This window comes from Longimicrobium sp., from assembly GCF_048594345.1.
Classification (GTDB): domain Bacteria; phylum Gemmatimonadota; class Gemmatimonadetes; order Longimicrobiales; family Longimicrobiaceae; genus Longimicrobium.
Window position 1 is genome coordinate 1 of record NZ_JBMDXM010000281.1, and the last position, 50,091, is coordinate 50,091.

At 69.6% G+C, this 50,091-nt stretch carries 40 protein-coding genes; 25 read left to right on the top strand and 15 right to left on the bottom strand.

Translation table 11 applies throughout. From position 1 onward, the window contains the following. Together ACOJUJ_RS29280 and ACOJUJ_RS29285 are read left to right on the top strand one after the other, a co-directional pair. Positions 1-859, top strand: an 859-nt coding sequence (locus ACOJUJ_RS29280; protein ID WP_420130472.1) for a toll/interleukin-1 receptor domain-containing protein, incomplete at its 5' end; no start/stop codon positions are given. 402 nt (positions 860-1,261) lie between these two features. Beyond that, positions 1,262-2,410, top strand: coding sequence for an RCC1 domain-containing protein (locus ACOJUJ_RS29285; RefSeq protein WP_420130473.1), 1,149 nt, complete (start codon positions 1,262-1,264; stop codon positions 2,408-2,410). Positions 2,411-2,638: 228 nt separating this feature from the next. Here ACOJUJ_RS29285 and ACOJUJ_RS29290 read toward each other — a convergent pair whose 3' ends face one another. Both ACOJUJ_RS29290 and ACOJUJ_RS29295 read right to left on the bottom strand, forming a co-directional pair. Next, positions 2,639-3,895, bottom strand: coding sequence for an ATP-binding protein (locus ACOJUJ_RS29290; RefSeq protein WP_420130474.1), 1,257 nt, complete (start codon positions 3,893-3,895; stop codon positions 2,639-2,641). 354 nt (positions 3,896-4,249) lie between these two features. Beyond that, positions 4,250-5,065 (bottom strand): SAM-dependent methyltransferase, encoded by an 816-nt coding sequence (locus ACOJUJ_RS29295; RefSeq protein ID WP_420130475.1) that lies wholly within the window; start codon positions 5,063-5,065, stop codon positions 4,250-4,252. A gap of 343 nt (positions 5,066-5,408) precedes the next feature. Here ACOJUJ_RS29295 and ACOJUJ_RS29300 point away from each other — a divergent pair, with 343 nt between their 5' ends. The 9 genes from ACOJUJ_RS29300 to ACOJUJ_RS29340 all read left to right on the top strand — a co-directional run bounded on the left by ACOJUJ_RS29300 (position 5,409) and on the right by ACOJUJ_RS29340 (position 12,549). Then, positions 5,409-6,407, top strand: a complete 999-nt coding sequence (locus ACOJUJ_RS29300; protein WP_420130476.1) for a hypothetical protein — start codon at positions 5,409-5,411, stop codon at positions 6,405-6,407. A gap of 99 nt (positions 6,408-6,506) precedes the next feature. Then, entirely contained in the window at positions 6,507-7,244 is a 738-nt protein-coding gene (locus ACOJUJ_RS29305; RefSeq protein ID WP_420130477.1) for a class I SAM-dependent methyltransferase, read from the top strand. A 143-nt stretch (positions 7,245-7,387) separates the two neighbouring features. Continuing rightward, positions 7,388-8,245, top strand: coding sequence for a lysophospholipase (locus ACOJUJ_RS29310; protein ID WP_420130478.1), 858 nt, complete (start codon positions 7,388-7,390; stop codon positions 8,243-8,245). A gap of 269 nt (positions 8,246-8,514) precedes the next feature. After that, entirely contained in the window at positions 8,515-8,802 is a 288-nt protein-coding gene (locus ACOJUJ_RS29315) for a DUF3892 domain-containing protein (protein ID WP_420130479.1), read from the top strand. Positions 8,803-9,231: 429 nt separating this feature from the next. After that, positions 9,232-9,867, top strand: a complete 636-nt coding sequence (locus ACOJUJ_RS29320; RefSeq protein WP_420130480.1) for a CatA-like O-acetyltransferase — start codon at positions 9,232-9,234, stop codon at positions 9,865-9,867. 588 nt (positions 9,868-10,455) lie between these two features. After that, positions 10,456-10,665, top strand: coding sequence for a hypothetical protein (locus ACOJUJ_RS29325; protein WP_420130481.1), 210 nt, complete (start codon positions 10,456-10,458; stop codon positions 10,663-10,665). Positions 10,666-10,865: 200 nt separating this feature from the next. Then, positions 10,866-11,483 carry a plasmid pRiA4b ORF-3 family protein gene (locus ACOJUJ_RS29330; protein WP_420130482.1) on the top strand — a complete coding sequence of 206 codons (618 nt, stop codon included), beginning with the start codon at positions 10,866-10,868 and terminating at the stop codon, positions 11,481-11,483. 4 nt (positions 11,484-11,487) lie between these two features. Continuing rightward, positions 11,488-11,913, top strand: coding sequence for a hypothetical protein (locus tag ACOJUJ_RS29335; RefSeq protein ID WP_420130483.1), 426 nt, complete (start codon positions 11,488-11,490; stop codon positions 11,911-11,913). A gap of 30 nt (positions 11,914-11,943) precedes the next feature. After that, positions 11,944-12,549: a hypothetical protein gene (locus ACOJUJ_RS29340; protein ID WP_420130484.1), complete on the top strand. Its 606-nt coding sequence runs from the start codon at positions 11,944-11,946 to the stop codon at positions 12,547-12,549. 67 nt (positions 12,550-12,616) lie between these two features. On the opposite strand, the gene ACOJUJ_RS29345 is transcribed toward ACOJUJ_RS29340, so the two are convergent. Continuing rightward, positions 12,617-13,201: a hypothetical protein gene (locus tag ACOJUJ_RS29345; RefSeq protein WP_420130485.1), complete on the bottom strand. Its 585-nt coding sequence runs from the start codon at positions 13,199-13,201 to the stop codon at positions 12,617-12,619. A 164-nt stretch (positions 13,202-13,365) separates the two neighbouring features. On the opposite strand from ACOJUJ_RS29345, the gene ACOJUJ_RS29350 reads away from it, so the two are divergent. The 3 genes from ACOJUJ_RS29350 (at position 13,366) to ACOJUJ_RS29360 (ending at position 17,896) form a co-directional block, all read left to right on the top strand. Then, positions 13,366-13,725 (top strand): Imm7 family immunity protein, encoded by a 360-nt coding sequence (locus ACOJUJ_RS29350; RefSeq protein WP_420130486.1) that lies wholly within the window; start codon positions 13,366-13,368, stop codon positions 13,723-13,725. Between the two features lie 341 nt (positions 13,726-14,066). Beyond that, complete coding sequence (locus ACOJUJ_RS29355) at positions 14,067-15,776, top strand: DNA repair helicase XPB (protein ID WP_420130487.1); 1,710 nt, start codon at positions 14,067-14,069, stop codon at positions 15,774-15,776. After that, positions 15,773-17,896 carry a helicase-associated domain-containing protein gene (locus ACOJUJ_RS29360; protein WP_420130488.1) on the top strand — a complete coding sequence of 708 codons (2,124 nt, stop codon included), beginning with the start codon at positions 15,773-15,775 and terminating at the stop codon, positions 17,894-17,896. The genes ACOJUJ_RS29355 and ACOJUJ_RS29360 overlap by 4 nt, the downstream gene beginning before the upstream one ends. Positions 17,897-18,117: 221 nt before the next feature. Here the strand turns inward: ACOJUJ_RS29360 and ACOJUJ_RS29365 are convergent, their stop codons facing one another. Together ACOJUJ_RS29365 and ACOJUJ_RS29370 are read right to left on the bottom strand one after the other, a co-directional pair. Then, a complete protein-coding gene (locus ACOJUJ_RS29365) occupies positions 18,118-18,348 on the bottom strand; it encodes a hypothetical protein (protein WP_420130489.1) in 231 nt (76 codons plus the stop codon). 114 nt (positions 18,349-18,462) lie between these two features. Beyond that, positions 18,463-19,479, bottom strand: a complete 1,017-nt coding sequence (locus tag ACOJUJ_RS29370; RefSeq protein WP_420130490.1) for a 6-bladed beta-propeller — start codon at positions 19,477-19,479, stop codon at positions 18,463-18,465. A gap of 452 nt (positions 19,480-19,931) precedes the next feature. Here ACOJUJ_RS29370 and ACOJUJ_RS29375 point away from each other — a divergent pair, with 452 nt between their 5' ends. From ACOJUJ_RS29375 to ACOJUJ_RS29385, 3 genes are all read left to right on the top strand, one after another. After that, positions 19,932-20,825, top strand: a complete 894-nt coding sequence (locus ACOJUJ_RS29375; RefSeq protein WP_420130491.1) for an NmrA family NAD(P)-binding protein — start codon at positions 19,932-19,934, stop codon at positions 20,823-20,825. Between the two features lie 165 nt (positions 20,826-20,990). Then, complete coding sequence (locus ACOJUJ_RS29380; RefSeq protein ID WP_420130492.1) at positions 20,991-23,063, top strand: GAF domain-containing sensor histidine kinase; 2,073 nt, start codon at positions 20,991-20,993, stop codon at positions 23,061-23,063. Positions 23,064-23,654: 591 nt separating this feature from the next. Continuing rightward, a complete protein-coding gene (locus ACOJUJ_RS29385) occupies positions 23,655-23,951 on the top strand; it encodes a YciI family protein (RefSeq protein ID WP_420130493.1) in 297 nt (98 codons plus the stop codon). 95 nt (positions 23,952-24,046) lie between these two features. Here ACOJUJ_RS29385 and ACOJUJ_RS29390 read toward each other — a convergent pair whose 3' ends face one another. Both ACOJUJ_RS29390 and ACOJUJ_RS29395 read right to left on the bottom strand, forming a co-directional pair. Further along, on the bottom strand, positions 24,047-25,090 hold the full coding sequence (locus ACOJUJ_RS29390) for a ferritin-like domain-containing protein (RefSeq protein ID WP_420130494.1): 1,044 nt from the start codon (positions 25,088-25,090) through the stop codon (positions 24,047-24,049). Positions 25,091-25,118: 28 nt separating this feature from the next. After that, entirely contained in the window at positions 25,119-25,955 is an 837-nt protein-coding gene (locus ACOJUJ_RS29395) for a ferritin-like domain-containing protein (protein ID WP_420130495.1), read from the bottom strand. A gap of 374 nt (positions 25,956-26,329) precedes the next feature. Here ACOJUJ_RS29395 and ACOJUJ_RS29400 point away from each other — a divergent pair, with 374 nt between their 5' ends. From ACOJUJ_RS29400 to ACOJUJ_RS29435, 8 genes are all read left to right on the top strand, one after another. Then, on the top strand, positions 26,330-26,899 hold the full coding sequence (locus ACOJUJ_RS29400) for a 2OG-Fe(II) oxygenase (protein ID WP_420130496.1): 570 nt from the start codon (positions 26,330-26,332) through the stop codon (positions 26,897-26,899). Between the two features lie 43 nt (positions 26,900-26,942). After that, positions 26,943-27,710, top strand: a complete 768-nt coding sequence (locus ACOJUJ_RS29405) for a hypothetical protein (protein ID WP_420130497.1) — start codon at positions 26,943-26,945, stop codon at positions 27,708-27,710. A gap of 935 nt (positions 27,711-28,645) precedes the next feature. Beyond that, entirely contained in the window at positions 28,646-29,149 is a 504-nt protein-coding gene (locus tag ACOJUJ_RS29410) for a DinB family protein (RefSeq protein ID WP_420130498.1), read from the top strand. Positions 29,150-29,235: 86 nt separating this feature from the next. After that, positions 29,236-30,000, top strand: coding sequence for a histidine phosphatase family protein (locus ACOJUJ_RS29415; RefSeq protein WP_420130499.1), 765 nt, complete (start codon positions 29,236-29,238; stop codon positions 29,998-30,000). Further along, a complete protein-coding gene (locus ACOJUJ_RS29420; RefSeq protein ID WP_420130500.1) occupies positions 29,997-30,899 on the top strand; it encodes an NAD(P)H-hydrate dehydratase in 903 nt (300 codons plus the stop codon). The genes ACOJUJ_RS29415 and ACOJUJ_RS29420 overlap by 4 nt, the downstream gene beginning before the upstream one ends. 11 nt (positions 30,900-30,910) lie before the next feature. Continuing rightward, positions 30,911-31,471, top strand: a complete 561-nt coding sequence (locus ACOJUJ_RS29425) for a YdeI/OmpD-associated family protein (protein WP_420130501.1) — start codon at positions 30,911-30,913, stop codon at positions 31,469-31,471. 127 nt (positions 31,472-31,598) lie between these two features. Beyond that, a complete protein-coding gene (locus tag ACOJUJ_RS29430) occupies positions 31,599-33,527 on the top strand; it encodes a hypothetical protein (RefSeq protein ID WP_420130502.1) in 1,929 nt (642 codons plus the stop codon). 518 nt (positions 33,528-34,045) lie between these two features. Continuing rightward, positions 34,046-35,947 carry a hypothetical protein gene (locus ACOJUJ_RS29435; RefSeq protein WP_420130503.1) on the top strand — a complete coding sequence of 634 codons (1,902 nt, stop codon included), beginning with the start codon at positions 34,046-34,048 and terminating at the stop codon, positions 35,945-35,947. Between the two features lie 803 nt (positions 35,948-36,750). Here ACOJUJ_RS29435 and ACOJUJ_RS29440 read toward each other — a convergent pair. The 8 genes from ACOJUJ_RS29440 to ACOJUJ_RS29475 form a co-directional block, all read right to left on the bottom strand. Continuing rightward, a complete protein-coding gene (locus ACOJUJ_RS29440; protein ID WP_420130504.1) occupies positions 36,751-41,784 on the bottom strand; it encodes a copper oxidase in 5,034 nt (1,677 codons plus the stop codon). Positions 41,785-43,045: 1,261 nt separating this feature from the next. After that, positions 43,046-44,584, bottom strand: a complete 1,539-nt coding sequence (locus ACOJUJ_RS29445) for a S8 family serine peptidase (protein ID WP_420130505.1) — start codon at positions 44,582-44,584, stop codon at positions 43,046-43,048. Positions 44,585-44,928: 344 nt separating this feature from the next. Continuing rightward, a complete protein-coding gene (locus ACOJUJ_RS29450) occupies positions 44,929-45,846 on the bottom strand; it encodes a general secretion pathway protein GspK (protein WP_420130506.1) in 918 nt (305 codons plus the stop codon). Then, the gene (locus ACOJUJ_RS29455; RefSeq protein WP_420130507.1) at positions 45,836-46,555 is read right to left on the bottom strand and encodes a PulJ/GspJ family protein; all 720 of its coding nucleotides are present in this window, start codon (positions 46,553-46,555) and stop codon (positions 45,836-45,838) included. The genes ACOJUJ_RS29450 and ACOJUJ_RS29455 overlap by 11 nt, the downstream gene beginning before the upstream one ends. An 11-nt stretch (positions 46,556-46,566) precedes the next feature. Then, entirely contained in the window at positions 46,567-46,962 is a 396-nt protein-coding gene (locus ACOJUJ_RS29460) for a type IV pilus modification PilV family protein (RefSeq protein WP_420130508.1), read from the bottom strand. Next, complete coding sequence (locus tag ACOJUJ_RS29465; RefSeq protein WP_420130509.1) at positions 46,955-47,437, bottom strand: pilus assembly FimT family protein; 483 nt, start codon at positions 47,435-47,437, stop codon at positions 46,955-46,957. Before ACOJUJ_RS29465 ends, ACOJUJ_RS29460 begins: the two co-directional genes overlap by 8 nt. A gap of 445 nt (positions 47,438-47,882) precedes the next feature. Continuing rightward, positions 47,883-49,589 carry a type II secretion system protein GspD gene (locus ACOJUJ_RS29470; RefSeq protein ID WP_420130510.1) on the bottom strand — a complete coding sequence of 569 codons (1,707 nt, stop codon included), beginning with the start codon at positions 49,587-49,589 and terminating at the stop codon, positions 47,883-47,885. Next, positions 49,586-49,969, bottom strand: a complete 384-nt coding sequence (locus ACOJUJ_RS29475) for a hypothetical protein (protein ID WP_420130511.1) — start codon at positions 49,967-49,969, stop codon at positions 49,586-49,588. Before ACOJUJ_RS29475 ends, ACOJUJ_RS29470 begins: the two co-directional genes overlap by 4 nt. Between the last annotated feature and the right edge of the window lie 122 nt (positions 49,970-50,091).

Sequence of the window (50,091 nt, forward strand, 5' to 3'; positions counted from 1 at the left end):
GTGTGCACAACGTGAAGCAGTTGATCGCGAACGTCCGCACCTTCCTCAAAGCCAGGAAGCGTCGGCCCGACCTGGTCCAACGCTACTTCCTCGGCACGCATGTGAAGTACGCCGCCGCAAACTAATTACCGGGCGGAGTAATATCTCTTATGCTTCGGAGGACGAAATCTTTGTTACGGAGCTAGCTCGATCGCTGCGCTATTTGGGTCTTCGGGTTTGGTTCGCTCCTCTCTCGCTGAAAGTGGGTGACAAGCTACTCGATTCGATCAACGCGGGGTTGATAGCCTCGCAGTTCGGTCTTGTTGTCGTTTCGCCCACTTATATTTCTAAGGCTTGGACCGGCTACGAATTGGACATCCTATTCAGGCAACATATCGAGACGGAGAAGAAGATTTTTCCTCTGTGGCACGGTGCTGACAAGGGGCAGATCGATAGATGGCATCCTGGGTTGTCTGGAATAGTCGCGCTCAAGAGTTCAGAAGGACAGGAGTCGATCTCTGCGAAAATAGCTGACGTGGTGTACAAAGGCGCCCCAACACGGGGAGTAGCACCTTCCTATGAGAACCCGCAGTGGCGGTTCCTACAGGGTCGAGGAGAACTCTGCGCGAACAGTGAAGACGGGGGGGCTTTCAACCTTTTCGAGGCGGCAGAGTTCCCCGATGATCAGTATCCTCTGTATGTCCACGACAGGCTGCATTCGAAGAAGGAGATCGTTCTTGCGGTTGCAAAGGCGCTCTATTACGGCAGCTATGACACCGCAAGTTTGTCCAAGGAACGGCGCAGGCGTATGGTTAAGCTATGTTGGGAGTTTGGGTTTGACCTACAGGATTCAGGATTTGATCCGGCACTGTACGGTTAGGAGGTGCGACTCTTGTGCGGATCATCGGGCGTTAGGACATTGGCTCGTGCCCCGTGCCCCTGACCCTTGTATCGTTCTGCCTACCGGCGTGCCGCTATAGCCGAACTCGGCCGCCTGGCCGATGACGATGGGCCCGGAGCCCAGGATGAGGATGCTCTGCAGGTCGGTGCGCTTGGGCATCCATTCCTCAGCTTCTAAGCGTGTCTCGCGGCGGCCGGACCCTCCTCGCGCAATCCTCCCGTAATTCGCTCGGCCCACTGAAACTCTGCGGAGGCAGGCGTGGTATCAGCGCCCCGTCCTGGCCGTCCGTGTCCTCGCTCCCCATACTTTCCCGTGCATACCCGCCGCGCATTCTTCCCTCGGCTTTTCCGCTGGGCGCCCGCCCTGCTGCCTTTGCTGACCGTGCTCGGCACCGCGCCGCTGTTCGCGCAGGGCACGCGCTGGGCGTCGGTGAGCGTGGGCGACGACCACGTGTGCGCCTTGGACGAGCAGGGACGCGCGTACTGCTTTGGCAACAACCATTCGGCCCAGCTGGGTGCGCGTACCCCCGAGCGCTGCGGCATCATCGACGAAAGCGGCGGACGCAGTTGCTACCCCACGCCCAGCGAGCAGACGCTCCTGCGCGCGGCGGGCGACAAGCGCTTCACCGCCGTGTCCGTGGGCCGTTACGCGTCGTGCGGCGTGGATGACCAGCAACGCGCGTGGTGCTGGGGCGCTCCGGTGGGCGATCCCGCGGCGTATCGTGATGCCTGTCTGCGCGGCAGGGCGTGCAGCTTTTCCGCCGTGCCGCTGCTGCCGGCGCGGCGCGTGGCGTCCATCGGCATGCAGCCGGGGTGCGCGGTGGACACCGCGGGGACGGCCTTCTGCTTTGGCCAGGGCTTTCGCACCGGCGGCCCGCCACTGAAGCCCTGGCCGGGAACCCCCGTGGCGCAGGTAGACGGCTGGAGGCAGGGGGAAACCCTGTGCGCCGTTGGGCAGGACGGCCGGGCGTGGTGCCAGGGAGACGCGGTGTTCGGCGTGCTGGGCACGGGAACCCGCGACTCGGCAAGCGCCGGGCAGCCCGTTTACGGCTCCACGCGCTTTTCCCGGCTGGCCGTGCTGGCCAACTGGGTGTGCGGCCTGGACGTGGAAGGTGCGGCGTTCTGCTGGGGCTCGGCGGGGTATGGCGATGTCGCCCGCGACCCGGCTCCCCGCGCGCAGTTCGAGGTGTGCGAGCGCTGGATGACGCGCACGTGGTGCAACACCCGTCCGGCGCCGGTAGAAGGCGGGCTGCGCTTCGCCACGCTGGCGGCGATGCCGCGCGGCAGCATGCCCATGCTGTATGAGATGGTGGGAATCACGCCGGAGGGCGAGGCGTACGTCTGGACAGGACGGCGCGAGCCGCGGCCCTGGCACCCCGAGCACCGCTGGCGCTCCACCGCCGCGGGGGACTGGGGCCAGTGCGGAGTAACCGTAGAGGGAGAGCTGCACTGCTGGGGGCGCGATCCGCACGAAGAGGTACAGGGGCGCATTTCCCACCCGGATGCGGCCTCCGAACCGATCGGCTCATGATCGCCCGACGTCGCGAGTGGCGGCTACGTGACGTTCGCGACCGAACCGGACAGTCGTGCGCCGGCCTGGCCGATGACGATGGCCCGGAGCCCATTCATGACCGGACCCCCATGGATCCTCACTCGTTCCTCCTTCGGAATGGCAGACGCTTCGGGGGGCGGATAAAACGAGGACGCAGATGAAGCGCATCATCCGCGTCCTCCATCGGTGGATTCCCTGCCCGTCGGATTAGGCGGGGGCGAGGGCAACGGTGAAGAAGAAGGTGCTGCCGCGGCCCACCTCGCTCGCCGCCCACACGCGGCCGCCGTGCTGTCGCACGATGCTGCGGCTGATGGCCAGGCCCAGCCCGGTGCCGCCCTTTTCGCGCGCGTCCGAGCTGTCCGCCTGCTTGAAGCGCTCGAAGATGAGCTCCAGCTTCTCCGGCGGAATCCCCCGCCCCGCGTCGCGCACCTGGAACAGCGCCTCGCCGCCGCGCCGCTCCGCCATCACCCGCACGGCTGCGCCCTGCGGCGAGAACTTGACGGCGTTGGAAACCAGGTTGATGAGCACCTGCGCTATGCGGTCCGGGTCCGCGTACAGCATCAGCTCCGGCTCCAGGGTCACCTCCAGCGACACCTCCGCCGCCGAGGCGCCTGCCCGCACGGCGTCCAGCGCCTGCTCCACCAGCACGGCCGCCGGCGCCGCCTCGCGGCTCAGCTCGGCCGAGCCGGACTCCATCCGCTCCAGGTCCAGCATGTCGTTGATGAGCCGCACCAGCCGGTTGGAGTTCTGCAGGGCGATGTCCAGCATTCGCCGAGCCTGGGGCGACTCCAGGTTCACCTTGCCGCTGGCCAGCAGCCCCAGGCTGCCGCGGATGGAGGTGAGCGGCGTGCGCAGCTCGTGCGCCACGATGGAGACGAGCTCGTCCTTGACGCGCTCCATCTCGCGGCTGGCGCGCGCGTCCAGCCGCGAGACGATCTCGTTCACCGCCGACGCGGTCAGGTCCTGCAGCAGCCGGATCTCGTCGTCCGTCCAGGTGCGCGGCTCAAAGCCGGCCACGCACAGCGCGCCCAGCGCGTGACCGCCGGGAGTGACCAGCGGAATGCCCAGGTAGGAGAGCAGTCCCTGCTCGTTGGCCGTGCCGCTGCCGGAGACGCGCTCGTCCAGGCGCGCGTCCTCGATGGCTACCGGCTCGCCGGAGGCCACGGTCCACTTGCAGTACGAGTCCACCATGTCCGTTTCGCGCCCGTCGGGCCACGCGGGCGGCGCCACGCGGCTCTTGGAGAACTGGCGCTCGTCGTCCACCAGGTTCACCAGCGCCAGCGGCGTGCCCAGCAGCCGCGACGCCAGCCGCGTCAGCCGGTCGAACGCCTCTTCCTCCGGCGAGTCCAGCAGGCCGGTGGCACGCAGCGTCTTGAGCCGCGCCGGGTCGCCGATCGCCCGCGCCTCTTCCGCCGTGAAGGGGCGCGAGGGCATGGGCCGGGGAGAGGAGAGCAGATCCTGCATCATCAAGTCGTAGTGCCAAAAATCATAGGGTTTGGCCGGCGGCCGACGGCGGCGACGCGGCCCCGGTCCATCCTTCTCGGCCGCGGCGCGCGAAGCTGAAGGTGCTCGCGGACGCGCCGGGGACGCCGCTCAGGCCGCGTGGCGGTGCGCGCCTCACCGCGAGACGGAGGGCGGCGAGCGTCCCCGCGTACAGCTGCGCCACCTCAAGATCGCTCATTTCCCGAACTCGCGCCACTTCCGGCAGGCGCAGCCCCCTCCACGTAGCACAGGCTTACGACGAGCCGCGGGAGCGATTCCTTTTGTTTCGCGACTACGAGAGGCCGCACTTCAGCACGCCCGCTCCGGGTTCTTCACTCACCGCGGAGCGCCAGGCGGTGCCTTCACGGCCCTCCAGGCGCCCCCGCCCGCGACGCGCCCGCTCATCCCGTCGCGTGTGAGGCGGCCGGAGAAGCGGCGGGTCACCGGCCTGCCGTTCACCCGTTCCGTCAGGGTGAACTCGATCCGCTCCCCCACCAGCCGTCCGCTCACCCCCGGCCCGGTGAAGCGCTGGAACTGCTGCCGCAGCTGCAGCGCGACGCGGCGTCCCTCCGGGGTGGTGAGCGTCCACCCGCCCGCCACCTGGGCCGGGATGGTCCAGGCGTACACCGTCGCCCAGCCGGTGCCCTGGTTCACCCTCACGCGCACGGTGGTGTCCGGCTGCCAGTCGCCCATGTGAAAGGCGTGCGACACCACGCGGGTGCCGGGACGCAGCTGCTGGAACAGCCTGGGCCGCAGCTCCAGGTTGAGGTTCTGGAACAGGTACAGGGTGACGATGCTCGCCGGGCGAAGGTCGGTCTCGAACAGATCCTGCCGGCGAAAGCGCACCCGGTCCTGCACCCCGCGCCTGCGGGCGTTGGCGGTGGCTTCCTCCACTCGCACCGGGTCGATGTCCACCCCCAGCCCCCGCGTACCGAAGCGCCGCGCCGCCTCGATGACGATGCGCCCATCCCCGGAGCCCAGGTCGTACAGCACGTCGTCGCGGGTGGGGTTGGCGAGCGCGAGCATCTGCGCCACCACCTCGGGCGGCGTCACGACGTAGGGCACGTCCAGCCCGGGCGGCTGCTGCGCCGCCAGGGGAAATGCGAACAGCGCCGCGAGGGCGCCGCGGAAAAGTCGAGCGGCGGTGAGCACCGGCTTCCTCCGGAAAGAGTGGCGAAGCCGCAAGATACGCCGTCAGGGAAGCCCGCGGCTACCCAAAGCCCAGGATGAGGATACGCCAGGGTGGGGCGTCCGCCGGCCACGGTTCGCCGGTCCGCCGTGCTCGTGACCGGCCGGTGCCTCCCGGCGCCGTCGAGGCGGCGACGCGGCATCGGCCCGTTCAACGGGTGCCCCACTGCAGCCCTCCGGCCTCTGCTCGACGGATCTCAGCCCGAGACCCCGCACGCGGAAACCCGGAGGGCATCGCCGGGTAGACGTGCGCCGGCCGCGAACCGTGCGGCTTTTCCGCAGGCCCATCCCCGACGCCGGAGGCACCATGCAGGGCCTTCTCCGCGGTACCTTTTTCTGCCTCGCGCTCGCGCTGGGCCACCCCGCGTTCGCGCAGCCCGCCGGCGCGCCGCTTACCGACCCCATGGTCCCCGACACCGCGCAGCTGCGGCGGGGGCTGGCGGCCGCGCTGGGCGGTGACCTGCCGATCGTACACACGGAACTGCACCGGGACCTCTACGAGCGTGGGGGCATCTTCTGGACGGCGCACGTGCGTCCCCTCCGGAGCGGCGACTATTCCTTGCGCTACGTCTACGAATACATCGACCGGGTAAAGCCCCACGACCCCCTTTACACGCACGTGGAGCACACCACCGGCTTTTCGGTTGGCGAAGCGGGGTGCGCGCGGCGTGCGGAAGGGCGCACGGCGTGCCTGGGTGATGTGATCGTGATCCCCATCGTGGCGGGAGACGACAGAGGGCCGCTCGGCGGGCACGTCTTCGAGGCCAGCCGCCGCGGCAACGCCGGGGCGTGGCAGCGGTTCCAGGAGGCCACGCCGGAGGACGATGCCGCGGCCGCGACGCCCAACCCGGCCGCGCCGCACCTGCGGTACCTGGGCGCGCGGCTGGACGCGAGCCCGCACCGCAGCCTGGGCGAGACCGCGCACGTGACCGCCGTCTTCGAAGCGGGCGCGCCGGGCGCGCTGGAGCTGTCCGTCTCGGGCGTGGCGGTGCCGGTGGTGATCGTGGCGCGCGGCACACCGGTCACGGTGCTGCTGGAGCACGAGCGGATCCGCCAGTACAACGAGCGGGCCCCCTTTGCGTCGCACCTGGGCAGTTCGTACTCCCACGACGTGCTGCTGCTGCAGCCCGGCGACCGGATGGACGTGCAGTTCCTCACGCGGACCGTCCACGGACACGACTTTACCGACGAGGAAAAAGAGGCGTTTCGCCGCACGCCGCCCGAGATCACGGTCCGACCCTTTCGCGTGGACCGCGACCGGCGGTTCAACCCCTTCATCGTGGAGCACCTTCCCGCGAGGCGCTGACGCGCCGGACGTGTGCGTCCGGCGTTCCAGCCACACACCCTTTCAGCTACATTGGGCGCCGCCGTCCCATGCGCCCGATGCCCCCGAAAGGAGAAACGTGTGACCCAGTACGACACCATCGCCCTCGATTACCAGCGGATCTCCGCCGCCGTGCCGCTGCGCGACGCGGAGTGGTATTCGCTCCGGCAGCGGCTGGGCGACCTGACGGATCGCTCCATGCTGGACCTGGCCTGCGGCGACGGGATGGGGACGCGGCTGATCAAGCGGTGGGGAGCCGGGCACGTGGTGGGCGTCGACATCTCGGCGCAGATGATCGCGCTGGCGCAGCAGCGGGAAGACGCGGAGCCCGTGGGCATCGAGTACCGCGTCGCGGACGCGGCCGCGCTGGGCGGCATCGGCCCGTTCGACAGGGTGGCGGCCGCGTACCTGCTGCACTACGCGCAGAGCCGCGAGCAGCTGCTGCAGATGGCGCGGACGGTCCATGACAATCTGCGGCCGGGCCAGCGCTTCGTGGCCAGCATCGCCAATCCGCTCCAGCCGCCGCAACCCGTCGTCGATCACCGCAAGTATGGGTGGAGCTATCGGCTGATGGACGAGACGCTGCGCGAGGGGGCCAACCTCCGCGGCACGCTCTACCTGGGCCAGACCGTCGTGGAGTTCGATTTCCACTGGTGGTCGTGGGATACGTACGAGGAGGCGTTCCGGACCGCGGGATTCAGCGCGTGCACGATCGAGCCCTTCCTGGTCCCTCCGGATTCGGATGAAAAGCGTGGCGTGGGCTTCTGGGACGAGTACCTTGCCGCGCCATCGGCGATGCACATCATCTGCGAAAGGTAGCTCCGGGCGCACTCCATACGTTTGTTAGGAGCGCGGTCACCGGTTCCTTATCATGGGATCCATCCCGACTACAGCGGCGCCGGCAGATCCCCCCACGGGCTGCCGGCGCTCATCCGCGCAGGTTCCAGCCCGGAGAGATCCCCATGACGGACACGCTGACCCATTCCGCGAGCGAGGAGCGCATCAGTACCACCGGCGGGCTCAAGATCCACATCCGGTCGTGGCGGCCCGACGGTCCGGCGCGGGCCGTCGTCGCCATCTGCCATGGCGTCAAGTCGCACAGCGGATACTACGCGTGGGCGGCGGAGCAGCTTACGCGGGCGGGGTTCGCCGTGTATGCGCTGGACCTGCGCGGCCGCGGCACGTCCGACGGCCCGCGGCTGTACGTGGACGACATCGGCGAATACCTGGCGGACGTCGACGCGCTGCTGGCGCACGCACGCTCGCGCCACCCGGGGCTGCCGGTGTACCTGTTCGGCCACAGCGCGGGCGGCGTCGTCTCCTGCACCTACGCGCTGGAGCACCAGGCGGAGCTGGCCGGGCTGATCTGCGAAAGCTTCGCCTACAAGGTGTACGCGCCCAACTTTGTGCTCGGCGTGGTCAAGTGGCTCAGCCGCATTGCGCCACGGCTGCCGGTGCTGCGCCTGAAGACGGCGGACTTTTCCCGCGATCCCGCCGTCGTGCAGGCGATGATCGACGATCCGCTCGGCGTGCACGGCGAGGCACAGCCCGCGGCCACGGTGGCCGCGCTGGTGGGCGCGACGGAGCGGCTGGCGCGCGAGTTCCCGCTCATCAAGCTGCCCGTGCTCATCCTGCACGGCACGGCGGACCGGGTCACCCAGCCCGCGGGAAGCCGGGAGTTCTACGGCGCGGCGGGGTCGGCGGACAAGACGCTCAAGCTGTACGACGGCCACGCGCACGACCTGCTGAGCGACTACGGCCGCGAGCAGGTGATCGCGGACGTCACCGCCTGGCTCGACGCGCACGTCTCCACGTCGTAGCGGCGGCGGCGGTTCCGGACGCGAAGCGCACGCAGGTGCAGGACTTCCGGACGAGCTACGTTGCTGCACTCGCGACATTTACGTCCTCTGCCGGAAGCAGCAGCCACAGGGCGCGGCGGAACACACGCCGCCGGACACGCGTTCGGCCGGTGCGTTGCTCCGCCGCGAGTCCGTGTTTCAATCGGGCCGACACACGATGAGAATCGCGACCATGCTTGTCCGTCCAATCAGGAGGGAAGTCCTGGGATTCTCACGGGAGTGGAGGCAGCATGTCGCACCGGGTCACGTGCATCAACAAGGATGATCGTCACAATCCGTACGAGCGGATCACCCACATCGGAGGCACGGCGGGCGCCATTGGCGGAAAGGCGTGGAAGATCACGCAGCAGCAGGCGATCGAAGGAATCGAGAGCGGCAAGTGGTCGTTCTACGTGAACCAGGGGGGCAGCGTGGCGAACGTCTTTGTCGCCATCAGCCCGTACGGCAACAAGTACCTCAAGACCGAGGCGGACGACAGCGAGCCGAACAACCTGCTCAGCCTGCCGGCGTGCGAGTAGATTCGCTCGTTGAGTTTTTGATCCGGTAACGTGCCACCCCCGCGTGAGCGAATGAAGTCGCCGCTGGAAAATCGCGAAATCCGCCTGCGCGGACTCGGCGGGCAGACGGCGTGCGGCGTCCCAAGCCCTTGCTCGTCCGCAACCGGGCGATCACCGGATGAGAGCCGTAACGGGCATGGATTTGCCGCCACACCGCCATCGCCTTCGCTGACCCTGACAGCCGCGGAGCCCCCGCGGCTGTCGCTGCTCGCGGACGTCTCCCCGCGGAAGCCTCGCGGACCCATCCCCTGGATCGGCGCCTGGCGTGCTCGAGCGCGGGCGCGCGTCCGCATTCGGATGCGTCGGCGCGGGGGCTTGCGCGGGCCCATCCGCCGGCCAGAGGTTCGGAGAGCCGTGAGTGGATGAAGCGTGGACTTTACCGGAGCGCTCGTGGGCAGAACCATCGATCTTGAGACGTGGAGGCGGCGGGAGCACTTTCTCCTGTTCCGCGACTACGACCGGCCGCACTTCAGCATCACCGCCGCGGTGGACGTTTCCGCGTGCTACGCGGCGTCGCGCGGCGGCGAAGGGACGTCGTTTACGCTCGCGGTGCTGTTTGCCGCGATGGGTGCGGCCAACGCGACCGAGGCGTTCCGGCTGCGGCTGCGGGAGGATGGCGTCTGGTGCCACGACGCGGTGGGAATCGGCTGCACGGTGCTGCGGCCGGACCGCACGTTCGGGTTCTCGTACTTTGCGCCCGAAACGTCCTTCGCCCGCTTCGCGGCGGAGGGAAAGCGCGAGATGGAACGGGCGCGGACGGGGACCACGCTGGGCGATGAGCGCGAGGCCGACGATGCCACCCTTCACGCCACCGTGCTCCCCTGGATCCGCTTTACCTCGTTCACCAACGCCATGCGGCGGGAGGATTCCGTCCCCAAGCTCACCTTTGGCAAGCGGTACGCGGAAGGCGGCGCGTGGTACCTGCCGGTGTGCGTGGAGGTGCACCACGCGCTGGTGGACGGCATCGACGTAGGGGACTTCTTCGAGCGCTTCCAGGACCTGCTCGCCCCGCCCCTGCCCCGCTGACTCCGCCGTCGAGCCAGACGGATGGACCGGGCGAGTGGACCGCTCCACAGCGGGAAAGATCCTCGTCCTCGAGAACCCGTACTCCGTGATCAGGGCCGGGTGGCCGGATTTTCGGAGGCCGCACGTCCATCACACCGCCGGCGGCGACGATGTCCGCGAGCGTCCCCGGCAAAGCGCAGTTATCGCACTTCCTACGGCATTCCGCGAGCGCCAGCGACTCCGCTCCGCCGGCTTCGGGCACCTACCGTGAAGCGCGGCGGCATCCGCACATCAACAGTATCCGTCTGAAATCCTCCTGACCTGCGTCGCGCCATTCTCCATAAATCGAGAATCGGGCGGATGGGAGCGCGTACGCAAAACGCTTGGATTTCTCCTGATCGCACCACGTTCATAGCCGATTGACGGGCGTCAGAACTCTGGTTATGGTTACTAACACTTTCGAACTAAATCCGTCATCCGCCGCTTTCCGGCGACTGGTTTTTTGGGGGGAAAATCCCCGCGTCCGCGCGTACCTGCTCATCGCGAGCAGCCACGCCGCCTCATCCGCATACCGCGGGAAGCGGCATCACACCACCAGACGGAGTTCCAATGCAGAAGCTGAAGCTGAAGGTCGAGGAGCTCGATGTCGAGTCCTTCCGCACGGGTGAGCAGGCTTCCGCGGAAGGCACGATCAACGCGCACCAGCAGCAGGAAGAAGAATACGGTCCTTCGGAAGTCAGCGGCTGCACGTGCACGACGGGCGGGACCGCCCACTTCACGAATGGCTGTGCCGAGGAAACCTGGGCGAAGTTCTGCTGAGAATCGTTCCGGACGCGCTGTAATCGCGTTCCGCGAGTTCATGGCATTGACTGAACCCCTGCCGGATGTTGTCCGGCAGGGGTTTTTTCGTGCGGGCGCCGGACGAGCCGGACAGTTCAGCCCATCCTCGCCGCCTGGCGAATGACGATGGACCCACGCGGGGCGTGCGCACGGCGCATTCGTCGTGTACTTTGCGCACTATGACATCTGGAACCTCGCCTCGCGCACCCGCCCGCGGGCGAAAGCCCAGGCCGCGCACGCTGGAGCTGCGCATCACGCTCGCGGACATCGAGCCGCCAATCTGGCGGCATGTGCGCGTCCCCGACACGTACACGCTGCACCAGCTTCACCGCGTCATCCAGCTGCTCTTCGGGTGGCTGGATTACCACCTGTACGAATTTCGCATCGGCGAGCGCCGCTTCGAGGCGCCCGACGAGGAGGCGGAAGGTGAAGACTCCACCGCGACGCCGCTTCGCGATCTGAGTCTGACCGCGGGAGCACGGTTCACCTATACATACGACTTTGGCGATAACTGGGTGCACGAGATCGCGATAACAGACCTCTACATCGTTACGCCGCTCGAGGATGAGGACGAGCGTCTGCTCCCGCTGCTGTATGGGGGCAAGCGGGCGGGGCCGCACGAGGATGCCGGCGGACCATTTGGGTATCAGCGGATGGTGGAAGCGCTCCGTGATCGCCAACATCCAGAGCACACACTCTACCGCCGCTGGGTTGGCGCGGACTACGATCCCGAGCGGTTCGATGTATGGTCGGCGGCCAACAACCTGACGCTCGCCGCGGCGTGGGGCGCCCTCTGAGGCTGTGATCACAGCTCCCAAACGCAAGAAGCTGAACCGCGCCAAGCGGCTGAACCTCGCGAAGCAGTGGATCGTGGCGTATCCAGGCGGCAGCCTGATCCGCGGCTACACGAAATGGTTCGGCGTCTCGGACGTATGCGCGATCGTGGAGTTGCGGATGCTGGGGGTCGACGTGGCGGATGCACGGCTGGAGCAGGCGAAGCGCAACGAAACATTGCGGGCGGCGAAACGGGCGGAGCGCAAACCGAAGTCGGCGGTGATGGAAGGATGGGCGGATGCGGACGAGAGGTTCGCCTCCCTCGCGGGATGCACGCCGGGAGGGGCGCCGCACGGCATCGAGCAGGACAGTGCCGACGCCACGTGGGACCAGCACCCGGCCTGGCGCCGCGTTCTGGATGAGATGTACGAGGACGACGACCTGCCGTTCTGAATTACGCCTGCCCCACCCAAGCTTCCGGAGATGAGAAATCCCCCTCGCATCGATGTGCGGATCACCACCGCGCGCAAGCTCGTCATCCTCGCGGACGAGTTGCGGAACGGGCGCTCGTTTCCTATCACCCGCCTGACGGTGCTCAAGCGGCTGTGCGCAGATCCCCGGGATGCCGCGGTCTTCGCGCGTTACCTGGCAGAACTGGCCCAGAGCCGGTTCCGGCAGGCTCCTCCAGCGCGGCTGGACACCGACCGCGTCCGGGAGTTCGGGGTGCTGATGGGCATCACGGTGGACTGCATGGGCCGCTACGTCGCCACGCCCGCCCGCGACGCAGAGCTCGAGCTCCGGGCCGCCCTGCGGGCTCTGGCGGCGGCGCAGAGCAAAACCCGGGACACGCGGTGGGCCACCGTGCGCACCATCGACTCCCGCGAAGCGCTGATCGTGGAGTACGCGGCGCACTGCATCCTGGAGCCGAAGGACGCTTCCGCCTGGGGATACCGGCTGGGGCGCGAGCACGCGGAGCGCTACGATCCGCGCCACGGCACGGGACTGGTCCCCGAATCGGCACCGTACGTACGCGAGATCGCGGACTTCTGGCTCAGCGCCCCGCCGAACATCCCGCATCCGTCCAGGTGACCAGACGGGGCCGATGAGCACGCTGGTGGAGGTACTCGGCCACCCTTTCCCGTTCCGGGTGGACCGGCTACCGGGAGAACAGATCTCGCAGGCGCGGACGGAGCTTTCGCCTCAGCTCTTCCGTCGCGATCTCGTCCGGCGCAACCCGGGCCAGCATCTGGTACACGTTCTCCGCGGCATCGCGATCGCCGGCCTTGATGTGATAAAGGCCAACGGCGTAGAAGTACCCTGTCACTTCGGAAACGTGGACGCGCTTTCGTCCTCCGAGCAGGGGACGGATGTCGAACGATCCAAGCGCTTCCCGCGCGGCGGCAAGGTCGCCGTCGCGCAGGCAGAGCTCCGCGTAGTTGGCGCGCGCGAACAGGTACCTGGGGTTTCGACGGTAGTTCTCGAGAACCACCGCCTTTACGCTCTCGACGTCTCCGAGCGCGCTGTATGCGCCGGTCAGCCAGTTGTAGAAGATGGGCAGCGGCTCACGCTCGACCCAGGCGCGCAGCTCCGTTACGGCGCTGCGGGGATCGTGGCGCACCAGGTCGCGCAGGCGGGGAAGCGCGTCGCGGACTTCCTGCGACAGGTGGGCGTGCGCGGGGTTCTCCAGCCGGTCGTAGACCACCTCGTAGGACGCCTGCGACGACCGGACCTGGCGGCGCATCTTGCGGCTTGCTGACATCGGCACGACCGGGCTGAAATCTACGATGACGGTTGATCACTCCGTTTACCAGGATACACCGGAAGGGCCTTCCGGACAACCGCGCCGCGGCCGGCCGCGGATCCACGGCCACACTCCGTAGAGCCCTCCACCACCTCTCCCGAAACATGTTCGAATACCACGCCTGGGCCATGCTGGAGCCCGAAGGAGGCAGCGAGGCCGAGGACGCGCTGGCCGACGCGCTGAACGCCCGGATCGCCGAGCTGGACGATGCCACGCGCGAGTCGTTTCGCGTCACACGTCTGAACGCGCTGATGGTCCACGCGTCGGGGCTGCGCAACCGGACCCAGGGCGCGGTGCTTTCCCTTTTCGAATGGCTGGCGCGGGAGTGCCCGCAGGCCTACGGCCTGATCTACTTTCGCGGCGAAGACCTGGGCGCCGACGGCCTGTACCGCTTCGAAGTCATGAGAATCCATCGCGGAACCATTCAGTACCTGGAAGACCGCTACTTCACCGACGCGCCGTAGCGGCCCATGAGGGAATCGCCGGCATCAGTCCAAAAAGACAAACGGCATGGGGTACAGAGGAACAGAGTCGAACAGAGAGGAACAGAGCAGCTCGTGCCAGCTCACATCCTCTCTGTCTAACTCTGTTCCTCTGTATCCTTATTCTTTTTCAAGAAATGGGTTGAGAGATTTCTTCTGCCGGATCGAGGAAGCAACGCAGGGAAACGGTTCTCCCGGTGGCCGCTTTGGTCTGCCGCCGGAGCCTGGTCACTCCGGGCACTTCCCCCCGCCGCGGCAACGCGCTACTCTTTCCCCGTTTGCTTCCCAGAAGCCTCCACATCGTTTCCGGTCACGCAGGACCCATGACGTACCGCCCCGAAAATCCGCTCATCGTGCAGGGCGACCAGAGCGTGCTGGCCGAGGTGGCCAGCCCCCGCTTTGGCGAGGCGCGCGACCGGCTGGCGCGCTTCGCCGAGCTGGTGAAGTCGCCCGAGCACGTGCACACGTACCGCATCACCCCGCTTTCCGTGTGGAACGCCTGCGCCGCCGGCGCCGATCCCGAGGAGATTGTCGGGGCGCTGCGCGAGTACGCCAAGTACGCCGTTCCCGCCAACGTGGAGCGCACCATCCGCGACGCCGCCTCGCGCTACGGCCGGCTGCGGCTGGAGCGCGACGACGAGGGGCTGGTGCTGGCCTGCGACGAGCCGGCGGTGATGGAGGAGGTTTCGCGCATCCAGAAGGTCGCTGCGCACCTGGGCGCGCGGCTGGGCGCCACCGCGTTCCGCGTGGAGGCAGGGGAGCGCGGGCGGCTGAAGCAGGCGCTGGTCAAGGCGGGATGGCCGGCGCAGGACCTGGCCGGCTACACGCCGGGCGAGCCGCTGCCCATCGGCATCCGCGGCGAAACACGCGCGGGCGCGGCGTTCGCCCTGCGCGCGTACCAGGCCGACGCGGCGGGCGCGTTTCACGCGGGCGGCAGCGAGCGCGGGGGATCGGGGGTGGTGGTGCTCCCTTGCGGCGCCGGCAAGACGGTGGTGGCGATGGAGTGCATGGCGCGCGCGGGAAGCAGCACCCTCATCCTCACCACCAGCGTGACCGCCGTGCGGCAGTGGAAGCAGGAGCTGCTGGACAAGACCACGCTGCACGACGACCAGGTGGGCGAGTACACGGGCGAGGTCAAGGACGTGCGCCCCGTGACGGTGGCCACTTACCAGGTGCTCACCCACCGCGACGACCGCGACGGGCCGTTTCGCCACCTGGACCTGTTCGACCGGCGCGACTGGGGGCTCATCGTGTACGACGAAGTGCACCTGCTCCCCGCGCCCGTGTTTCAGGTGACGGCGGGGCTGCAGGCGCGGCGGCGGCTGGGGCTTACGGCTACGCTGGTGCGCGAGGACGGGCGCGAGGACGACGTGTTCGCCCTCATCGGCCCCAAAAAGGCGGACGTGCCCTGGAAGGAGCTGGAGGGCCAGGGGTGGATCGCCAAAGCCGCGTGCACCGAGGTGCGCGTCCCCCTCCCCGACGAGCTGCGGATGCCGTACGCCGTCGCCGAGCAGCGGCAGAAGTTCCGCCTGGCGTCCGAGAACCCCGCCAAGCTGGACGTCATCCGGCGGATCCTGGCGCGGCACCCGGGAGAGCCGGCGCTGGTGATCGGGATGTACGTGGAGCAGCTGGATGTGCTGGCCGCGGAGCTGGATGTGCCCCTGCTCAAGGGCTCCACGCCGCAGCGCAAGCGCGACCAGCTGTACCGCGACTTTCGCGAGGGGCGCATCCCCGTGCTGGCCGTCAGCAAGGTGGCCAACTTCGCGGTGGACCTGCCGGACGCATCGGTCGCCATCCAGGTGTCCGGCACCTACGGCTCCCGGCAGGAAGAGGCGCAGCGGCTGGGGCGCGTCCTGCGCCCCAAGCAGGGCGCCAACCAGGCCCACTTCTACACGCTGGTGAGCGCCGACACCGAAGAGCAGGAGTACGCGCTCAAGCGGCAGCTGTTTCTGTGCGAGCAGGGCTACGAGTACCGCATCGCCGACGCGGCGGAGCTGGCAAAGGCGGAGCCCATGGCAAGGGCGGCCGCGTGAAGCTGCACGACCTGGACTGGCAGGAGGTGCTGGCCGCGCTGCCGCGGTGGGAGGCGCTCTCGCCCGGCGCGCGCCGCGCGTTTCTCACCATTACCCCCGGGCAGGGCTTCGACCTGGCGTCGCTGGGCGCCGCCGGCGCGGAGTTGCGGGATGCGGGGCTGTTGATCGCCCCCACCGGCCGCGGCTCTCTGCACGGACTGGATCCCGCCCTGCGCCCGCTGCTGGTTGCCCTGCGCGCGGCGGACCGGCTGCGCCCCCTGCACGGGCCCGGCGGCGTGCTGCGGCAGGAGTACGTGGCGGACCAGTTCGACGTGCTGCAGTCGCACCGCATCGCCATCCCCGGGCGCAGCTACTACACCGCCGCGGACCGCAAACAGGCGGCGGACACGGTGTCGTCCACCGCGTGGGTGCGCGCCTTTCTCGCGGCCGGGTCGCAGACCAAGCTGGCGACGTGGGAGGATAAGCTGAAGTCCGGCCGCGAAAAGCCGCGCCTGGTGTTCACCGGCGTGGCCGCGGCGCTACGGGCACTGGTGCAGGCGCTGTCCGTCCATCCCCACGGCGTGCCGTTGCGCTCCCTGGCCACGCTGGTGCCGGACGCGAAGCCCGCAAACGTTGCCGCCGCGCTGGCGGCGGGGCTGCGCTACCTGCTGGTGTTCGTGTCGATCGGCCGCGACACGGAGGCGGTGGTGGGGCTGCTCCCCGCGGTGGCGGCGCGGATGTCGGGCACGGTCCCGCCTCCCCAGCCCGTGCAGGTACGGGAAACGTTCGCCGCGCCGTTCCGCGTGGGCGACATGACGGCGCTGCTGGTGGAGGCGGCGACGGAGCCCATCGCCATCCGTGCGTCGGACCACTCGCTCTACGTGCGCGCCCAGCGCGCCATCGCCGCCCGGCTGGCGGCCATCCCGGAGTGGGTGCAGCACTTTGCCGCGACCGGCGCGCTCGCCGTGGGTGATGAAGACGAAGACGAGTACGACGGAGAGGCCGATCCCGGGAACGAGGAAGCGGCCGCGCGCGTGGAGCTGGCGGTGCAGTTTGCCTCCCTGCTTAAGCTGGCGGCCGTGAAGAGCGCCGGGGACCGGATGCGGCTCGAGGCCACGCGCACCGGGCGCGCGTGGCTGGCGCGCGGAGAGGGTGAGCGGCTCAAGGAGATGCTGTCGGCGGTGCGGGGGCTGCCGCAGCGCAACCCCACAGAGTACGGAAGCTCGGGCGGACTGGACTTCTTTGGCGCGGCCCTGGGGTTCCAGGTCGAGGCGCGCGGACTGGATGCGCGCGCCTCGATCACCGACGCCTTTCTCTCCGTTCCACCCGGCGCACTGGTCCCCTTTCTCGAGTTCGCCCGCTACCACGCGCGGGAGAACAACCCCTATGTGGGGCCGGACGGCCCGCGCGTACGCGCACGGTCGTACTGGAGCAGCGAGCCCAGAACCATTGAGGGATGGGAAGACGTCTGGGCAAACCTCCTTCTGACGTTCCTGGCGCGGCGGCTGGTGCCGCTGGGATGCGCGACCCTGGGCCGCATGGAAGACGGCGGCGTCGCCTTTGGCCTCACGGACGCCGGGCGCTACCTGCTGGGCGCGGCGGACGACTTTGAGCTGCCGCCGGAAGCGGGCGGCGGCGAGGTGGTGGTGCAGCCGGACTTCGAGATCGTGTTTCTGGCCCCCGCGCCGCGGGCGGAGGCGGAGCTTGGGCGCATCGCCGAGCGCACGGGGAGCGGCGTGGGCGCGCTCTTACGCCTGACGCGCGCGTCGGTGCTGCGCGCGGCCGAGCAGGGGATGACGACCGCGCAGCTGCTCAAGACGCTGGAAGCCGTGGCGCGCGGCGGCGTGCCGGCGAACGTCGAGCGGCAGCTAAAGGACTGGATGAAGGCGGTGCGCACCATCCGCATCGCCCCCGCCGTCCTGATCGACTGCCCGGACGCCGAGACGGCCGGGCGGGTACGGGCGCTGGGTGGTGCGCACGTGACCTCCGTCACCGCCACCCTGCTGCGCCTGGATGCGGATGCCAAGACGCGCGCCGCGCTGATCAAGCGCCTGCGCGAAAAGGGAATCTTCGTCGGAACGGGCGGCGATGAAACGGCGGCTGCCGCGCCGGCCACGAAACGCGGACGCGGGCGGCGATAGCCTCACCGGCTGGAGCGGTCGCTCTCGGCGGCACATTTGAGCGGTGAAGCGGTCTTCGGGTGGGGAGATAACCGGCACAAGGCTCCCTGGGCTCGTCTGCCCAGGGAGCCTTTTTCCCGTTCCGGATGAGAAGGGCCGCGTCCTCAGTTTCGAGCGCGCGGAGGACGTGCAACCGCTAGAGATCGTGGAGATTCCCACGCCGGACCCGTTCGTCCCGCACGTCAGGTAATCTCCGGCCGCTTTACCACCTCCATCCGGCAATCGGGATAGACGATCGGAATGCCGACCAGCCCACCGGAGGAGTCCGTGATGCCGTACACGCCGGGAGTCAGCAGACAGGCGGCAGGCGCGGGGCTGGACGGAGCCGCCGCCAAAGCGGGTGCGGCGGCAAACACCAGCGCGATGGCTGCTCCCACAAGGGAGCGTATGAAGTTGGGGCGCCTGATGCTCATGAACCCTCCGGATGAAGTGAGTGACGAAACGCGACAGACAGGCCTGAGACGGGCACCCGTCGGAAACTCCGCCAGAGCTAGATGCGCACGACGGTGACGCGTTGCACGCCGAGTTCATCCGTGCGGATGTAGGCGGCTCTTCCACGCCGGCTGAAGGCGGCGGGAAGCACGGTCCACACCGCCGGGTCGGTCCAGCGCCGGTCCGGCACGCTCGATCCACAGGATCCCCGCCGCGTCCACCCCAATGCGACGGATCACCGGCATCACCCGTGCGAACTCCGTGTCTCGAAGCTGCTCGGCCATGCTCCGACGCACCGCGGCGGGCATGGTGACGCTCTGCGGGCCTACCAGCCGCAGGCCGCCCCCGTCCGACAGCTCGCGGGAGCGCCGCTCCATCTCGTACTCCCGGTCCCGGGCCGTCACCCTGCGCGGCGCGATCGGACGCTCCAGGATCCGCAGAACCCGTCCGGCGCCGTCGAGCAGGCGGAGGGAATACGTGGCGCCATCCACCACGGCGACGACGCCGCCAGGGAGCACCGCGAAATGGAATGATGGAGAAAAGACGGGCGGGGCGTGAACGCGCATCCCTCCCGTTTGCGTTGCCCGGGATCGGGGGGTGCTCACGGTCGCGACGTGCCGCGCGGCGCCACCCCGGGAAGGAAGCCAGAGCAGGACCTCTTCGCCGAACGCATCGGCGTGCCGGGCAACCGGGTTGCCCATCGCCAGGCTCACCACGCCGCCCTGGGGATGCAGCGCGAGGGTTCTTCCGATGAGCATGGATACACCGGGGTACTGCACCATGCCTGCGGTACCGTCGGCCGCAAAGGTGACGAGCGCCCGCCGCCCCACGTCCGAGACAAAAACATCGCCCGCGGCGGTCACCGCCATCTGCTGGGGCGCGCCGAACTCGCCGGGCCCTCCGCCACGCCTTCCCATGGTGCGCAGCAGGCGCCCGGTAGAATCGAACACCACCACGCGTGCGTTCAGCCGGTCGAGAACGTACAGGTTGTCCGCGCCGTCGAAGCCGACGTCGGCGACGGAGCCGAATACGTCGCTTCTCCGGCCGTCGGCTGCACCTACGGTGAAAAGCGTTCTTGGCTCCCGGCGCAGCGCCTCGTCCCGCGCCGGCATGCGAATCCGCTGCTGCGCCGCCGCCTGCGCAGCCGGACACGCGAGCAAGAGCACGAGAGCGAGGCGAGAAAGCGGGAAACCCCGCCGGCCCCTCACTTCGTGTGCATCTCCGCACCTGATTACGTGCTTCATCCGCATATGGGATTTCGCTACCCGGGGGACATAACGTCGTATGTGTAGCCGGAGGCAGGTACGTGGTCAAGAACAATCTTTCGAGCGATCCGGCGGCAGCACGAATCACACACCGCCTTCCCCCGTCGTGCGCTACCCATCGGCACCTTCCTCTCACGCCGGCGTGTCGCCGCGCCCGACCCGCCGGCACGTGCTTCGATGAGGTGCGGCACGTCGGCCCGACGACCCCGCGGGGAAAGAAGTCGACTCGGGCACGCGTCTCGCCAGAGGGGCAGGCTCGCAGCCGACGTGCCTCGCCGCCGATGAAAGAGACCCCAGCCATGACCGATACCACCATCCTGCTTGCCGGGGCCACCGGCGCCCTGGGCGGGCGGATCGCGACGGAGCTGGCCGGGCGCGGGGCGACGGTGCGGGCGCTGGTGCGTCCGGGCACGGCGCCGGAGAAGCTCGAGCGGCTGCGGAGCCTGGGCGCGCAGGTGGTTCAGGCGGACTACGGCGACGCGGCGGCGATGCGCGCGGCGTGCGCGGGGGCCGCGTGCGTGGTGTCGGCGCTCAGCGGCCTGCGCGAGGTGATCGTCGAGGCGCAGACGCGGCTGCTGGAGGCGGCGGTGGAGGCCGGGGTGCCGCGCTTCATCCCCTCGGACTTCGCCATCGACTTCACCCGCCTGCCGCCGGGGTCCAACCGCAACCTGGACCTGCGGCGCGAGTTCAAGGAGCGGCTTGACCGCGCGCCGATCGCGGCGACGTCCATCCTGAACGGCGCGTTCGCGGACATGCTGACGGGGGTGGCGCCCATCATCCTCTTCAAGCGCAAGCGGGTGATGTACTGGGAGAACGCGGATCAGCGGATGGACTTTACCGCCCGGGACGACGTGGCCGCGTTCACCGCCGCCGCGGCGCTGGACCCCTCCACGCCCCGCGTGTTGCGCATCGCCGGCGACCAGGTGAGCGCGCGCGAGCTGGCCGCGCTGATGAGCGACATCACCGGGGAGCGCTACCGCCTGCTGCGCGCGGGCGGGCTGCGGCTGCTGCGCCTGCTGATCCGGGTCGCGCGCAGGGTGGCGCCGCAGCGGGAGGAGGTGTATCCGCCCTGGCAGGGAATGCAGTACCTGCAGAACATGTTCAGCGGGCTGGGAACGCTGCAGCCGCTGGACAACGGACGGTACCCGGAGCTGCGGTGGACCACCGCGCGCGACGTGCTCGCGGCGCGCTGACCTCCGCCGCCGCAGCCTCACCCCGAACCCGGCCCCGAACCCGCCTTCCACGCAAGGGACAGGGACTTGCATATGCACCGTTGGTGAGCGAAGCACGCTCATCCCGCCGCGCGGCCCAAGCGTGCGCATGGGACCGCCGACCTTGCTACGCGCGGGATGCACCGGTTGAGCACCGACGACCTTCAGGGCACGCCTTTACCCGATCCACACGCCACCGGTGGCACGCCCGCCGCGCCGCCGTCCGAAGCCGCGCCGTCCGTTTCGCGGGAGCGCGCGGCGCTGCGGTCCGCGGAGCGCGAGCGTGACCTTGCCGAGGCCAGCCGCGACCGCTTTTCGTTTCTGGCCGAGGCCAGCCGCTGCCTTGCCGACTCGCTGGACTACGAAGCCACGCTCACCACCGTGGCCGGCATGTCGCTGCCGTACCTGGACGCCTGGTGCATCGTCGACGTGCTGACGGAAAGCGGCGAGATCCGGCGGATCGCGGTGCTGCACCCGGATCCGGAGAAGCAGGAAGCCGCGCGCACGCTGCACGAGCGGTATCCCCCGCGCGCCAGCGACCTGATCGGCGCGCAGCGGGTAGTGCGCACCAGCCGGCCGGAGATGGTGTTCGACGTTCCCGACGCGGCGCTGGTGGCCGCCGCGCAGGACGAGGAGCACCTGCAGCTGCTGCGCAAGCTGGGGATCCGCTCATACGTGATCGTGCCGATGGTGGCGCGGGGAAACGTGCTGGGGGCCATGACCTTCGTGACCGCCGAACACGACCGCCGCTTTGGCGACATCGACGTGGTGATGGCCGAGGACCTGGCGCGCCGCGCGGCCATGGCGGTGGACAACGCGCGCCTGCACCGCGAGGCTGAAAACGCCCGCGACGTCGCCGAAAGCGCGCTGGCCGAGGCCGAGATGGCGCTGGAAGAGGCCGCCACCGCCGAAGAGCACCTGCGCGACGCCCGCGACGCCGCGGAATCCGCGCTGCGCACGCGCGACGAGTTTGTGTCCACCATGACGCACGAGGTGCAGACGCCGCTGAACGCCATCATCGGCTACCTGCAGCTGCTGGAGATGGACGTGAGCGGCGCCCTGGGCGACACGCAGCGCTCGTACGTGAAGCGCGCGCAGGAAAGCTCCACCCACCTGCTGCGCCTGGTTGGCGACGTACTGGATTTTTCCAAGAGCGAAACGGCGCGGCTGGCGGTGGCGCACGAGGAGGTGGACGCGGCCGAGACGGCGCGCGGCGCGCTGGCGCTGGTGCGGCCGCAGGCGTCCGGCCGGCTGCTCACGCTGGTGGACGAAACCGCCAGCGCCGCGGCGCTGCGCTACGTGGGCGACGAGTACCGCGTGCGGCAGATCCTGGTGAACCTGCTTTCCAACGCCATCAAGTTCACCCCCGCCGGCGGCCGCGTAACCCTGGAGTGCCGCGCGCAGCCCGCCGGCGACGGCGACGCGGGCTCGGCGCTGGTCTTCATCGTCACCGACAACGGCGAGGGGGTAAAGCCCGAGGACGCGGACCGCATCTTCGAGCCGTTCGTGCAGGGCGCCGCGGGGCTCACACGGCGCCACGGCGGCACGGGGCTGGGGCTGCCCATCAGCCGGCGGCTGGCGCGGCTGATGGGGGGCGACGTGACGGTGGAGCGCAGGGCCGGCCCGGGCGCCACCTTTACGCTGCGCCTTCCCGCGGCGTCGGCGGCGGCCGCCCCGCCGCGTCCCGCGGACCCGCCCTCCGAGGACGGTCCGCGGCACGCCGCCAACGAGATCCGCCGCGCGTCGGCGGGCCGGGGGCTCAAGTCGGCCAGCGAGTCGCTGATGCGCAGGGTGGAGGAAACGGTGGACGAGTTCGTGCGCCGGGCGCGCACCGACGAGGCGCTGGAGTTCACGGACGACATGAGCGACGTGGACGTGGCGGACCACCTGGGAACGCTGGTGATCGACGTGGCCAACTCGCTGGCGGTGCTGGCCGGCAACGGCGGCGAGCCCTCGAGCCTGCTGGCGGACGGCAGCCGCATTCAGCGGGTGATCGGCGAACTGCACGGCGCGCAGCGGCAGCGGCTGGGGTGGACGGAGGCCCAGCTGGTGCGCGAGGTGGACCTGGTGCGTGACGTCTGCCTTACCGCGCTCGGGCAGTCACTGGCGGGCGACCAGCAGGCGCGCGAGGCGGCGGTGTCGGCGCTGGAGCGTCTGCTGGACGAGCGCACCCGCGCCTGCCTCAGCGGCTTCCGCGGCTCGTTCGCGGCGGGGAGCTGAGCGCGTAGAATCCTTCTCGCGGAGGCGCGGAGGCGCGGAGACGCTGTGTTCTCCGCGTCTCCGCGTTTTCGTCCGGGGCTTTGCCGCATCCACGCTCCGCAACAGAATGGGCCTCACACGGAGTCAACGGAGTCAACGGAGTTTTACGTGCCGTACCTCTGATTTCGGTTCGGGATTCCCAGGTGTCGGGTGCAGGTGAGGGCGGCCGACGAGGCTGGATCTTTTGTGAGGATTTCGGAAACGGGAAGCAGACGGAATGCGGCAGGGGGCCATCCGCGTTTTTTGGGGGAACACCATTCCCGCCACTTACGCCCGCCTGGGCAGCGGAATGCGATCCCGCCAGGGGATCCGGTACGAGGGATGAGGATCGGTGGATGATCTACGGACCGCAACGGATTACGTCGATCGCACCACCTGATGCGCGATCTGGAGAACCGTACCCCCGCTCCACGATCGAGGTGAGAGCAATCGGCTGCGCGGCGGCATCGAACAACGCGTGGGCGGGCGGCATCCAATGAGCCGGGTCCCGCCGCAGCCGCGCTACGGCCACGGCGGGGCGTATCAACCATCCTTTACACGCGCATCGACCGAATGGACTTCTTCTGCAAGCTGGTGGCGCCGCGGCCCACGTTTGGGCAGGACATGACGCCGGACGAGGGGCAGCTCATGCAGCGCCACGCCATCTACTGGAAAGAGCTGATGGGCCGCGGCCACGTGGTCACCTTTGGCGTGGTGGCCGATCCGCGGGAGGTGTTCGGCATCGCGGTGGTGACGTTCGGCAGCGAGGCGGAGGTGCGTGCAGCGACCGACGCGGACCCGGTGATCCGGGCGGACGCGGGCTTTTCGTTCGAGATCCACCCCATGCCGTTTGGCGCCACGCGGCCCTGATCTCGCAGCCGCTGAACGAACGGGGTGGAGCGGGCGCGAAAAGGGCGCGGGGGATTTCTCCCCGCGCCCTCCGCGTTTAAACCCGAAGCCCGTCTTTACGGCAGCCCGCGCGCGGGGTCGTTGCGGATGAAGGGCGCGACGATCGTCGTCACCTCTTCCTTGGTGAGCGCTTCATCGAACGCCATGGTGGCCGCCAGCGCCTGATTGTTCAGCGAGCCGATCACCTCGATGCCCGTGAGCGTGGCCGCGTCGATCACCACCTCGGCCGTGCCGTTGAACACCACGTGCTGCGTGTTGCTCTCCGGCCGCGAGACGGGCCCCGTGCCGCCGCCGTAGACCAGGTTCAGCGCCGCCACCACCTCGGCCGGCGCGTCGGCCACGCCGCTGGCCCCCGCCGCCGCCGCGCCCCCGCCCACCACGTAGCCGGCGTAGCGCAGCACCACGTCGTTGGGGTTCCGCTGCCGGCGGATGCGGCGGAGCTTGGACGCGTGCCGCGCCTCGACCGAGTGGATGCGCACCGCGCTTTCCAGCATCAGGTCGGCCGTGGGGTTGCCAGGGATCAGGAACCGCCCCGCCTGGCCCTTGTACGCCCGCACCCCGGTGTCCTCGAACGCCTGCGCGGTAAGAAGCAGAAAGTCCAGCTCCGTTCCGGCGCGAGCGAACGGGCCCGTGCCGCTGCCGTTGCCGCCGGTAAAGTCGAAATCCGCCGCCGTGATGGCCACCGGCGCGCCCCCCAGCTGCCCGATGGCGGCGCCGATAAAGTCCACGTGCTGCTGCTCGTGCTTCTGGATCTGCGCCAGCGACTCGCGCACGGCCGCGGGGATCTGTCCCCGCACCGTGGCGAACGCCGCGTTCTGCGCCGCCACCGCGCTGGTGCCCAGCACCGCCCGGTAGAACTCGTTCTCCAGGTTTTCCAGCAGAAAGGCGAAGCGCAGGGCGTCCAGCATGTCGGCCGGCGTCTGCGCAAAGGTGTCGCTGGCCAGCGCCGCCAGCGCCACGGGCACCGAGCCCATCGCCAGCCCCGCCACCAGCTTGCCGCTCATGGAGGCGCCCCGGCGCAGCGCGTCGCGGCGCGTCACCAGGCGCTCCATGATCTCGGGGTCGATCCCGTCCAGGATCGGCTGCTGCATGTTGTCCATCGATCTATCTCTCCAGTTCCAGGCTCGTTCAGACGGTGGCGGGGAAAAAGTCCGGCGTGGGCACGCCCTGCTGCGGCGTGGGCGGCGCGGCGATGGGCGGGTTGCCCAGCAGCTCCGGGCGCGGCAGGCCGGTCGCCAGGGCGTTCTGAAGGACGGGCTGCGCCTCCAGCTTTACGTCGCGCCCGTTGGCGTCGATGATGTCGTCGCCGGCAAACGAGGTGTTGGCGTTCTGGTTGGCGGGCGGCAGCACGTCGCGCAGCGCGGCCGCGTGCCGCGCCTCGACCGAGGCCAGCTTGCCCGCCACCAGCAGGTTGCGCACGTCCTGGATGTACTTGGCCGTCCCGTTGAGCCCCGCCACGCCGTTGTGCTCCAGCATCTTGGCCGTCTGCAGGATCCCCGCGCGGCTGGAAAGGATGTCGTCCAGCACGTCGCGGTTGATGGATCCGCGGATGTCGGGGAGCGCATTGGCGCCCAGGGCCGTACGGACGAACTCGCGATGGATGACCTCCACGTTGCGCAGGTCGGTGAGAAGCTCGCGCTCGGCGGCGCTCATGCTGTCGAAGGTGTCGCTGCGCACCACGGCGATGTAGAACGCCGCCTCGATCTGCTCCTGCAGGTGAACCAGCTGAAAGATTCCCACGTCGGTGCGCAGGTCAAACTGCAGCCCCGTCACCGGGTCCGGCGTGGGGCCCAGCGGGTTGTCGTCGCCGTCGTCGTCGCAGGCGGCGAACACCGAAGGCAGCAGGACCACCGACCCGCCCGCCAGCAGCGTGCGCAGAAAGCCGCGCCGCGTGGGCTGCCCCAGCAGCTCCGTCGCGCTGGCGATGACCATGGTGGGTTCCCGCTCCGCATCTTGCTTGTGCATGTCCCGCTCTCCCCCCTCGCTCCTAGCCCCTTGTCGCGGAACGGCGTGGCTAGCCGCAACCGTTCCCCCGCACCCCCACCCCGGAGGCACGCCGAATCTCCGGCGCGTACAGGGCGCCGGGGGGCGAGGGGCGAACGCAGATTCGGCACCGGGAACCGTGTCACCGGAATGGAAACAGATGGCGGTGTGGCAAGGTTTGTCCAACTTGAGTGCAGCGCAGACATGGATGCCCGGCGCGCGCCGGGATGGGCCCCGGGGTACGCCCCTCATCCGCGGGGCTGGCGCTCCGGCGCGCCGCGGGTCAGCTTGTGCGGCGGGCCGCATCCCCCGTGGCCCGGCGCACTCCGTCACACCCCTCTCCCCCGCCCCATCGCATGATCGACCTGCTGCACATCGACGATTTTCTGGATCCACAGACCCGCGAAGAGATCGTCGCGGAGCTGCGCGCGGCGCACGGGGCGCCGGCGACCGTGCTCAGCGCGGACATGGGCGGCAGGATGGATGCGGCGCGCAAAACCACGCGCATCACCGTCTCGCCCGCAACGCGCGCGCGGGTGAAGGAGCGGCTGATGGAGCGAAAGGCGGAGATCGAGGCGCACTTTGGCGTGGCCGTCACCGAGTGCGAGGAGCCGCAGTTCCTGCGCTACGAGACGGGCGACTACTTTGTGCCGCACCAGGACGGCAATACGCCGATGATATGGGATGATTCGCGCTTCCGCCGCATCTCCGCCGTCATCTTCCTCAGCCAGAGGTCGGACGAGGAGGCGGCGGGCACGTACGGCGGCGGCGAACTGGTCTTTCACGGCCCGTACAGCGGTCCGCAGCTTCGCGTCCCCGCGCAGGCCCGGCCCGGCACGCTGGTCACGTTTCGCGCGGAAACCACGCACGAAGTCACGCCCGTGACCCACGGTGTGCGCTTTACCATCGCCACCTGGTTCCGCTGACGGCACGTCGCCCCCATCATCGACCCTCGCTCCCCTGCCCCGCATGCCGAACCCGCGAAGGCTGTCCCCCGCCCGCACCCGCCGCACCGTGGTGATGCTCTGCCTGGCCGCCGCGGCCTGCGCGCCCGCCTCGCCCGCGCCGGCGTCGGGCCCGCGCGCGCTGCTGGAGCGCGCCATCACGCAGGCGGGCGGCGCGGAGGCGCTGGGGCGGGCGAACGCGCTGTTGTGGGAGGGCGACGCGACGGTGTACGCGGGCGGACGCACCGTGCGCATCGCGGGGACCTGGGCCGTGCAGCCGCCCGACACCGCCGTCGTGGCCACGTACGACGTAACGCGCGGGCCGGAAACCACGCGCGCGCTGGTGGTCGCCGCGCCGCGCGGGTGGATCGCGCGCGGAACGGAGCTGTCGCCCATGCCGGACGCCATGCTCGCCAACGAGCGCGACGAGTTCTACCTGTACCAGGTGATGCGGCTGGTTTCGCTGCGCGACGCGGAGGTCACGCTCACCGCCGTCGCGGCGGACTCACTGGGGCAGGCAGGGTTCCGCGCGGAGCGGCCGGGCCGGCCGGCGGTGGAGCTGTACTTCGACGGAAGCGGCCGATTGGCGCACCTGCGCACGACGGTGCAGGATGCCGGCGGCGGCTCTCCCGTGCGGCAGGACTTGTGGCTGAGCGGGTCGCTACAGGCGCAGGGCATCCGCTGGCCCGCCACCATCCGCATCACCATGAACGGCGCGCCGTACTTCGACCTGTCGCTCCGCAACCTGCGCATCCAGCCGCGGCTGGACGATCCGCGCCTTCGCGGCCCGTGAGCGGCGCCTTCGACCTGACGTCGAAGTGGATGGACGATCAATGTCATTCTGAGGAAGGCGCCCGCCACGTGGCTGCGGCAACGCACGAACCTCCGGTGCGCCGACCGAAGAATCTCTTTCGGAAACGGGCGGCCTTCGCGCCCGGGCCGATCGTAGCCGACGCGATCGTGGGCCCATCCGGCAGATTCTTCGGTCGGCGCACAGGCTTGAGTGCGTTCCTGACAGGACGATGCGTGCGCCTCGCTCAGGGGTTGAGCAACCTCGAATCGTCCCAGTCATCCTGAGGGAGGCGCCGCTCCATAACCTGCTCATACACAAACCTCTGGCGCCGACCGAAGGACCTTGCCGGCAGAAGCGTGAGGCCGGCTTCATGCCCCGCATCTGGCCTGACGGTGGCGGAAAGAAGGTCCTTCGGTCGCGCGTAAGCTCTTGTGTTCCTGAAGGTTCCGCGTGGCGCTCCCTCAGGATGACTGTGCGCTTTGTACGAAGAACTGAGGTTTCCCAACACCCTCCCAGGGTGACACCTTCCGCACGGTATGCCGACTGAAGAAGCTCGTTCGGAAACGGGCGGGCGCCTCGCGCCAGGGCCGATCGTAGCCGACAGGGTGGTGGGCCCATCCGGCAGATTCTTCGGTCGGCGCACAGGCTTGCGTGCGTTCCCGACAGGACCGTGCATGCGCCTCGCTCAGAATGACACCTTCCGCCAGATCCGCGTCGGCACTCACCGAGCCCCGGTTCATTCGCTCAGGCGCGGGGCTCGCGACGACCGGATCAGATTCTCAATCGGCATCATTCCCGTGGACGGACGGCGGTTCCGCACGGCCGATCGGCCGCGTATGATGTCCCCGCGCCGCACGGGGACGTTCCGGTGGGGCGCGGAACTCGTCCAGGCGGCTTTGCCTGCATCGCGAACCTCGTCAGCCCAGGAACCTTCCATGCCGATCGCCGAGATGCTGCTTCCCGAGTGGGACGTGGAGATGGCCACCACCCGCCACGTGCTGGAGCGCGTGCCCAGCGACAAGGGCGAGTGGAAGCCGCATCCCAAGTCGTTCGCCATGGCGCACCTGGCCCAGCTGGTGTCGAGGATGCCCAGTTGGGCGACCATGATCATGCAGATGCCGGAGCTGGACATCGCGCCGAAGGAAGGCGGCGGCCCGGGGTACAGCATCGAAACCACCGAAACGCTGCTGGCGGAGTTCGACCGCAACGTGGCGGCGGGGCGCGTGGCCATCGCCGCCGGGAGCGACGCGGACTTCGACGCGCCGTGGACCATGAAGGCGCGCGGCGAGGTGGTGCAGACCGCCAGCCGCTACCACATGCTGCGCACGTCCATGCTCAACCACCTGGTGCACCACCGCGCGCAACTGGGTGTGTACCTGCGCCTGGTGGATGAGCCGGTGCCGTCGATGTACGGCCCCACGGCGGACGAGAAGTTCTGATCGCGGGTTGACGGAGGCCGTCCGCCGTCCGCGTGGTACGCTCCCTGCCCCGCCGCGAAAGAAAAACACCTAGCTGAGGGGACGGGATGGCGCGCAGATGGCCGGAGGTGCTGTGGATCGTGCGGCATGGGCAGAGCGCGGGGAACGTGGCGTCCGACGCCGCGCACCTGGCGGGGCTGGCGATGATCGACATCGAGCTGCGCGACGTGGACGTGCCGCTGAGCGCGCTGGGTGAGGAGCAGGCCGCCGCCCTGGGCCGCTGGTTTGCCGCGCTGCCGGCGGACGAGCGGCCCACCGTCGTCCTCTCCTCCCCCTACGTGCGGGCCATGCGGACGGCGGAGTTCGTCCGCGACGCGGGCGGGCTGGCGTGGGAGGGGATCGACATCGAGGCCGACGAGCGGCTGCGGGAAAAGGAGTTCGGCATTCTGGACCGCCTTACCCGCCACGGCGTGGCCGAGCGCTTTCCCGAGCAAGCGGAGTTCCGGCGGCTGCTGGGCAAGTTCTACCATCGTCCCCCCGGCGGCGAAAGCTGGTGCGACGTGATCCTGCGGCTGCGCAGCGCGCTGGACACGCTTTCCCTGCACCACGCCCAGGACCGCGTCCTCATCGTCTGCCACCAGGTGGTCGTGCTCTGCCTGCGCTACCTGCTGGAGTGCATGTCGGAGGAACAGATCCTGGCGATCGACGCGGAGGAGGACGTGGCCAACTGCTCGATCACCTCCTACGTGTTCAACTCAAAGGCGGGGTCGCACGGCAAGATGGAGCTGGACCGGTACAACTTTGTCGCGCCGCTCACCGAGGCCGGCGCACCGGTGACCTCCAAGCCGGACAAGCCGGCGGGCGCCAAGTGAGGCGGCCGCCCCAGCTTACCCCCGCGCGCATCCGCAGCCTTCCCCTTCCCGCGCTGGACGATTCCGCCGACAAGGAGGCGCGCGGCCGCGTGCTGCTGGTGGGCGGATGCACGGAAAACCCCGGCGGGCTGGTGCTGGCGGCGGAGTCGGCGCTGCGGGCGGGCGCCGGCAAGCTGCAGCTGGCCACGGCGGATTCCGTGGCGCCCGCCGTGGCGATCGCGGTGCCGGAGGCGCGCGTCTTCGCCTTTCCGGCTTCGGGGACCGATGGATTGAACCCGCGCGCGGCCCGCGGCATCGCGGCGCTCGCCGAGAACGTGGATGCGCTGCTGATCGGCCCCGGGATGGTGGACGAGGACGCGGCGGCGCGGCTGACCCGCGGCGTGCTGAAGCGCATCCGCACCCCCGCGGTGGTGCTGGACGCAGGAGGCCTGGCCGCGTTGCGCGGCGATCCGCGCGCGCTGGTGAAGCTGGAGGGCCGCGCCGTGCTCACCCCGCACGCCGGCGAGATGGCGCAGCTGCTGGGGATGGAGCGCGACGCCGTGGAGGCGGATCCGGACGATACGGCCCGGCGTGCGGCGGAGCGGTTTGGCGCGACGGTGGCGCTCAAGGGCGCGGAGACGGTGATCGCCGCGCCGGATGGGGAGATCTATCGCTACACGCGCGGCGGCGCCGGGCTGGGCACCTCCGGATCGGGCGACGTGCTGGGCGGCATTGTCGCGGGGCTGCTGGCGCGCGGCGCGGACCCGCTGCGCGCGGCTGTGTGGGGCGTCTTTCTTCACGGCGAGGCCGGCAACGCGCTGGGGCTGCGCCATGGTCCCATCGGCCTGCTGGCGCGCGAGCTGGCGGCCGAGGTGCCGCGCATCCTCCACAAGACGCAGTCCACCCGCTCCTCACCCTGATCCACAGACCGATGGAGATCACCCGGACGCTGTACGCGACGACCCGCGACGAGTGGCGCGCCTGGCTGGCGGAACATTACCGGACGGAGAAGGAGATCTGGCTCGTCTATCCCCAGAAGCGTTCCGGCAAGCCGCGCATCCCCTACGCCGACGCGGTGGAAGAGGCGCTGTGCTTCGGGTGGATCGACAGCACCCAGAAGGGGCTGGACGACGACCACACCGCCCAGCGCTATACGCCGCGCCGGCCGGGGATCCCCTACTCGCAGACCAACCAGGAGCGGCTGCGCAGGATGATCGCGCAGGGCAAGGTGCTCCCCGAGGTCCTGGAGAGCATCGGCGACCTGCTGGACCAGCCCTTCCAGGTTCCGGCGGACATCCGCCAGGCGCTGCGGGACAACGAGCCCGCGTGGAGCAACCTGCAGGGCTGGCCGGCGCCGTACCTGCGCATCCGCGTGGCCCACGTGGACTCCGCCCGGGCCGATCCGGACGAGTTCGGGAAGCGGCTGCGCAACCTGATCGAAAAATCCAGCAAAGGAAAGCAGTACGGCTTCGGGATCGAAGCGTTCTACTGACCCGCCGCCGCACCCCGAACGCCGGTTCGCCCCCACGCGGGCCGGCGTTCATCCCACGGGTACCGCCGCGCTGTACGTAGTGTTAGATTTGGGTTTCCCTCCTTTCTCCCGCGTCGTGGAAGCACCGATGTCCCCGTTCCCATCCCTCCGCCGTGCCCTTCCGGTCGCGGCCCTGCTCGCGATGTCCGCGGCGTGCGATGATCCGTCGTCACCGGTCGCGCCGCTCCCCGCGGAGAGCGGCGCGGCGGTCGAGATCCAGGCGCTGGCGTGCACCGCCGACGTACGCGCCGGTACCGTCACCTGCGGCGACGGCGCGGGTGAGCCGGTGGGGGGGATCAGCCGCATCGTCCTGAACCCGCTGGGCCGGTGGGTGCGCCTGACCAACGGCGCCAGCAGCTACGCGGACGAGATCCTGACCTACGACGCGACCGTGCAGAACCTGATCCCGCAGACGCTGGGCGTGGACCGGAGCGGGCAGCCGGATGGCGGCGGCGTGCGGGTGTTCTTCGCGGAGCTGCCGACGGTGACGGAGGGGACGGGCACCGTCACGGTGAACGGCGCCGAAACGGGCACGTTCACCGCGCCGGGACAGCGGTTCTACCGCTACCCGGGTACGCTGGCGCCCAACCAGACCAGCGCTCCGCGGCCGTGGAGCTTTACCGTTCCCGGGACGGTGGTCAGCTTTCAGTTCAAGGTGCTGGTGGCCGCCTCCGTCCAGCATCCCAGGGGATGGCTGGAGATCGCCGGCGGCTCCATCCTGCGGGTGCAGCGGGGCGCCACCCGCGCGCTCAAGGCCGTGGTGCGCGACTCGCTGGGGCGCGACGTCACGGCGTCGGCGGGACCGGTCACCTGGAGCGTGGAGGACGCCTCCGTGGCGACGGTTGACGGAGCCACGCTGACGGGCGCCTCCGTCTCCGGAATGTCCACGGTGTCGGCGGCTACGGGCGGGCTGTCCGCAAGCGCGCGGATCGTCGTAGGAGCGCCGTTCGTCCAGATGGCGGCGGGGGAGTACCACACGTGCGCGCTGACGGAAGGTGGCCTGGCCTACTGCTGGGGAAAGAACTCCGACGGGCAGCTGGGCGACCGCACGCAGATGCGCCGCCTGGTCCCGGTTGACGTGCACCAGGAAGCCACGCGCTTCGTGCGCATCACCGCCGGGTGGAACCACACCTGCGCGCTCACGGCCGCGGGGCAGGCCTGGTGCTGGGGCGCCAACGAGTTCGGGACGCTGGGCGACAACACCCGGCAGCGGCGGCTTACGCCCGTGGCCGTGCAGCAGGGATCCCTGGCGTTCGTGGAGATCAGCGCGGGCGAGAGCCACACCTGCGCCCGGACGGCCCAGGGGCAGGTCCATTGCTGGGGCAGCAACCGCTGGGGGCAGCTGGGCGACAACACCTCCGGGACCGATCGCCTGACTCCCGTGCCGGTATACCAGCGCGGCACGCCGTACCTGGACGTAAGCCTTGGGCAACGACACACCTGCGCCCGCGCCTCGGCACGGCTCACGTACTGCTGGGGGAGCAACCTGGGCGGACAGCTGGGCGACAATACGATCACGCAGCGCAACGCACCGGTGAACGTGCACCAGGGGGACGCACGGTTTGCCGGGATCGAGGTGGGACTGAGCTACAGCTGCGCCCGCACACCCGCGGGCCAGGCGTACTGCTGGGGCTGGAACGCGCGCGGACAGCTGGGCGACGGCACCGGGACCCACCGCCGGGCACCCGCGCCCGTGGCACAGGGTGCCGCCGCCTACGCCGAGATCAACGCGGGGGGCGATTTTACGTGTGCCCGGACCTCCGCCGGCCAGGCGTGGTGCTGGGGGGCGAACGGGGACGGGCAGCTGGGCGACAACTCGCGCACGTCCCGCAACACGCCCGTCGCCGTGCAGCAGGGAAGCATTGCGTTCGTGGAGCTGAGCACCGGCGGATTCCAGACCTGCGGCCGCACCGCCGCGGGGCGGGTCTACTGCTGGGGCTCCAACACCTGGGGCGGGCTTGGCAACGGCACCCAGGTCCGCCAGCCTGTGCCCGTGGCGGTGCACCCGGCGCCGTAGGTCCGGTCCGCGGCCACTGCCCTCCGCGCGCGAAACCGCCGCCAGCCTCCCGGGCCGGCGGCGGTTTTCGCGACGTCGCGGATGTGGCGCGTTTCATCTTCTCATATCATGCCGATCTCGCTGTTCACTGTGCGCCCGATCCCGGATCATGGAAAAGACCGTCGCACACCGGATCCGGAAAAACACCTCACCTCAAGTCGCATTACGGGAAACAAAGGCCAGGGTACAGAGGAACAGACAACAGCCAGAGGGACAGAGGACGGAAGGATCGCCTCTGTTCCTCTGGCTGTTCTTGGTCCCTCTGTACCTTCCGATGTTGTTTTTCCGGATTCCGTATCACACGGGGTCAACGGTAAAGATCAAAACCGTCGACCCCTGACTCCGCGTATGAGCTGGAGGATTTGGGATCGCGGCCGTGCCCCCGCCGGAACGGGTGTTTCTCCCACAGGGTTGCCCCGGAGCGTGTTTGGGCACATAATTGTCGGCCTTTCCTGCTTTCTCCTCTACGCACGTCTCCCATGCGCTCCGTTTTCGCCTCCTCCTTCGGCAGGGTCCTGCCGCTGGGACTGCTCGCCGTTTTCGCGGCATGTACCGACGAATCACCGCTCATCGCGCCGCCGGGGTCGGAGAGCCGGGCCGAGATCGCGGTCCAGGCGCTCACCTGCACCGTCAACGTCTCCGCGCGCACCGTCTCGTGCGTCGACCGGACGGGCCAGGCGGCGGACTCGACGTCCTGGGTGCGCCTGGCGACCGGCAGCACCAGCTACGCCGAGGATGTCCTTACCTTCGACGTCACGGCGCAGAACCTGGTGCCTCAGACGCTGGGCGTTTCCGCAAGCGGCGAGTACGACGGCGCCGGGGTGCGCATCTTCTTCACCGATCCGCCGGTGGTGACCAGCGGAACGGGGACGGTCACGGTCAACGGCGCGGAGACGGGAAGGCTTACGCGGGCGGGCCAGCAGTTCTACCGATACCCGCAGGCGCTGCGGCCGAACGAGGTCAGTGCGCCGCGGCAGTGGAGCTTCACCGTTCCGGCCACGGTGAACAGCTTTCGCTACACCCTGCGCGTCGCCGCGTCGGTGCAGTATCCGCGGGGATGGGTGGAGATTCCGCAGGGCTCCATCCTGCGGGTGGACCGCGGCGGCACGCGGACGCTCAAGGCGGTGGTGCGCAACGCGGTGGGCCAGGACGTCACGGCATCCTCATCCCCCGTCACCTGGAGCGTCGCGGACTCGTCCGTGGCAACGATCGCGGGTTCGGCGCTGACGGGCGCCGCCGTGTCCGGCACGAGCACCGTGACGGCGACGTCGGGCACGCTCTCCGCCACCGCGCGCATCGAGGTGGGCTCGCCGTTCACGCAGGTCGCCGCGGGAGAAAGCCACACCTGCGGCCTGGCCTCCACGGGCCGCGTGTACTGCTGGGGGCAGAACGCCGACGGGCAGCTGGGCGACAACACCTTCACCAGCCGCAACACCCCCACGCGTGTCGCCACGAGCCAGCTGTTCGTCCAGGTGGCCGCGGGCTCCCATCACACCTGCGCCCTCACGGCCGCGGGGCAGGCGTACTGCTGGGGAAGCGGCTGGAGCGGCGCGCTGGGCAACAACGCCACCACCGCGCAGAACAGCCCCGTGGCCGTGCAGCAGGGCGGGACGGCGTTCGTCCGGATTACCGCGGGGCTGGGGTCCACCTGCGGCCAGACGGCGGCGGGACAGTCCTGGTGCTGGGGCTTCAACGGCTTCGGGCAGCTGGGCGACGGCACGGTGGTGAACCGCCACGTCCCGGTGCAGGTGAACCAGCGCGGGATCGCGTACGAAGACATCACCGGCGGATGGACGCACTACTGCGCCCGGTCCACGCCGCGGCTGGTGCTCTGCTGGGGCGCCAACGACGGCGGGCAGATCGGCGACAGCACCTTTCAGCATCGCGGCGCGCCCGTCCGGGTGCGGCAGGGGACGGAAAGGTACGTGCAGATGAGCGGCGGCCACCTCCTTACCTGCGCCCTCTCCACTACGGGGCAGGCGTACTGCTGGGGATACAACGGCAACGGCTCGCTCGGGAACGGCACCGATGTCTCCAGGAATACGCCGGTGGCCGTCCAGCAGGGCGCCACGAAGTTTGTCCAGGTGAGCGCCGGCGGCTTTTACGCCTGCGGGCTGACGGCCGCGGGACAGGCCTGGTGCTGGGGGCACGGCACGTCCGGGCAGCTGGGCGACAACGCCGGTACGGACCGGCTCACGCCGGTGGCGGTGCAGCAGGCCGGCAGCGCCTACGTGGAGATCACGACCGGCTTTCGCCAGGCCTGCGGCCGCACCGCGGCCGGCCGCGTGGAGTGCTGGGGCGACAACACCTACGGCCAGCTGGGCAACGCCACCACTTTCGGCGCCGTCCTCGCGCCGGTGGCGGTGGAGCGGGCGCCGTAACAGGCAGCTGGGCCGGGCGGCCTGAGCCGGCGCCCGGGGAGAAGATCAGCGCTCTCACGCGAAGGCGCGGAGACACGTGGCAAGATCGCCGCGTTCTCCGCGCCTTTCGCATGGGAGCTTTTTTCGGATCGGTCGATGGATGGCAACGGATACACCACACCCGGCGTCTCCGGACGGGGCGTATGCGTCCGCTCGGGGATGGGGCCTCACACAGAGTCAACAGGGTCAACAGAGTTTGCTCGTGCCGTTTCCTCGGATCTCGCGGTGCGGGCTTCCCAGGTGTCGGGTGCAGGTGGGGGATGTCGACGAGGCACCCGTCTTTTGTGGGGATGTCGGAAACGGGAGGTAGATGGAATGCGGCAGGGGCCATCCGCGTTTCCTTCTGGGGCTTTGCCGCATCCCACGCTCCGCGAAAGAATGGGCCTCACACGGAGTCAACGGAGTCAACGGAGTTTTACGTGCCGTTTCCTATGATCTCGCGGTGCGGGCTTCCCAGGTGTCGGGTGCAGGTGGGGGATGTCGACGAGGCACCTATCTTTTGTGGGAATGTCGGAAACGGGAGGCGAATGGAATGCGGCGGGGGGCCATCCGCGTTTTTTGAGCGAGGTGTGCGGATCGGTGGATGATCTCCGGAGCGATGGGGAGAGCGTCGATCGCACCACCTGATGCGCGATCGGGTGATCCATCCGCCACCACCACACGTCGTCGTTGCCGCAAGACAAAGGGCGGGGGCGCCCGAAGACGCCCCCGCCCTTCCGTCCTCCTCTCCGTGCCTCCAGGAGAGCCCTGTGTTCTCAGGGCGTCTACGTCCCCGGGTTAGGCAACGGGCTGCACTGGATCGTCGTCCCCCCCGGCGTGGACGTGGTCGATCCGCACGGGTCGATGACCGGAGTCACCGTCGTGGGCGGCGGAAGCGACCCGGCGGGCACCACCCGGAAAATCCCCCAGATGCCGCCGTCGAAGTGGAACGACGACTGGTCGCGCCACAGGTAGTCGCCGGTGATCTTGAAGTACCCGCCGGCACTGGGAATCACGATCGTCTGGTGGTGGGTGGGGCCGTGCCCCCAGCTGATCCCCTTCCACTCGGAGAGCGGGTTCAGCCCGATCTCCAGGGAGCCGTTTACCCAGGGCTGCTCCTGCCAGATGTGGCCGTGCAGGTTGAAGCCCAGGTTGCGGGCGTGGCCGCCCGGCATCAGCAGGTGAAAGTAGGCGCTCTGCCCCGCCTCGGTGCGGAACACCGGCGTCTGCGGGTCGCCGCCCACCTGCGAGTTCAGCAGCACCCCCGCGTAGTTGAACGTGCGCGTGGTCGTAAGATCCGTGTCGGGGGCGTACTGCTTTCGCAGCCACATGGGCTCCGTGCGGTAGTTGACGCCCTTTTGCCCCGAATCCTCCGGATCCTCGGCCTCGGCCAGGTTGCGGATGGGCCCGGCGTCGTTGCGCAGGTTCAGGTCGGTCTGGGTAATGACCACGTGGTCGCGGTACACCGTCCCCGACGCGCCGTGGATGGCCCACGCCGAGGCCCGCGTCGACGCATCCGTGCGGAAGGTGAACCCTTCGGGCCACACCACCAGGGCACCCACGGCCCCCTTGCTGGCGTGCTCGATCGGATCCGCCGGCATCAGGTTCAGCCCGCCGAACGCCACCGGCACGCTGACGATGGAGTCGCGGCGCAGCGTAAGGTAGCCGGCGTACCACTGGTACGTCTGCGTTCCCCCCGGCGCGGCGGTCTGGATGGGGTTGAGCCCCACGTTCACCCCGTCGCTGCGGCTTACGTCGTAACCCAGCGCCTGGGCGTGCAGCCCCACGTCGCCCGAGGGGCGCACGTCGTTGGCGTTGAACTGGTCGATGATCGTGGGCAGCGTGTTCCACCCGTCCGAATCGGGCGGTGTGGCCGGAAGCCGGTTGCGCAGCGTCATGTTGATGCACGAGCCCCGGTTGGTGCGCAGCACCAGCGGCTCGATGGGGACCGTGGTCTTGAGCGTACCGTCCGGGTTCAGGTCAACCGTGCGCACGTACAGGATGGCGTTGGGGTCGTAGATGGGCCCGAAGCCGCCCGACGCGCGCGAGTTGTAGACCAGCCGGTTGCCGGTGTGCGGCAGCGCGTCGCGCGCCAGCACCGCCGTGACGTCAAAGTTCTGCGCCGGCGCGCCCACGGGGCACACGCCCGAGTACTGCGAGGCGTTGGCCGGGTTCACGCTGGACGGCCCGGAGTTGTTGGGGAGCTTGAGCAGCTGAAAGTTGCCGTTCCCCCGCTGCGAGGCGCGCAGGATCCCCCAGGTGCCGTTCCACAGGTCGTCCGTGGCCGAGCCTGCCCGGTACAGGTAGTCGACCTCGGGCCCGATGTTGTTGCGCGGCAGCGGCGGAAGGACGAACTCGTAGTGCTCGCTGATCCCCATCATCTGGCTGTTGCGGAAGCCCGAGTTGGGGTCGGAGGGCTCCATGAGCCACTGCACGCCGTGCACGCTGAAGTTGTGCCCCTCCTCGTGCGCGCCCACCAGCACGCGGATCTGCACGCGGTCGCCCTCGTACGCCCGCAGCAGGGGCGTGTAGGGGTCGTACACGCGCACGCCGGGGCGCTGCGCGTAGGGACCAAAGGTGTTGAGCAGCGGGTCCGCGCGGCTGATGGAGCGGAACACGTGGCTCAGGTCGCCCGCCGTGCCCGAGGCCTGCCCGTTGCTGCCCGGGTCGCGCACCCGCAGCGCGATGGGCTCGTTGCGGTAGTTCACCGCCATCGTCCCCGGCTCGTCGGCCGACAGCAGCTCCGGGCAGGGGGTGTTGAGGGTGGGCGCCACCGAGTTGCTGGGGCTGGGGCAGTGGTTGCGCGCGAACGGCGCGCGAATCAGGTCGGGGAGCCCCACCTCGAACTTGCCCGGCGGATTGATGGCCGTGGGTGGATCGGCGATCCCCACCACCGAAACGCCCGTGGCGTTGTCGGTGAACGTGCGGTGCGTGTTGTTGGAGTTTCGCTGGTACGCCAGCGTAAAGTCCGCCAGCTGCAGGTTGAACTCGCGGTAGCTGGAGTCGGCGTTGGCGGTAAGGATGTCGGCCCGCCAGCTGGTGGGGCCGCCGTCAAAGCGCCCGCCAAACAGCACCCCCGTCTCGGGGTCGCGCCAGGTAGAGCCCCGCGGCTCCGTCACCAGCCCCGCGTACAGCCCGGCCTGCTGGTGGGTCGAAGGCCCGAAGTGGTCGTGCGTGAACACCGTGCGCAGCGTGCGGTCCACGCCCTGCTTGTTGAGCACGTCGTCCACGTACCAGCGGGAGAGCGTTTCCATCGCCCCCACCCACTCGCCGTTGGGCCCGGCGCCAAAGAAGGGGTGGGCGCGCGCCACGGGGCAGACGAACTGTCCGTCGCGCGGATCGCCGGAGTGCAGGCCGGTGCAGTTGTTGTGGCGGCGGATGGCCTCGATGCGCTCGCGCACCTCGCCGGGGCTCATGGAGCCGTCTTCGTAGTTGAAGCCGTTGGCCGCCCCGTCCGACGAGGTCACGTCGAACTTTACCAGGTGAATGTGCTGCCCGATGATGTCGGTGGGCGTCTTTACCTGGAAGTCGTCCAGCTCGTAGTCCTTGGGGATCAGGTTGACCAGGCTGTACGTGATGCAGTCGTTGGTGTTGGCGCGGATGAACATGGGCTCGGGCGCCTTGAGCCCCTGCCGCACGCTGTCCACGTCGGCCCACAGCGAGAACATGCGGTGCTGCGGAAAGTGCCATCCCGCCTTGTTGATCTTGGCGTCCACCTGGAACGACGCCGCCAGGTAGGTGCGCGGGTTGCCCACCGCCGCGCCCACGTCGCTTACGCACGGGTCGGCAAAGGGGGCGCCCGCGGCCGCCGGCCGGCCGTTGGTGATGAAGGTGTCGGACACCACCGCGCCGGTGTTGGGGTCAAAGCGGTAGGTGGGCTGCGACCGCTGGGCGTGGAACGCCATGGCGTTCACCTCCAGCGGCGTCCCCGTCTCGGGGAGCGAGTCGGCCTGGATGCGCGTGTTGACCTTGCTGAAGTCGAAGCGGTTGAGCGGCGGGTTGGTGGCCGCGCCCCCCACCACCACGTGGCGCGCCAGCCCGCCGTTGCGCCAGCCGCCGGCGACGGAGGCGTCAGGCTTTACGTCCAGCGGCGGGCGCGGCGGGCGGCGGCCGGCCCGGCCCGGGATGTAGAAGGGGTAGCCGGGCATGGTGTTGCTGGGCATGGGCGCCAGCGCGTAGGTGGGGATGGGCACCACCCCCGGAATCGGCGTGCCGGCCGCGATCTCGCCGTCGGGAAGCCGCCGCGCACCCGCCACCGGTCGCCCGGCCGAGTCCAGCTGCGTTCCCCCCTCAAAGACGTCGTGCACGCGCCACAGCCCCCACATCCCCTGCGCAAAGTGGGGGTAGAAGTGGCAGTGCAGGATGGCGTCGCCCGGCGTCTTGTTGCGGTTGCTTCCGCCGTCGTAGGTGATCTCGTACGTGAACCCGGCGCCGGGGCCGATGGCCTGGGAGTCCAGGTACGTGGAGTTGTCGGAGTTGGGCGAGTGCAGCCACTGGTGGGCGTGCAGGTGGAACACGTGGTGCTCCTTGGGCCCCGCGTGAAGGTTGCGGATCTTCACGTGGTCGTTCATGTAGCTGTGGAACACGTTCGACGGGTCGTCGGGGAACAGGGCCTTGGTGGCCTTGGCGCCCGGGTCGGGAACCCCGTCGTTGTTGGCGTCGCGGTCGGCGGGTACGTCCACCACCATGGCCGGATCGCCCACCACCCAGCTGGATAGAAAGAACTCCTCGTACTTGCACTCGGTGCAGTTGGCCATGGGCCCCACGCGAAAGCGGTTGCCCAGCACCTCGGCCCCGATCCCGCCGGTGCCGTAGTTGATGGCGAAGGCGTCGCGGCCGCTGTGCAGCGTGTGCTCCAGCTCGGGGTCGTTGAAGACGTCGTCGAACGCCTGCACCAGCCCCGTCTCGTCGTGAAAGATGACGGTGAACTCGCGGTACGGGCGGTGCCGGTTGCGGTTCACCACCACGGTGTCGAAGGTGCCCGCCGGGAACATCCCCCGGCCCGGGCCGGTGATGATGGCGTTCAGGTCGGCGTGCACGACGCGGTTGGTGGCGTCCAGCATCCGCAGGATGGGCTGCCCGGCGCGCGCGTGCCCCGCGGGATACACGGCCTCGTAGTTCATCACGGGGTGCCCCTGCGCGGTCTTTAGCGGAACGCCGCTCCCGTCCTTGCGGGTCGCCCACCCCATCTCTTCGGCGGTAAGCTGGCTGCGGTACCACTCGGCACCCGCGGGCTGCACGTTGACGGCGCCGAACAGGCCCTTGGCGATCTGCCCGCCGTCGCCCTCGCCGCCGGTCATGGCGCCGGTGCTGTACAGAAGGAAGGTGCCTTCCTTGGCCGCGTAGAAGTTGTACGCCTTGCGCCCGTTGGTGGGGGTAAGGGCGGTCCCGGCGTTGGCGCCCACGTTGGTGCCGTCGGCCAGGATGGTTCCCACCGCCTGCATGCCCGCCACGTGGACCGACACGTCGCGGGTGTGCGGCTGGTTGTGGCCGGGGGTGTTGGACAGGTAGTTGTACAGGGTGACCTGCATGCAGTCGCCCACGTTCATGCGCAGGGTGATGGGGCGCGGGCGCTTGCCCGGCCGCAGCACCACGCTGCCGGGCGCCAGCACGCCGGCCGATCCGGGGCGCACGTCCTGGTACAGGGCGAACATCATCCCGCCGGGGTCGCGGGCGCCCAGGCGGTTGTACCAGATCGACTGGTCCATGGCCACCACCAGCGCGCTCAGCTGCCGCTTGCAGGTGGGGGTGGTGGTCTGCGCCTCGGCCGCCGGTGCGGCGCCCGCGAGCGCGGCCACGACGGCGAGAAGCGCGGGCACTCTGGGTGCCGGCGGGCGGAACCTCCATCTCTGCTTCATGCTTCCTCCTGTGACGGGGTGCCTTCAGCTGCATCCTTCCGCGCACGAAGGTGCCCGGGCGGGACCTCCGGCATTGCGCGGGGTGTTCGTTCCGCATCCCACTGAAGACGGCACATTGACGGACAGCACGGTGCAAGGAGCCGGGGAGGTAGCGGCGGAGCCGGTTTGCGTCGGCCTTCGCCGTTCTCGACCGCCGTTCCGCGCGCCCCTCACGGACGATGATCCCCCGCCCCCCCCGCCGCGGCCGCGAACTCGCCGGACGGCTGCAGCGGAAGTGGGCGGTTGTCGCAGCCGGCCGAGCAGCATGGGCACGGCCAGCAGCGGTGCCGTGGGCCATCGGCCGAAACCAGCAGATTACGCCTAATGGATCGGCCGAAAACGTGACTGCATGCTGCCTCTATCAAAAGCGTGAAGAGAGAGTGCCGGCACAATACAGAGCTAAGGGTACCAAATGTTTTTGATGTAGTCAAGGCGGAAAATGTATGTTATCAGATCCGCGTTTCCGTAGCAGGGGAAGCGGGTTCAGGCTCCCTTTGTTCACCTTTTTCACTAGCCGTAATCGGAGATATCGAAGCCTGCGCTCCGCCGTCATCCGCAAGGATCAGGTGGCGCCTCATGGATGACGGTTTTGGTAGGGAAAGGAGTCAGCAACGAAGCACGCTTTCGCCCCTGATCCCGATCGACAGATACCGCAGCGCGCAGTGCATATCTGTACGCACTGTATCTCATAAGGAGCGCAAACGGTGGCGCGGTCATCGAACCATAGTCCGTGTAGCCTGCCGCCGACGGACCACGGGTCACCTCGACCACTGGAGTGTGCAGATGGTTTTCAAGATCGCGCGTCAGGTGGTGCGATCGGCCTGTTCACGTGCGCCACGAAGACCATCGGCCGATCCCCATCCCAAAAAAATTCTCATGGCCCCCTGCCGTATTCCATCTACCTCCCGTTCCCGACGCTCTCACAGAAGATCGCGTCTCGCCGACATCCTCCACCTGCACCCGACACCAGGAATCCGGCTTCAGCCGCGAGAGCCGAGAAAACGGCACGAGCAAACTCTGTTGACTCTGTTCACTCTGTGTGAGGCCCATTCTGTTGCGGATCCGGCCTGATCCGCCGACCTCCTGGTCCGCGACGAAGAAAAGCCGACCCGGCCGCGAACAGTCGCGACCGGATCGGCCAGTACGGATTGGGGTGCGGTCTACGGCCTCGAGGAACTGGCCGTCAGGGGCGCACCCAGTTGATCGCCGCGTTCGCCTTGACCACCTTGTTGGTCCCCTCGGCGGTGGCGGTGATGCGCTGCCAGATCTGCGCGGGGGTCTCGGTGGGGTGCGCGGCGCGGACCAGGCCCACCACGCCCGCCACCGTAGCCGTGGCGATGGAGGATCCGGTAAAGTTGCCGTACAGCCCCGGCGAGCCGGCGTCGCAGTAGCTGGTCTTGTAGCAGGTCGGGTTAAGCGATCTGCCGAAGTAGTAGCCGGAAACGTCGCGCGCGGCCGTGCTGTACAGGTTGTTCCCCGCCGCGTCCACCCCGCCCACGCCCATCACCACGTCGTACGCCGCCGGGTACTGCGCGGCGCCGCCCACCGTGTTCCCCGTCGCCGCCACCAGAAAGACGCCGTAGGTGTTGTAGGCCGTGGACAGCGCGCGGTAGTCGTCGCTGTTGGTCTTCTGCAGCCAGAAGCTCATCGACAGCACGTGGAACCGGTTGATCGCCGCGTAGTCGATGGCGCGGATGAAGTCGTCGCCCTCCAGGCAGGAGGTGGACTCGTCCCAGGGGTACGATCCGCAGTACCCGCGGATGTACGTGTTCCAGCTGATCTTCATGCTGTACGTGGTGGCGAACGGGGCAATGCCCACGCTCCCGAGGTCATTGTCGTTGGCGCCCGCCAGCCCCGCCATGATGGAGCCGTGCCCGCGGTCGTCGTACGGAATGCAGGAGCCCGTGCTGGCGGGGGTGGAGCCGCACTCGTCGTCCACGAAGCCCATCCCCACCACGCCGTAGTTGCCAAAGGTGGAGGTGGTGAAGAGCGCGTCCTCGTGGAAGTTGCCCGTGGCGGCCACCCGCGCCAGGCCGCTGTCCATGATCCCGATCTTGACCCCGCTGCCGCGCGTGATGTCCCAGGCGCTCAGAACGTCGTGCACCGTGTGGCGGGTGTCTTCGGCGTTGAGTCCGGTGGGAAGGCCGGTGAACTCGATGGCCTGCGAGCGCACGGCGCTCACGTAGTCCACGTTGGGGTGCCGCAGCAGCACCCGCAGCGCGGCCAGCCGCACCGGCTCGCGCAGCCGCACCGACATCACCGGAAGCGCCTGCATGGGGCGCGGGTCATCCACGCCCGCCTCGCCCAGCGCACGGACCACCGCCTGGACCGACGCGCCGCGGATGGACGCGGGCCCCAGGTTGTTGCGCCGCTTTGCGCCCGGCGTCTCCGCCGGGAGCGCGATGGTCTCCGCGCCCGAGCCCGGGAGGTTGATCAGGAACTCCGGCGAGGGGCCGGGGGTGCCGGCTTCCTTGAGCCAGACCAGCACCTCGCCCTCGGGCCCGATCTCCGCCAGCGCCTGCGCAAAGGCGGCCGCGTCGCCGGTAACCAGGTCGCCCCCGGCCGTGCGTACGGTAGACGGGGCAACGCCCGCCACGGAAGCAAGCTCGCCGGCCGGCTCAATGGGAAGGGGACGGTCGTCACAGGCGCCGAGCAGCAGCGGGACGGCAACCATCGGCGCGGCGAGAGCCGAGCGACCGAGCGGCCGGAAACGTGTCTGCATGGGGATACCTCTATGCAAGCTTGGAGGGAGAGAACGGGCGTGATACGGATCTGTAGGGTACCAGATGTTTATCGCTTCGTCAAGGCATACACCATTTATTTGCAACAATTTATATGATGTTCACCCATCACTTTGTGCACTCGTTTCCGTTGCCGTCAGAGTGTCACGGGCGCGTTCTGCAGTTTTGATGTCACGTCGTGAAAGGCAAGACCAGCAAAGTGGATTTCTTTGCATACGGTGGCTTGATCGGATCTTCTGACAGGGAATCCAACGACCGCATTTTCCAAACATCTCGTCTCCCGCGACCGGCACGCGGCGGGAGTTCTACGGAAATGGCGCAGCCCTCACCTCTCCACGACGGATACGACGGGTAGCGCCGGCCCCCCGGGCATGACCGCCACCGCCCGGATGCGCGCCGCGAGCGGGGAGCCGGGCATCCGCGCCGTCACGCGCACCTCCGCCTCGCGCGGGACAAAGGCGACCCGCGCGATCAGCTGGGCCAGCCCGGCCTGCGCCCGCTCACGCGCATCGCGCGGAAGGGCGTCCACCACCTCGTACGGGCTCAGAAAGGGGCTCCGGCGCCGCCGCGCCACCACCGCCGCGGCCCCGGCCGCGCCGATCCCTGGAAGCGTTTGCAGGACGGCGACGGGCGCGGTGTTCAGGTTGATGAGGCCGTCGCTGTCCACCGTCAGGCAGGGCGCCGCCAGGGCGTACGCCGCGGCCGACACGCCCGGGACGATGCGCAGCTCCTCCACCGCCGCAAAGGCGCCGCGCGGGGGGCGCAGCCGCGTGCCGGACGAGTCCGTGGGCAGCGATTCGTAGGGCGGAAGGTGCGCGGCGCGCCACCCCGCCACGGCGCCGGCCAGCGCCCGGGCATCGCCCCCGCCGTAGCCCACGGCCGTGAAAAGCGCGGCCAGCTCGTCGGGGGTGGCCAGGTTCAGCTGCAGCTTGCTGCGCGCATCCACAACGGTGGCGCGCACCGTCACCCGGTCCAGCTCCGTCTCCTCCGCGGGCACGAGGAGCGTGTCCGTCGTCACCAGGGCGCCCGTGGCGGAAGCCGCGGCCAGCCGCGCGCGCAGCGACTCCAGCGCGCCGGCCAGCCCGCCGCGCGCGGCCCAGCGCAGGCGGGCCTCGGCCCGGGCGTTGGCGGCAATGCGCTGGTCGCCGCGCACGCCCACGTGCAGCTCGGCGGCGAGGGCGGCGGTGACCACCAGCGCCCAGAGCACCGCCAGCAGCGCGAAGCCGCGCCGGTCACTGCGCACGGCGCACCTCCGTGACGTCGATCCGCGAGCGTACGGGCACGCGGAGCGGGATGCGCAGCACGTCTGGCAGACGGTCCGCCGATCGTGGCCCGGTGCCGCCCACCCGTTCCGGCCGCGCCTGGACGCGCAGTTCCACGGCTTCGGGGAGGAGGGTGTCTGCGGCCCAGGCGTCGATCCAGCGCTCGTAGCCCTGCACCACGGTGCGGTAGCGCAGCGAAAGGCCCGCGGCGGCGGGGGCTACGGCCAGCGTTTCCGCGGGCTCGCCGGGGCGCAGGCTGGACACCTCGGCCAGCAGGCCGGGGCGCGGGGCGCGGCCGTCCGTCTCCACCCACAGGCGCACGCGGCGCGGGCCGGGGTACAGCGCGCCCCCGTCCTCCACAGCAAAGGCCACCACGTCCAGCTCCACGGGCCCGTTGCGCAGGTCGCGCCCCACAAAGGAGCCGCCGCCCTCCACGTTGGCCGCCGCGCGCAGCCACCCCTCCAGCGCCGCCCGCGCGGCCGGCCCCGTCAGCGATTCCGCCCGCTCGCGCTCCACCCGCGCGCGGGAACCGGCGGCCGCGCTCAGCACGCTGAACGCGCTCGCGACCACCACCCCCGACACCGCGAGCGCCACCAGCACCTCCACCAGGGTAAACCCGGCGGATCGGAGGAAAAGCACTCCCCGCCGGCCCGCCGTCGCCGCGATCGGCCCACCGCGCGCGATCCGCATTGCCCGGGGCATCACGGTGCCGGCGCGAACTCGGGGACCAGCTCGGTGCGGTGGAATACGGTTTCCAGCGAGTATTCGCCGTCCTTCCAGCGCACCAGCACGGCGCCGTGCACCAGCGCGGCAAAGCGCTCGTCCTGGCGAAGCACGGCGCTCCAGCGGTAGTCCCCAAACGGCTCCGGGAACCATCCCTGGCGCGGACGCACGTAGGCGCGGATGGAATCCGGCGGCACCAGCGCCAGCTCCGACATGCGCCACTCGGCCAGCGAGACGGCGTCCAGATGGCCGCGCAGCCTTCCCTGCTCGCGCACCCCCATGCCGATGGAGCGCATCAGCGGCACCAGCGCCAGGCCCACGATGACCAGCGCCACCAGGGCCTCCACCAGGGTAAAGCCGCGCCGGTCACCCACCCTGCCGCGCCGCGCCGGTCCACCGGTCCACCCACACCTCATGCCGGACCTCTCCTTCGGTGATGGTGACGCGGTCCGCCCGCGCCCGCCCCAGGGGGCTGAACGCGGCCCGCGCGGTTCCGTCGCGGCCGCCGGAGAGCCGCCCCTCCGCCGGAAGCGGCAGGGCGCCCACCTGCAGCGTCCGCGGCGCCGTTCCGTCCTCCGGGTCGGTGGCCAGGCGCCACTCGCCGGTGGCGGTCCGGATCTCCACGACCACGGCCACGCCGCGGCGCGCGGCCTGGCCCCGCGCGTTTGCGTACAGCTCGCGTAGCGCGCCGGCGGCCGCTCCCGCGCTACGCTCCGCCGGCGGCCGGAACGCCGGCACCGCCACCGCCGCCGTGATCGCCAGCACGATCAGCACGGCCAGGATCTCCATGAGCGTAAAGCCGCACCGCGATCCGGCGAGTGGCGACGGCGAGCTTCGGCGCGCCGGCATCCGTCCGCCCCGCACCGGAAAGGAGCCAGGCACCGCCATCCGCGCATCGCTCCCGATCCACCTGGCGACCCTCGCCGCCCCATCGATCCCGATCCCGAATCCGTTAAACGATCTGGCACGCAGAGGGAGCAGAGGAAGCGGAGAACTGCCTGATAATACAGGATCCGGAAAAACAACATCGGAAGGTACAGAGGAACCGGGAACCGCCAGAGGAACAGAGGTGATCCGCATTCCTCCTCTGTTCCTCTGGCTGTTCCCTGTTCCTCTGTACCCTGACCTCTGTTTCAGTAGTCCGACTTGAGGTGAGGTGTTTTGCCGGATTCGGTATAAATCCCCGCTTTTCTCTGCTTCCTCTGCTCCCTCTGCGTGAGAACCTGCAGTTGGGAACAACGAGTCGATGTGCGGATCCGGAATGATCCGCGGACCGGCCTCCGTCATGGTTATCTCAGCCTCCGGCCGCGCGGCGGCGCACACCGGCGCGGCGGCTCCGCGAGCGGGCGGCGGCGAGCGTTGAAGCGGGCAGCGGCGCGGACGACGTGGGGCTCCCGGTGTCGCGCGGCGCCGCCTGCTCGGGCTGGGGCACGAGGGATCCGGACTGCGGGCCGGTGGGGATCACCAGCGTGTCGCTGCGCAGCTCCCAGTACAGCGGGATGGAGTCGGGGAGCGCGCGGTCCAGCCGCGGGGCGTTCTGGCGCACGCGGTCGGTGGCCTGTTCCATGTCCTCGTCCGTGAAGATCACGTGGGGGGTAAGGAAGAGGAACAGCTCCGTGGTGTTGGTGTTGCGCGACGACGAGCGGAACAGCCCCCCGATCAGGGGAAGGTCCTTGAGAAAGGGAATCCCCGAGCTGGACGTGGTGCGCTGCTGGTCGATGAGCCCGCCGATGACCACGGTCTGGTCGTCCTTCACCAGCAGCCGCGTCTCGGCCTCGCGCGTGGCGATGACGGGCGCGCCAAACTGCGTTTCGCTGGTGGCCGTGCTCACCTCCTGCAGCACGGTCAGCGTGACGTAGCCGTCCGGGTTGATGGTGGGGCGGATGGTGAGCTGCGTCCCCACGTCGCGGTACTGGATCACCTGGTCACGCGCCGCGTTGTCGGTGGGAAGGGCGCGGGAGATCTGGATGAAGGGGCGCTGCGTGCCCACCAGTATGCGCGCCTCCTCGTTGTTCTGCGCCAGGATCACCGGCCGGGAAAGGATGTTGACGTTGCCGGAGGTGGCCAGCGCGCGCAGCACCACGTTGGCGTCCACGCCACCCAGCCGGGTAATGCGCAGCACCACGTCGCCGTCGCCGCCGCCGATCAGCTCGCCGCCGATGCGGGTGTCGGTCCCCTCCAGCCCCTGCTCCGGAAGCTGCACCGTAAGCCCCAGCCCGAACTGGCGGTTGTGCCGCACCTCGGCGATCAGCACCTCGATCAGCACCTGCAGCGGGCGGGTGTCGATCTGTTCGATGGCCTGGCGCACGGTGGCGTAGTCGCCCGGGCTGGCGCGGATGAGCAGCGAGTTGGTGCGCTGGTCGGCAAAGATCTGCACGTTCCCCGAAAGGTCCGTCGCCAGCCCCTGCGGCCGGGCGGATACGCCGCCGGACATGGGCTCCCCGTTCTGCGGAAGGGCCTGGTCGCGCAGCTCCTGGCTTAGCGAGCGGGGCCGCCGCGCGTCGATGCTGCCGTCGCCCAGCCCGAACAGCGCCCCGATGCTGCGCGCCACGTCCTCGGCCGGCGCGTGGCGAAGGCGGTGGACGAACACCTGCACGCCCCCCTGCCCTGCCCCGGGCGTGTAGAACGCCGACGCGTCCGGCTGCGCGGCCGGCTGCTGCACGGGCGCCTGCGCGACGGAGATCACGCGCAGAATGCCGCCACCTTCGTCGCGAAGCTCCAGGTCGTTGGCGCGCAGGACGCTTTCCAGAAACCGGCGCGCCCCGGGGGCGTCCACCGGCGCCGGGGTGCGCAGGGTGACGGGGCGCTGCGGAAGCTCGCCGTACGTGATGTTGACCCCCGCCGCCTCGGCCAGCGCGGGGACCACCAGGCGCAGGTCGGTGCCCTGAAAGTCGATCATGATGCCCCGGGCGGTGCGCTGCACCCCCGGCGTTCCCTGCGCGGCAAGCGGCGCCGCGCAGGCCAGCGCCGCCAGCCCCGCGGCGAAAAGGCGGCGCCTCACGGGGTACCCCCCGCCGACGTCGTGCGCAGCACCAGAGTGGTGTCGTTGCCGCGCAGCGTGGCGCTGCCGTTGCCCACCGCGGTCACGCGGAACCCCTCGAAGCTCTGTCCGGTCTTCACGATGCGGCTTTCTCCCATCTGCCCCGCAAGGGCGGCCAATCCGCTTCCGTCGGGGAGAACCACCGTCCCCAGCAGGCGGAGGTTGTAAACCGGCGCCGCGGGGGCGACGGGCAGCGCGGACGCGTCCGGCGGCGGCGCCTCGCCCGGCATGCGGTAGCGGCCCGAGGGGCGGCGCCGGTCCGGGCGAAAGGGGTTGCGCGCCACGGCCGTCAGGATGGCCGCGTCGGAGGACGAGGCGGTGCGCGGCACCACGCGCGGCATGGCGGCGGCGCGGCGGGGGGGCGGCGCGGGGGGGCGCGGCGCCCCCCGCCCCCCCCCGGGCCGCCCGGCCGCCCCCCCCCCCCCCCGCGGGGCCCCCGCCCCCCCCCCCCCCCCGGGGGGGG

What these genes read in the sequence shown, in the direction of transcription:
- ACOJUJ_RS29290 (WP_420130474.1), bottom strand. Translation starts at nt 3,895, where the DNA reads ATGCAGGATCTGCTCTCCTCTCCCCGGCCCATGCCCTCGCGCCCCTTC.
- ACOJUJ_RS29300 (WP_420130476.1), top strand. Translation starts at nt 5,409, where the DNA reads ATGCAGGGCCTTCTCCGCGGTACCTTTTTCTGCCTCGCGCTCGCGCTG.
- ACOJUJ_RS29310 (WP_420130478.1), top strand. Translation starts at nt 7,388, where the DNA reads ATGACGGACACGCTGACCCATTCCGCGAGCGAGGAGCGCATCAGTACC.
- ACOJUJ_RS29315 (WP_420130479.1), top strand. Translation starts at nt 8,515, where the DNA reads ATGTCGCACCGGGTCACGTGCATCAACAAGGATGATCGTCACAATCCG.
- ACOJUJ_RS29325 (WP_420130481.1), top strand. Translation starts at nt 10,456, where the DNA reads ATGCAGAAGCTGAAGCTGAAGGTCGAGGAGCTCGATGTCGAGTCCTTC.
- ACOJUJ_RS29330 (WP_420130482.1), top strand. Translation starts at nt 10,866, where the DNA reads ATGACATCTGGAACCTCGCCTCGCGCACCCGCCCGCGGGCGAAAGCCC.
- ACOJUJ_RS29340 (WP_420130484.1), top strand. Translation starts at nt 11,944, where the DNA reads ATGAGAAATCCCCCTCGCATCGATGTGCGGATCACCACCGCGCGCAAG.
- ACOJUJ_RS29345 (WP_420130485.1), bottom strand. Translation starts at nt 13,201, where the DNA reads ATGCGCCGCCAGGTCCGGTCGTCGCAGGCGTCCTACGAGGTGGTCTAC.
- ACOJUJ_RS29350 (WP_420130486.1), top strand. Translation starts at nt 13,366, where the DNA reads ATGTTCGAATACCACGCCTGGGCCATGCTGGAGCCCGAAGGAGGCAGC.
- ACOJUJ_RS29355 (WP_420130487.1), top strand. Translation starts at nt 14,067, where the DNA reads ATGACGTACCGCCCCGAAAATCCGCTCATCGTGCAGGGCGACCAGAGC.
- ACOJUJ_RS29365 (WP_420130489.1), bottom strand. Translation starts at nt 18,348, where the DNA reads ATGAGCATCAGGCGCCCCAACTTCATACGCTCCCTTGTGGGAGCAGCC.
- ACOJUJ_RS29370 (WP_420130490.1), bottom strand. Translation starts at nt 19,479, where the DNA reads ATGCCGGCGCGGGACGAGGCGCTGCGCCGGGAGCCAAGAACGCTTTTC.
- ACOJUJ_RS29375 (WP_420130491.1), top strand. Translation starts at nt 19,932, where the DNA reads ATGACCGATACCACCATCCTGCTTGCCGGGGCCACCGGCGCCCTGGGC.
- ACOJUJ_RS29385 (WP_420130493.1), top strand. Translation starts at nt 23,655, where the DNA reads ATGGACTTCTTCTGCAAGCTGGTGGCGCCGCGGCCCACGTTTGGGCAG.
- ACOJUJ_RS29390 (WP_420130494.1), bottom strand. Translation starts at nt 25,090, where the DNA reads ATGGACAACATGCAGCAGCCGATCCTGGACGGGATCGACCCCGAGATC.
- ACOJUJ_RS29395 (WP_420130495.1), bottom strand. Translation starts at nt 25,955, where the DNA reads ATGCACAAGCAAGATGCGGAGCGGGAACCCACCATGGTCATCGCCAGC.
- ACOJUJ_RS29400 (WP_420130496.1), top strand. Translation starts at nt 26,330, where the DNA reads ATGATCGACCTGCTGCACATCGACGATTTTCTGGATCCACAGACCCGC.
- ACOJUJ_RS29405 (WP_420130497.1), top strand. Translation starts at nt 26,943, where the DNA reads ATGCCGAACCCGCGAAGGCTGTCCCCCGCCCGCACCCGCCGCACCGTG.
- ACOJUJ_RS29410 (WP_420130498.1), top strand. Translation starts at nt 28,646, where the DNA reads ATGCCGATCGCCGAGATGCTGCTTCCCGAGTGGGACGTGGAGATGGCC.
- ACOJUJ_RS29415 (WP_420130499.1), top strand. Translation starts at nt 29,236, where the DNA reads ATGGCGCGCAGATGGCCGGAGGTGCTGTGGATCGTGCGGCATGGGCAG.
- ACOJUJ_RS29425 (WP_420130501.1), top strand. Translation starts at nt 30,911, where the DNA reads ATGGAGATCACCCGGACGCTGTACGCGACGACCCGCGACGAGTGGCGC.
- ACOJUJ_RS29430 (WP_420130502.1), top strand. Translation starts at nt 31,599, where the DNA reads ATGTCCCCGTTCCCATCCCTCCGCCGTGCCCTTCCGGTCGCGGCCCTG.
- ACOJUJ_RS29435 (WP_420130503.1), top strand. Translation starts at nt 34,046, where the DNA reads ATGCGCTCCGTTTTCGCCTCCTCCTTCGGCAGGGTCCTGCCGCTGGGA.
- ACOJUJ_RS29445 (WP_420130505.1), bottom strand. Translation starts at nt 44,584, where the DNA reads ATGCAGACACGTTTCCGGCCGCTCGGTCGCTCGGCTCTCGCCGCGCCG.
- ACOJUJ_RS29455 (WP_420130507.1), bottom strand. Translation starts at nt 46,555, where the DNA reads ATGCGGATCGCGCGCGGTGGGCCGATCGCGGCGACGGCGGGCCGGCGG.
- ACOJUJ_RS29465 (WP_420130509.1), bottom strand. Translation starts at nt 47,437, where the DNA reads ATGCCGGCGCGCCGAAGCTCGCCGTCGCCACTCGCCGGATCGCGGTGC.
- ACOJUJ_RS29475 (WP_420130511.1), bottom strand. Translation starts at nt 49,969, where the DNA reads ATGCCGCGCGTGGTGCCGCGCACCGCCTCGTCCTCCGACGCGGCCATC.